General features: G+C 61.3%; 54 protein-coding genes and 1 tRNA gene (1 of these 55 running past the window's edge). 23 read left to right on the top strand and 32 right to left on the bottom strand.

Features of this window, described 5'->3' with window-relative positions; genetic code table 11:
- Window positions 1-557: the 3' end of a methylmalonyl-CoA mutase family protein gene (locus RRH01S_RS04235; RefSeq protein ID WP_012651114.1), read on the top strand. 784 nt of this gene lie to the left of the window's left edge; only the last 557 of its 1,341 coding nucleotides appear in the window; its start codon lies off the left edge, out of view; it ends in the stop codon at window positions 555-557.
- 253 nt (window positions 558-810) lie between these two features.
- On the top strand, window positions 811-2,943 hold the full coding sequence (gene scpA / locus RRH01S_RS04230) for a methylmalonyl-CoA mutase (protein ID WP_034519202.1): 2,133 nt from the start codon (window positions 811-813) through the stop codon (window positions 2,941-2,943).
- A 15-nt stretch (window positions 2,944-2,958) separates the two neighbouring features.
- On the opposite strand, the gene RRH01S_RS04225 is transcribed toward scpA, so the two are convergent.
- From RRH01S_RS04225 to RRH01S_RS04205, 5 genes are all read right to left on the bottom strand, one after another.
- Complete coding sequence (locus RRH01S_RS04225; RefSeq protein WP_034519205.1) at window positions 2,959-3,390, bottom strand: hypothetical protein; 432 nt, start codon at window positions 3,388-3,390, stop codon at window positions 2,959-2,961.
- 161 nt (window positions 3,391-3,551) lie between these two features.
- Window positions 3,552-4,550 (bottom strand): alpha/beta hydrolase family protein, encoded by a 999-nt coding sequence (locus RRH01S_RS04220; protein WP_034519208.1) that lies wholly within the window; start codon window positions 4,548-4,550, stop codon window positions 3,552-3,554.
- 90 nt (window positions 4,551-4,640) lie between these two features.
- Window positions 4,641-6,278, bottom strand: coding sequence for a cisplatin damage response ATP-dependent DNA ligase (locus RRH01S_RS04215; RefSeq protein WP_012651111.1), 1,638 nt, complete (start codon window positions 6,276-6,278; stop codon window positions 4,641-4,643).
- Window positions 6,278-7,288, bottom strand: coding sequence for a ligase-associated DNA damage response exonuclease (locus RRH01S_RS04210; RefSeq protein WP_012651110.1), 1,011 nt, complete (start codon window positions 7,286-7,288; stop codon window positions 6,278-6,280). Before RRH01S_RS04210 ends, RRH01S_RS04215 begins: the two co-directional genes overlap by 1 nt.
- Window positions 7,289-7,316: 28 nt before the next feature.
- Window positions 7,317-8,087: a carbon-nitrogen hydrolase family protein gene (locus tag RRH01S_RS04205; RefSeq protein WP_034519211.1), complete on the bottom strand. Its 771-nt coding sequence runs from the start codon at window positions 8,085-8,087 to the stop codon at window positions 7,317-7,319.
- A gap of 179 nt (window positions 8,088-8,266) precedes the next feature.
- On the opposite strand from RRH01S_RS04205, the gene RRH01S_RS04200 reads away from it, so the two are divergent.
- A complete protein-coding gene (locus tag RRH01S_RS04200; RefSeq protein ID WP_012651108.1) occupies window positions 8,267-9,640 on the top strand; it encodes a TIGR03808 family TAT-translocated repetitive protein in 1,374 nt (457 codons plus the stop codon).
- 3 nt (window positions 9,641-9,643) lie between these two features.
- On the opposite strand, the gene RRH01S_RS04195 is transcribed toward RRH01S_RS04200, so the two are convergent.
- The 7 genes from RRH01S_RS04195 to RRH01S_RS04165 are packed head-to-tail and all read right to left on the bottom strand — an operon-like array spanning window position 9,644 to window position 20,019.
- Window positions 9,644-10,426 (bottom strand): crotonase/enoyl-CoA hydratase family protein, encoded by a 783-nt coding sequence (locus tag RRH01S_RS04195; RefSeq protein ID WP_012651107.1) that lies wholly within the window; start codon window positions 10,424-10,426, stop codon window positions 9,644-9,646.
- Complete coding sequence (locus RRH01S_RS04190) at window positions 10,423-11,292, bottom strand: hydroxymethylglutaryl-CoA lyase (RefSeq protein ID WP_012651106.1); 870 nt, start codon at window positions 11,290-11,292, stop codon at window positions 10,423-10,425. Before RRH01S_RS04190 ends, RRH01S_RS04195 begins: the two co-directional genes overlap by 4 nt.
- Entirely contained in the window at window positions 11,289-13,277 is a 1,989-nt protein-coding gene (locus RRH01S_RS04185; protein ID WP_042470098.1) for an acetyl-CoA carboxylase biotin carboxylase subunit, read from the bottom strand. Before RRH01S_RS04185 ends, RRH01S_RS04190 begins: the two co-directional genes overlap by 4 nt.
- Before the next feature lie 9 nt (window positions 13,278-13,286).
- Entirely contained in the window at window positions 13,287-13,670 is a 384-nt protein-coding gene (locus RRH01S_RS04180; protein WP_007699356.1) for a RidA family protein, read from the bottom strand.
- Window positions 13,671-13,680: 10 nt separating this feature from the next.
- Window positions 13,681-15,288: a carboxyl transferase domain-containing protein gene (locus RRH01S_RS04175; protein ID WP_042470096.1), complete on the bottom strand. Its 1,608-nt coding sequence runs from the start codon at window positions 15,286-15,288 to the stop codon at window positions 13,681-13,683.
- A gap of 36 nt (window positions 15,289-15,324) precedes the next feature.
- Complete coding sequence (locus tag RRH01S_RS04170) at window positions 15,325-16,488, bottom strand: isovaleryl-CoA dehydrogenase (protein ID WP_007699351.1); 1,164 nt, start codon at window positions 16,486-16,488, stop codon at window positions 15,325-15,327.
- A 30-nt stretch (window positions 16,489-16,518) separates the two neighbouring features.
- Window positions 16,519-20,019, bottom strand: a complete 3,501-nt coding sequence (locus RRH01S_RS04165; protein ID WP_256367189.1) for an indolepyruvate ferredoxin oxidoreductase family protein — start codon at window positions 20,017-20,019, stop codon at window positions 16,519-16,521.
- A gap of 269 nt (window positions 20,020-20,288) precedes the next feature.
- Here RRH01S_RS04165 and RRH01S_RS04160 point away from each other — a divergent pair, with 269 nt between their 5' ends.
- Entirely contained in the window at window positions 20,289-20,948 is a 660-nt protein-coding gene (locus tag RRH01S_RS04160; protein ID WP_012651102.1) for a glutathione S-transferase family protein, read from the top strand.
- Between the two features lie 7 nt (window positions 20,949-20,955).
- On the opposite strand, the gene RRH01S_RS04155 is transcribed toward RRH01S_RS04160, so the two are convergent.
- The gene (locus tag RRH01S_RS04155) at window positions 20,956-21,852 is read right to left on the bottom strand and encodes a LysR substrate-binding domain-containing protein (protein ID WP_034519215.1); all 897 of its coding nucleotides are present in this window, start codon (window positions 21,850-21,852) and stop codon (window positions 20,956-20,958) included.
- Between the two features lie 148 nt (window positions 21,853-22,000).
- Here RRH01S_RS04155 and RRH01S_RS04150 point away from each other — a divergent pair, with 148 nt between their 5' ends.
- Together RRH01S_RS04150 and RRH01S_RS04145 are read left to right on the top strand one after the other, a co-directional pair.
- The gene (locus tag RRH01S_RS04150; protein ID WP_034519218.1) at window positions 22,001-22,186 is read left to right on the top strand and encodes a hypothetical protein; all 186 of its coding nucleotides are present in this window, start codon (window positions 22,001-22,003) and stop codon (window positions 22,184-22,186) included.
- Window positions 22,187-22,224: 38 nt separating this feature from the next.
- Window positions 22,225-22,587: an MmcQ/YjbR family DNA-binding protein gene (locus tag RRH01S_RS04145; RefSeq protein ID WP_034519576.1), complete on the top strand. Its 363-nt coding sequence runs from the start codon at window positions 22,225-22,227 to the stop codon at window positions 22,585-22,587.
- Here the strand turns inward: RRH01S_RS04145 and RRH01S_RS04140 are convergent, their stop codons facing one another.
- Window positions 22,588-23,208, bottom strand: coding sequence for a glutathione S-transferase family protein (locus RRH01S_RS04140; protein ID WP_007699333.1), 621 nt, complete (start codon window positions 23,206-23,208; stop codon window positions 22,588-22,590). It lies immediately after the preceding gene.
- Between the two features lie 182 nt (window positions 23,209-23,390).
- Entirely contained in the window at window positions 23,391-23,747 is a 357-nt protein-coding gene (locus RRH01S_RS04135) for a hypothetical protein (RefSeq protein WP_007699330.1), read from the bottom strand.
- A gap of 126 nt (window positions 23,748-23,873) precedes the next feature.
- Here RRH01S_RS04135 and RRH01S_RS04130 point away from each other — a divergent pair, with 126 nt between their 5' ends.
- The gene (locus tag RRH01S_RS04130; RefSeq protein WP_012651099.1) at window positions 23,874-24,629 is read left to right on the top strand and encodes a DeoR/GlpR family DNA-binding transcription regulator; all 756 of its coding nucleotides are present in this window, start codon (window positions 23,874-23,876) and stop codon (window positions 24,627-24,629) included.
- Between the two features lie 6 nt (window positions 24,630-24,635).
- Here the strand turns inward: RRH01S_RS04130 and RRH01S_RS04125 are convergent, their stop codons facing one another.
- Together RRH01S_RS04125 and RRH01S_RS04120 are read right to left on the bottom strand one after the other, a co-directional pair.
- Entirely contained in the window at window positions 24,636-25,643 is a 1,008-nt protein-coding gene (locus tag RRH01S_RS04125) for an asparaginase (RefSeq protein ID WP_007699325.1), read from the bottom strand.
- A gap of 156 nt (window positions 25,644-25,799) precedes the next feature.
- Window positions 25,800-26,426: a helix-turn-helix transcriptional regulator gene (locus tag RRH01S_RS04120; protein ID WP_034519219.1), complete on the bottom strand. Its 627-nt coding sequence runs from the start codon at window positions 26,424-26,426 to the stop codon at window positions 25,800-25,802.
- A gap of 101 nt (window positions 26,427-26,527) precedes the next feature.
- On the opposite strand from RRH01S_RS04120, the gene RRH01S_RS04115 reads away from it, so the two are divergent.
- Window positions 26,528-27,946 (top strand): MFS transporter, encoded by a 1,419-nt coding sequence (locus RRH01S_RS04115; RefSeq protein ID WP_034519221.1) that lies wholly within the window; start codon window positions 26,528-26,530, stop codon window positions 27,944-27,946.
- Here the strand turns inward: RRH01S_RS04115 and RRH01S_RS04110 are convergent.
- The 4 genes from RRH01S_RS04110 to RRH01S_RS04095 form a co-directional block, all read right to left on the bottom strand.
- Window positions 27,927-28,925, bottom strand: coding sequence for an NAD(P)H-quinone oxidoreductase (locus tag RRH01S_RS04110; protein ID WP_034519222.1), 999 nt, complete (start codon window positions 28,923-28,925; stop codon window positions 27,927-27,929). The genes RRH01S_RS04115 and RRH01S_RS04110 overlap by 20 nt on opposite strands.
- 81 nt (window positions 28,926-29,006) lie before the next feature.
- Window positions 29,007-30,812, bottom strand: coding sequence for a GGDEF domain-containing protein (locus tag RRH01S_RS04105; protein ID WP_034519223.1), 1,806 nt, complete (start codon window positions 30,810-30,812; stop codon window positions 29,007-29,009).
- 210 nt (window positions 30,813-31,022) lie between these two features.
- On the bottom strand, window positions 31,023-31,274 hold the full coding sequence (locus tag RRH01S_RS04100) for a ribbon-helix-helix domain-containing protein (protein ID WP_007699311.1): 252 nt from the start codon (window positions 31,272-31,274) through the stop codon (window positions 31,023-31,025).
- Between the two features lie 230 nt (window positions 31,275-31,504).
- Window positions 31,505-32,053 (bottom strand): HdeD family acid-resistance protein, encoded by a 549-nt coding sequence (locus RRH01S_RS04095; RefSeq protein ID WP_007699310.1) that lies wholly within the window; start codon window positions 32,051-32,053, stop codon window positions 31,505-31,507.
- Between the two features lie 150 nt (window positions 32,054-32,203).
- Here RRH01S_RS04095 and betI point away from each other — a divergent pair, with 150 nt between their 5' ends.
- From betI to betA, 4 genes are all read left to right on the top strand, one after another.
- Window positions 32,204-32,794 carry a transcriptional regulator BetI gene (gene betI, locus RRH01S_RS04090; protein WP_034519580.1) on the top strand — a complete coding sequence of 197 codons (591 nt, stop codon included), beginning with the start codon at window positions 32,204-32,206 and terminating at the stop codon, window positions 32,792-32,794.
- 1 nt (window position 32,795) lies between these two features.
- On the top strand, window positions 32,796-33,437 hold the full coding sequence (locus tag RRH01S_RS04085) for a glutathione S-transferase family protein (RefSeq protein WP_042470093.1): 642 nt from the start codon (window positions 32,796-32,798) through the stop codon (window positions 33,435-33,437).
- A complete protein-coding gene (betB, locus tag RRH01S_RS04080) occupies window positions 33,437-34,900 on the top strand; it encodes a betaine-aldehyde dehydrogenase (protein WP_012651092.1) in 1,464 nt (487 codons plus the stop codon). Before RRH01S_RS04085 ends, betB begins: the two co-directional genes overlap by 1 nt.
- 155 nt (window positions 34,901-35,055) lie before the next feature.
- Entirely contained in the window at window positions 35,056-36,705 is a 1,650-nt protein-coding gene (betA, locus tag RRH01S_RS04075; protein WP_034519225.1) for a choline dehydrogenase, read from the top strand.
- Between the two features lie 12 nt (window positions 36,706-36,717).
- Here betA and RRH01S_RS04070 read toward each other — a convergent pair whose 3' ends face one another.
- On the bottom strand, window positions 36,718-37,017 hold the full coding sequence (locus RRH01S_RS04070; protein ID WP_007695041.1) for a type II toxin-antitoxin system RelE/ParE family toxin: 300 nt from the start codon (window positions 37,015-37,017) through the stop codon (window positions 36,718-36,720).
- Entirely contained in the window at window positions 37,014-37,286 is a 273-nt protein-coding gene (locus tag RRH01S_RS04065) for a YlcI/YnfO family protein (RefSeq protein ID WP_007695035.1), read from the bottom strand. Before RRH01S_RS04065 ends, RRH01S_RS04070 begins: the two co-directional genes overlap by 4 nt.
- A gap of 192 nt (window positions 37,287-37,478) precedes the next feature.
- On the opposite strand from RRH01S_RS04065, the gene RRH01S_RS04060 reads away from it, so the two are divergent.
- Window positions 37,479-38,840: a chloride channel protein gene (locus RRH01S_RS04060; protein ID WP_034519226.1), complete on the top strand. Its 1,362-nt coding sequence runs from the start codon at window positions 37,479-37,481 to the stop codon at window positions 38,838-38,840.
- A gap of 3 nt (window positions 38,841-38,843) precedes the next feature.
- On the opposite strand, the gene RRH01S_RS04055 is transcribed toward RRH01S_RS04060, so the two are convergent.
- A complete protein-coding gene (locus tag RRH01S_RS04055) occupies window positions 38,844-39,290 on the bottom strand; it encodes an RrF2 family transcriptional regulator (protein ID WP_007695032.1) in 447 nt (148 codons plus the stop codon).
- 485 nt (window positions 39,291-39,775) lie between these two features.
- Between RRH01S_RS04055 and RRH01S_RS04050 the strand changes: the two genes are divergently transcribed.
- The 3 genes from RRH01S_RS04050 to cysN all read left to right on the top strand — a co-directional run bounded on the left by RRH01S_RS04050 (window position 39,776) and on the right by cysN (window position 43,086).
- Window positions 39,776-40,513, top strand: a complete 738-nt coding sequence (locus RRH01S_RS04050) for a phosphoadenylyl-sulfate reductase (protein WP_007695026.1) — start codon at window positions 39,776-39,778, stop codon at window positions 40,511-40,513.
- A 133-nt stretch (window positions 40,514-40,646) separates the two neighbouring features.
- Window positions 40,647-41,600, top strand: a complete 954-nt coding sequence (gene cysD, locus RRH01S_RS04045) for a sulfate adenylyltransferase subunit CysD (protein ID WP_012651087.1) — start codon at window positions 40,647-40,649, stop codon at window positions 41,598-41,600.
- 1 nt (window position 41,601) lies between these two features.
- Window positions 41,602-43,086, top strand: a complete 1,485-nt coding sequence (cysN, locus tag RRH01S_RS04040) for a sulfate adenylyltransferase subunit CysN (RefSeq protein ID WP_042470090.1) — start codon at window positions 41,602-41,604, stop codon at window positions 43,084-43,086.
- 44 nt (window positions 43,087-43,130) lie between these two features.
- Here cysN and RRH01S_RS04035 read toward each other — a convergent pair whose 3' ends face one another.
- Window positions 43,131-44,054: a LysR family transcriptional regulator gene (locus tag RRH01S_RS04035; protein WP_042470088.1), complete on the bottom strand. Its 924-nt coding sequence runs from the start codon at window positions 44,052-44,054 to the stop codon at window positions 43,131-43,133.
- 190 nt (window positions 44,055-44,244) lie between these two features.
- Between RRH01S_RS04035 and RRH01S_RS04030 the strand changes: the two genes are divergently transcribed.
- From RRH01S_RS04030 to RRH01S_RS04015, 4 genes are all read left to right on the top strand, one after another.
- Window positions 44,245-45,813 carry an MFS transporter gene (locus RRH01S_RS04030; RefSeq protein ID WP_042470086.1) on the top strand — a complete coding sequence of 523 codons (1,569 nt, stop codon included), beginning with the start codon at window positions 44,245-44,247 and terminating at the stop codon, window positions 45,811-45,813.
- 354 nt (window positions 45,814-46,167) lie between these two features.
- Entirely contained in the window at window positions 46,168-46,515 is a 348-nt protein-coding gene (locus RRH01S_RS04025) for a hypothetical protein (protein ID WP_007694901.1), read from the top strand.
- Window positions 46,516-46,942: 427 nt separating this feature from the next.
- Entirely contained in the window at window positions 46,943-48,004 is a 1,062-nt protein-coding gene (locus RRH01S_RS04020; protein ID WP_007694903.1) for a porin, read from the top strand.
- A gap of 352 nt (window positions 48,005-48,356) precedes the next feature.
- On the top strand, window positions 48,357-49,445 hold the full coding sequence (locus tag RRH01S_RS04015; protein ID WP_165586800.1) for a 3-deoxy-7-phosphoheptulonate synthase: 1,089 nt from the start codon (window positions 48,357-48,359) through the stop codon (window positions 49,443-49,445).
- A 64-nt stretch (window positions 49,446-49,509) separates the two neighbouring features.
- Here RRH01S_RS04015 and RRH01S_RS04010 read toward each other — a convergent pair whose 3' ends face one another.
- Complete coding sequence (locus RRH01S_RS04010) at window positions 49,510-50,292, bottom strand: class I SAM-dependent methyltransferase (protein WP_034519582.1); 783 nt, start codon at window positions 50,290-50,292, stop codon at window positions 49,510-49,512.
- 205 nt (window positions 50,293-50,497) lie between these two features.
- On the opposite strand from RRH01S_RS04010, the gene RRH01S_RS04005 reads away from it, so the two are divergent.
- A complete protein-coding gene (locus RRH01S_RS04005) occupies window positions 50,498-51,388 on the top strand; it encodes a LysR family transcriptional regulator (RefSeq protein WP_042470082.1) in 891 nt (296 codons plus the stop codon).
- Window positions 51,389-51,766: 378 nt separating this feature from the next.
- On the opposite strand, the gene RRH01S_RS04000 is transcribed toward RRH01S_RS04005, so the two are convergent.
- The 6 genes from RRH01S_RS04000 to RRH01S_RS03975 form a co-directional block, all read right to left on the bottom strand.
- Window positions 51,767-52,003, bottom strand: a complete 237-nt coding sequence (locus RRH01S_RS04000; protein ID WP_042470080.1) for a hypothetical protein — start codon at window positions 52,001-52,003, stop codon at window positions 51,767-51,769.
- Entirely contained in the window at window positions 52,004-52,531 is a 528-nt protein-coding gene (gene msrA / locus RRH01S_RS03995) for a peptide-methionine (S)-S-oxide reductase MsrA (RefSeq protein ID WP_007694913.1), read from the bottom strand.
- On the bottom strand, window positions 52,528-52,977 hold the full coding sequence (gene msrB / locus RRH01S_RS03990; protein ID WP_042470077.1) for a peptide-methionine (R)-S-oxide reductase MsrB: 450 nt from the start codon (window positions 52,975-52,977) through the stop codon (window positions 52,528-52,530). Before msrB ends, msrA begins: the two co-directional genes overlap by 4 nt.
- 189 nt (window positions 52,978-53,166) lie before the next feature.
- Window positions 53,167-53,664 (bottom strand): free L-methionine (R)-S-oxide reductase MsrC, encoded by a 498-nt coding sequence (gene msrC / locus RRH01S_RS03985; protein ID WP_042470076.1) that lies wholly within the window; start codon window positions 53,662-53,664, stop codon window positions 53,167-53,169.
- 42 nt (window positions 53,665-53,706) lie between these two features.
- Window positions 53,707-54,489 carry a pentapeptide repeat-containing protein gene (locus RRH01S_RS03980; protein WP_042470074.1) on the bottom strand — a complete coding sequence of 261 codons (783 nt, stop codon included), beginning with the start codon at window positions 54,487-54,489 and terminating at the stop codon, window positions 53,707-53,709.
- 227 nt (window positions 54,490-54,716) lie between these two features.
- Window positions 54,717-54,793 (bottom strand) — tRNA-Pro (locus tag RRH01S_RS03975).
- Window positions 54,794-55,098: 305 nt separating this feature from the next.
- On the opposite strand from RRH01S_RS03975, the gene RRH01S_RS03970 reads away from it, so the two are divergent.
- Both RRH01S_RS03970 and RRH01S_RS35215 read left to right on the top strand, forming a co-directional pair.
- Complete coding sequence (locus tag RRH01S_RS03970) at window positions 55,099-55,503, top strand: hypothetical protein (RefSeq protein ID WP_042470071.1); 405 nt, start codon at window positions 55,099-55,101, stop codon at window positions 55,501-55,503.
- 192 nt (window positions 55,504-55,695) lie between these two features.
- Window positions 55,696-55,841 (top strand): helix-turn-helix domain-containing protein (locus RRH01S_RS35215; protein WP_042470450.1); only part of this gene is annotated, 146 nt, incomplete at its 3' end.

Here is a 55,841-nt window from a genome sequence, read left to right as displayed (position 1 = left end):
TCGCTGAAGCCTGCGGCGTTTCCAATCCGCCGAGGGCTCATCTCTTCATGGAAACGAGCTACCGCATGCTGACCCGGCTCGATCCGGAAACCAACATCCTGCGCAACACCATCGCCGTCTTCGCCGCAGGCACGGGGGGCGCCGATGAGATTTCGGTGCTTCCGCATACGCTTACCCACGGCATCCCGGACCCGCTGGCGCGGCGGCTGGCGCGCAATACGCAGACTGTCCTGATCGCCGAAAGCCACCTCGATCACGTCATCGATCCCGCCGCAGGTGCGGGCGGCATCGAGGCGCTGACGAAGGCACTCGCGGAAAAGGCCTGGGAGTTCTTTGTCGGCATCGAGCGCGATGGCGGACTGACGACGATGATCGCCAGCGGCCGGTTGGCGGCGATGGTGGCGGAGGCGCGCGCAAGCCGCGTGGCAAAGCCGATTGTGGGGACGACATTGTTTGCGATGAAGACGGAGCGGCCGGTTGTGGTTTTGGGAGCGCTTGGGACTGTTACGGCCGGCATGGGATTGAGGCCGGTGCGGCTGGATGAGGTTGGGGCATGAGGGTGGTTATGGAAAGTACGGAGAGTGCGTACCCCCCTCTGTCACTTCGTGACATCTCCCCCACAAGGGGGGCGATTGGTGGGAGTTTGCCGCTCGTTTCCGCAAAACAAGCCAACACAAGCTCAACATATGCGATGCTCGTTTGGGGCAAGATGGCCCCGCGCGTTACCAATCTCCCCCCTTGTGGGGGAGATGTCACGTCAGTGACAGAGGGGGATGGCGCAGGTACAGCATACTCGGAGGTCTCGGTCCCATGAGCCCCATCCCCGACTTCACCACTATCCCCTGGACGAAGCCCAAGACCAAGACGTCGAAAACCGACGCCCCCTCGTGGCAAACCCCGGAAGGCATCGCCGTCAAGCGCGTCTACGACGCGGCGGATCTTACCAACCTGAACTTCCTCGACACTTACCCCGGCGCCGCCCCCTTCCTGCGCGGCCCCTATCCGACCATGTATGTCCAGCAGCCCTGGACCATCCGCCAATATGCGGGTTTCTCCACCGCCGAGGAATCGAACGCCTTCTATCGCCGCAATCTCGCGGCCGGCCAGAAGGGCCTTTCCGTCGCCTTCGATCTTGCCACCCATCGCGGCTATGACAGCGATCATCCGCGCGTGGCGGGCGACGTCGGCATGGCGGGCGTGGCGATCGATTCCATCCTCGACATGCGCCAACTCTTCGACGCCATCCCGCTTGATGAGATGAGTGTGTCAATGACCATGAACGGCGCAGTGCTGCCGGTGATGGCGCTCTATATCGTCGCGGCGGAGGAACAGGGCGTTTCCGAGGACAAGCTGTCGGGCACGATCCAGAACGACATCCTCAAGGAGTTCATGGTTCGCAACACCTATATCTATCCGCCACAGCCCTCGATGCGGATCGTCTCCGACATCTTCAGCTATACCAGCCAGCGCATGCCGAAGTTCAACTCGATCTCGATTTCCGGCTACCATATGCAGGAGGCCGGTGCGACGGCAGATCTGGAGCTCGCCTATACGATCGCCGACGGCATCGAATATGCCCGCGCCGGCGTTGCCGCGGGCCTTGATATCGACAGTTTCGCGCCACGCCTCTCCTTCTTCTGGGCAGTCGGCATGAACTTCTTCATGGAAGTGGCCAAGATGCGCGCTGCGCGGCTGATCTGGGCGGCGCTGATGCAGAAGAACTTTGCGCCGAAGGACCAGAAATCGCTGGCGCTCAGAACCCACAGCCAGACGTCAGGCTGGTCGTTGACGGCGCAGGACCCGATGAACAACATCATCCGCACCATGGTCGAGGCCATGGCCGCGACGCAGGGCCATACCCAATCCCTGCACACCAACTCCTTCGACGAAGCGCTGGCGCTCCCGACCGACCACTCGGCCCGCATCGCCCGCAATACGCAGATCATGCTGCAGAAGGAATCCGGCACGACCGATATCATCGACCCCTGGGGCGGCTCGGCCTATGTCGAGCGGCTGACGCATGATCTTGCGGCCCGCGCCCTCACCCATATCGAAGAGGTCGAAGCCCTCGGCGGCATGGCCAAGGCGATCGAAAAAGGCATTCCGAAGCTCCGCATCGAAGAAGCGGCCGCACGCACGCAGGCGCGCATCGACAGCGGCCACCAGACCCTCGTCGGCATCAATTTCTCACGACCGGAACAGGACATCGAAGTCGACGTGCTGAAGGTGGACAATTCCGAAGTCCGCGCCCGGCAGCTTTCGAAACTGCAGCAATTGAAGGGCACCCGCGAAACGGCGGCGGTGGAGAGCGCCTTGGATACGTTGACGGATGCCGCCCGTAACGGCACCGGCAACCTGCTCGATTTCGCAGTCAAGGCAGCGCGGGCGCGCGCAACGGTCGGCGAGATATCGCTGGCGCTGGAAAAAGCCTATGGAAGGCATGTCGCCGAGATCAAAACCATCTCCGGCGTCTACCGCAAGGAAGTCGGCGATGCCGATCCGGTCTTCAACAAGGCCATTGCCAAGGTCGAGACATTCCGCAAGGCACGCGGCGAAAAGCCCCGCATTCTCGTCGCCAAGATGGGCCAGGACGGCCATGATCGCGGCCAGAAGGTGATCGCCACCGCCTTCGCCGACCTCGGCTTCGATGTCGTCGTCGGCGCGATGTTCCAGACGCCGGAGGAAGTGGCCGATGTCGCCGTGCGCGAAGGTGTCGATATCATCGGCGCCTCGTCGCTCGCCGCCGGCCATCTGACGCTGGTGCCGGAATTGAAGGAAGCGCTCGCCCGCCGCCATGCCGGCCGCGTCCTCATCGCCGTCGGTGGCGTCATCCCACCACAGGATTTCGCAGCACTGGAAACCGCCGGCGCCGACGCGATCTTCCCGCCGGGAACGGTGATCGCGCAGGCTGCGGTGGCGCTGATCGATCGGCTGATGAAGTAGGCAGCAACGCCGCGACTACGGTGCAGCGTGTTCGAACCGTTCATGCAGGGTTTGCTGCGTCTTGACGGCACGGCGACGGATCATCAGAAAGCGGCCGGCGAAGACGCGTGCCGGATCCTCATGCGGAATGTGCCAATGTCCTTCTATTTCACAGCCATCCAGGCTTAGATGTCCTTCATAGTGGACATTGTGTGACAAGTCGTCGCCGTCGTAGAACTTGACGAAGGTCACAAGGTCCTCGGTTCGCCTGCCCTCGACCGAGGCGTGAGCCTTGACGCCCCGGTGGCCGCGGCGCTGCATGATTTCGTGAATCGAGCCGGAGAACGAACTGCCGAATTCGATCAGCGTTGCGAGAAAATGGCTTTCGGGAATCTCATACTTCGCTGGATAATTATAAATCCCGTTCCAGATGCCCGTCAGGTTGAAGCTCTTATCGACCGAACCCACACGCCCTCCCATGCTTTGCCGTCACCCAAAGCGCTCCGAACCTCTCAGATACGCCTCTCATGCTTCAAGTCATTGTTTTCGCATATCATTGCACAATTTTGCACGACATGCGCTAGCCGTCTCACGAACCTATTGCGCAGACGAGAAAAAGCAAGGCGGCTCTACGCCGCCACGCTCTTAAAAAACTGGATGCTCTGCTCGATTTCCGCCGGCAGGGCCGAGGTGTGGTTGCCCTGAACGGTCGCAACCTCGATCTTGACGCCGCCGGCGATAGCGCGCTTGGCAAGCAGCGCGGCACGGCCATCGAAATGGCTTTCCTCCGTGCCGTGCATCACCTTCACCGGGCATTTGAAACTATGCGCGTAGCAAAGTGGCGAACGCATCTGGAATTCGCGCGGATTCTTGGCGTTGAAGCGGATATCCTCGGGATAGCGGTGGAAGAAGGCGAAGGCATCCGGATTGCCCGAAATCGGAGCCGTGGCCCGGAAACGCTTGGTCGACATGGCCGTGAGCATCGCCAGCGTGCCGCCGACGCTATGACCGGCAAGGAACAGGCGATGCGGGTCGACGCCGGGAAGATGGCGCAGGCGATCGGAGGCGGCCAGCACGTCCGCCACCTCATCATAGAAGCCGGAGAAATTGCCCTTCTGGCCGTTTTCGCCGCGCATCGACGGGATCATCAGGACATAGCCGGCGTCGATATAGGCTTTCGCCAGCAGCCAATGGCCCTGACCGATGGCATTGCCGCCATGCAGGAACAGCACCGCCGGTCGCGGCTTCGGCGTGCGCTCGTAGCGCGACACCCAGGCAACCAGCTCAAGCTCGCCGCCAAGCCCGCTGCGATAAAAAATCTGGTCTGCGCCGAGAGGAGCGGTCAGTGGTTCATATTTGTCGGGTGCCGGACCCTTGCTTAGAAGGTCGGTGCGAAACTTGTGGCGTTCCTTGGCATAGTCGCCCGCCAGCAACGGCGGATCGGCCGGGGCGTCGGCCGTCTTGGCGACCGGAGCCTTGGGGTCTGCAGTCTTGGCATCCGCCGCCTTGGTCTCAAGGACCTTCGTGTCGGTTGCTCTAGCGATGTTGGGGGCCAGGAGGGTTGCGGCGAAACCGGCAAGAACGATGCGGCGGTTGGGGCGAAATGCTTTTTCTTCAGACGATGTCATATGCTCTGTCCAAATATGCCCGGCAAATCGATATCTGCACCGGTTGAAAGGCGAGGCCAATTCACTTTGTAGTGAGGAATCAACCTGTCCTCATTCATCAACCGCGGGAGCCTTGGCGTCAATTAGCGCCACCAAAGTTTCGAGCCGATCCGCTTCATAGGGCGGCTTCTCCGGCCGGAGGCGGGAAATGCGCGGAAATCGCATGGCGACGCCGGATTTATGCCGCATCGAACGGTTGATCCCTTCGAAGGCAACTTCGAGGACGAAGCCGAAATCGCGATCGGCCCGCACCGCCCGCACCGGGCCGAAACGATCGATCGTATTGTTGCGCACGAACTTGTCGAGCACTTCGAGCTCGGCATCCGTGAAGCCGAAATAGGCCTTGCCGACCGGCACCAATTGTTCGCCCTCCGGGGTCATCGACCAGACGCCGAAGGTGAAATCGGAATAATAGCTGGAGCGCTTGCCGTGGCCGCGCTGGGCATACATCAGCACCGCATCGACATTGTAGGGATTGCGCTTCCATTTGAACCAAGGCCCCTTGGCGCGGCCGGCGAGATAGGCGCTGTCGCGGCGCTTGATCATGACGCCTTCGATGACGGGATCCGGAGGAGACGACCGCAGCTGATCGAGCTCCTCCCACGAGGTAAAATCGACCAGCGGCGACAGATCGAAGCGATCATGGGGTGCAGCCTCGACGATCTCCGTCAGCCGTTCACGTCGGTCGAGAAAGCCGCGAGCGCGCACATCCTCCTCGCCGTCAAACAGCAGGTCATAGGCGCGGATGAAGGCCGGATAGTCCTCCAGCATCTTTGCCGTCACCGACTTGCGGTTCAGCCGCTGCTGCAGGTCGGAAAATGTGCGTGTCGGGCTGTTGGAACGCACTGTGCCGCCGATCAGCAATTCGCCGTCGACGACGCCCTCGAAGCTGATCGCATCGACAATATCGGGGAAAGCGCCGGAGATATCGTCGCCGGAGCGGGAATAGAGCTTGGCTGTCGCGCCCGCCCGCGAAAGCTGGACGCGGATGCCGTCCCATTTCCATTCGGCGGCGAAATCCTTCGGGTCGAGCCCGTCGAGATCGCCCGGTTCGACGGGATTGGCCAGCATGACGGAATGAAAGATCGCCGGCGTCGCCAGCACCGGCCGCTCTCCTTTGCCCTCCAGCCAATGGAATAGGCTTTCATAGGGCGGCTGCAGCCCATGCCACAGCGTTTCGATCTCGGTTACGTCCTTGCCGCTCAGCTCCGCCAGCGCCTGCTTGGCAAGCCGCGCCGACACGCCGATGCGCAATGCGCCGGTCGCAAGCTTCAGGAAGGCGAAGCGGCCGGACGTATCCAGCCGGTCGAGGAGGTCGCGAACGAAACCGCGCACCTCGGTGCGGCCAAGCGCATTCATGCGGCGCACGACCTCGCCGAGCCTGGGCTGCTCGCCGGGCGGGCGAACGATATCGCTTTCCTTGTCCCAGACCAGCGAGATGGTCTCGGCGAGATCACCGACATAATCATAGGAATAGCGGAACAACACCTCGTCCATGCGCTCCAGCACGAGTTCGCGCAGCATGGCCGGCTTGACGTTGCGCACCTCCAGCGTGCCGGCGATTGCGGCCAGCCCGTAACCGCGATCGGGATCGGGCGTATCGCGGAAATAGTCAGTCAGCAGCTTCAGCTTGCCGTTGCGGCTCGGCGTCAGCACCAGGCGGTCGAGAAGATCAGCGAAAGCTTTCATCAGTCGCCCTCGTCTTCATAGCCGATCAGATGCAGCGGCTTGGCCGTGATGCCCTGCAATTCGCACCAGCGCACGAGAGCTTCCTCGCGCCCATGGGTGACCCAGACCTCGCCCGGCTTCAGCTCCAAGATCGTCTCTGTCAGCTCCGGCCAATCGCAATGATCGGAGATGACCAGCGGCAGCTCGACGCCGAGCTGCTTGGCACGCTGGCGCACCATCATCCAGCCCGAGGCAAAGGCCGGCAGTGGATCATGGAACCGCCGTGCCCAACGATCGGAAAAGGCCGATGGCGGCCCGACGACGATGGCACCCTTGAAGATCGACTGATCCCGGCTTTCCACCGTTGCCGGCAACAGCTCGCCAAGCGCAATGCCCTGCCCGGCATAATAAGCACACAGGGTCTCCAGCGCGCCGTGAATATAGATCGGCTTGTCGTAGCCGGCATCGCGCAACAGTCGGATGACGCGCTGCGCCTTACCGAGCGCGTAGGCGCCGACCAGATGGGTGCGCTCCGGAAACTGCCGGAGCGAGGCCAGCAGCTTTTCCGTCTCCGCCATCGGATCGGGATGATGGAACACCGGCAAGCCGAACGTCGCCTCGGTGATGAAGACATCGCAGGGAACCGGCACGTAGGCCGCGCAAGTCGGGTCCGGCCGCCGCTTGTAATCGCCCGAGACGACGATGCGCAGCCCGTCCTTCTCCACCGCGATCTGCGCGGAGCCGAGCACATGCCCTGCCGGATGAAACCGCACCTTCACGCCGTTGAGCGTCACTTCCTCACCGAAACCAACCGCCTGCTCCGATCCGGCGAAGCCGCTGCCATAGCGTATCCGCATGATGTCGAGCGTCTGGCGGGTGGCGAGCACATGGGCATGGCCGGCGCGGGCATGATCGGAATGTCCGTGCGTGATCAACGCCCGCTCCACCGGCTGCACCGGATCGACATAGAAGCCGCCGATCGGACAGAACAGCCCTTCAGGGGCGGGATAAAGCAGTTGCTCCGGTCTCATAGGGACAAGGATAGCGCGATTTCCGTGATTATGTAGCGATCATCGATGCTTTTCGACCGAATCCGCGCGCAAGGGGCTGATCGGGCAGGTCGAAGACCAGGACATCCTCACTATGCGGCTTCGCCCTCGCAACGACAACGCCGTTCGGATCGACGATCGCGCTGCTGCCATAACTCAGCCAGCCATCGTCGTTGCTGCCGACAACATCGGCCGATATGACCCAGCATCCTGAATGTCTGGCACATATCTGCAGCCCGGCGATGGCCGGCTTATGCCACATCTCCGCCTTGTGCGGCCGCAGCATCAGATTGACGGGATTGCAGATAAGGTCGGCACCCTTTCTGGCAAGCCGGGATGCCGTGTAGGGATATCTGAGATCGGCGCAGATATTGATGCCGAAGCGCCAATCGGCGAGCGGCCAGATCGGAAAATCCATTCCCGGCGTACAGCCGCTTTCCAGCGGATGCGCCTTGGCATAGACCCCGATGATCCGGCCTGCCTTCGCCACGATCGCACTATTGTAGATCGCCTCCCCTCGCAGCTCGAAAAGGCCGATGACCGCTGTCGTCTTCCCCGATACGCAGCGGCCGATCAGGGCATTCAGGGCGGCGTCATCGAGAGAGAGGGCGCGCCGCCTGGCAATGGCCTCGTTGTAGCTGTGGCCCTGAAGATAGCATTCGGGGAAAAGAGCGAGATCGATGCCTTGCGCATCCGCCCATGCCAGATCGCGCGCAAGCACATCGCCCACCTTATCGACGGCGTCGAATAGTGCCAGACGTTGAAAGGCCGCGATCCGCATGGCGAAGGGCTAACACGCTTCGCGAGTCGTCCACAGAGCGGCACCTGATTATTTCCGCGGCGGCGCAGGGGTAAACGAAGGAATAAGACGGAAAGCCTGTCGGTCGCTTTCGTACCAGAATGGCACAGATACGGATGGCACGTTTTCTGCTTCCGTAAGCGTTGTCTCAGGAGTTCATCATGATGCAGCGCCGCGCGTTCATCGCCTACATTGCCGCCTCAGCTGCGGCCGGCCTGCTTGCGCCGCGCACCTCTGCAGCGCCGCTTGCCAAGATCGCCGGGGCCGAGATGCGCGGGCCGATCGACGCTATTGCCTACAAAACAACGCCGGGCACCAGCGATATCAGGAGCGGCAAGCTGCAGGCGATGATCGACAGTGCCGCGCGCGATAACACCCCTCTCTTCCTGCCGCCCGGAAACTACAACGTCTCGAACCTGACCTTGCCGGACAATACCCGCATCACCGGCGTGCCCGGCGCCTCGCGGCTGGTCTATGGCGGCGACGGCCATCTGATGAGCGCCGACAAGGCCAGGCGCATCGAACTCTCCGGCCTCGTGCTGGATGGCGGCAACCGCTGGCTTGCGGATTATGCAGGCGGCTTGCTGCAATTTACCGGCGTCGACGAGGTGCTGATCGACAATTGCGAGATCGCCGGCAGCCGCAAGCATGCGCTGCAACTGGAGCGCTGCGGCGGCCGGATCGAGCGCAGCCGGATATCAGGTGCGGCCGATGCCGGCCTCTATTCCGTCCAGTCGGCCGGATTGACGGTTACGGACAATATCGTCGAGGATTGCGGCAATGGCGGCATCCTCATCCACCGCTGGGACAAGGGCGAGGATGGCAGCATCGTCACCGGCAACCGCATCGCCCGCATCGGCGCCAATGACGGTGGCACCGGCCAAAACGGCAACGGCATCAATATTTTCCGCGCCGGCGGAGTTCTGGTTTCCGGCAACCGCATCACCGATTGCGCCTTCACCGCTGTACGAGCCAATTCGGCATCCAACGTGCAGATAACAAGCAATCAATGCCTGCGCTCCGGCGAGACGGCGATCTTCTGCGAGTTCGAGTTCGAAGGGGCTATCGTCGGCAACAATCTGGTGGATGGGGCTGCGAACGGCATTGCGATCGCCAATTTCGACAAGGGCGGGCGGCTTGCCAGTGTGACCGGCAACATCATCCGCAACCTGTCGCTGACCGGCCCCTATCCGCAGGAGAGCGGTTTCGGCATCGGTATCTCCGCCGAAGCCGATACGCTGATTGCCTCCAACCTCGTCGAAAACGCCCCGCTCTGGGGCCTGAAACTCGGCTGGGGTCCCTATCTCCGCAATCTCGTCGCCACTGGCAACATTATCCGCCAAACGCCCATCGGCTGCGTCGTCTCAGTGGTCGAGGGCGTCGGTTCGGCGGTGATCTCGGACAATCTGTTCCAGCAAGTGGAAAAAGGCGCGATCGTCGGATTCCGCTGGGACAAGCCGGCGTCAGGCGATTTGATGGTGAAGGGAAGCGAAGAGTTTCCGCAGCTGACAATCGAGAAAAACAGGCGGGCCTAGCCCTTATCGCCACTTCGGCTGCCGCCGCTCGAAGAAGGAGGCAAGCCCTTCCCTTGCCTCCTCGCTCTCCCACGCCTCCACCAGTTGCTCGATAACACGGTCGATCACTTCATCGGTGATCGGCATGCCGAGAGAGCGGGCCAGCGCCTTTGCGCGGGCAGCGGCCTGTGGCGAAGCAACAAGGAAGTGACGGATTTCGGTTTCGACGGCTTCGTCCAGCGCATCTTCGGGAACGACGCGGGAGAGCAGCCCGGCGGCATGGGCCTGCCAGGCATCGATGATCTTGCCGGAGAGGAAGAGTGGGCGGGCATGCGACTCGCCGATGCGGGCGATCACATAGGGGCTGATGGTGGCGGGAATGATGCCGAGGCGCACCTCCGTCAACCCGAAGCGGGCGGTGGCGGCGGCAATCGTCATGTCGCAGACGCTCAAGATGCCGATGCCGCCGCCGAAGGCATTACCATGCACGCGGGCGAGCAGTGGCTTCGGCAGTTCGTTCAGAGCCTTGAACAGCATGGCCAGTCGCCGGGCTTCGACGATACGTCCCGCGCGGGTGGCGTCGAACTGGGCGCGCATCCAGCCGAGATCGCCGCCGGCGCAAAAACTTGCCCCCTCACCCGCAAGAACGACGACGCGCACGCGCGTATCGCCGCCGAGGTCATGAGCCGCCTCGGTGAGCGCATCGATCATCTCGGCCGACAAGGCATTATGCTTTTCCGGACGCGCCAGGGTCAGTTGCGCGACACCGCGTTCGTCGATGGCGACATGGATCGTTTGCGATGTCATGCGGCGCTCCTGAGGCTGCGGGCGAAGGCGGCGGCGTGGCTAAGTTTCTCCTCATTGAGGCCGGTCTCGAAGCCGTGTGTCGTCAGATAGTCGTGGACGGCAACGGTATCGACATTGCCCTTGGCGCCCGGCGCGAAGGGGCAACCGCCGAGGCCGCCGGCGGCGGCGTCGAACACGCGCAGGCCGCGTTCCAAGGCAACGGCGATATTGTCCAGCGCCCTGCCCGTCGTATCGTGAAAATGGCCGGCCAGCATGGCCGCCGGAAGCTCGCCAAGCACGGCTTCCAGCATCCTGTTCACCGCCTCCGGCGTGCCTCGGCCGATCGTATCCCCCAGGCTGATCTCGTAGCAGCCGAGCCCTCCCAGCAACCCGGCAACGCTGGCGGCATTCGCCGGCGGCATCATGCCTTCATAGGGGCATTCGACGACGCAACTGACATAGCCGCGCAGGGGAATACCGCGATTGCGGCACGCCTCGGCCACCGGCCGGAAACGCTCGATGCTCTCGGCGATGGAGCAGTTGATGTTGCGCATCGAGAAGCTTTCGGAGGCCGAAGCGAAGATCGCCACCTCGTCGGCGCCCGCCGCAAGCGCTTCCTCAAACCCTCGTCTGTTTGGCGTCAGCACCGCATATTTGACATTGGGCTTGCGTTTGATCCCGGCCATAACCTCGGCGGCATCGGCAAGCTGCGGCACCCATTTCGGACTGACGAAACTGGTAACCTCGATGCGCTCGAAACCGCAATCGGAGAGCATGTCCACCAGCTTGACCTTGTCGTCCGTGCTGATCTGCCGCTCTTCGTTCTGCAAGCCGTCTCGTGGCGCCATTTCGACGATGGTGACATGGTAGGGAGCACGGTCGGTCATTGCGTATCCTCCGGGCGGAGCGACAGCAGCACGGCACTTTCGCTGGTCTGGTCGCCTTCGCTGACATTCAGGCTTTCCACCACGCCATCGCGCATCGCGGTCAGCGTCAGCTCCATCTTCATGGCCTCCATGACGATGAGGGCCTGCCCCTTCGCCACCGCATCGCCTTCTCGTACCCGCACGATCTTGATGAGGCCGGGCATCGGCGCGATCAGCCGGTCGCCACCGGCGGCCATTTCCGCCTCGCCATCCAGCGGGTCGAGCCGATGGAAATGATGGGTTTGGCCGTCGAGGAAAAGCGTCAGGCCATGCGGTATCCGGAAAATACTCACACTCACTTGTCGGCCATCGACCTCCACCCGGCACGTATCGTCGCTACGGTCGACAAGACGAATAGTGACAGTGCGATCGTCAAAAGGCACCGAGAAGAGACCCTGTCCTTTCGCAATCACACGGCAATTCGTCTGGCCACCGCCATGATGCAAAACGACGGGACGGCTTGTCTCGCCCCAAAGCTGCCAGGCGCCAAGCGACGCCCAAGGGTCATCGCTCAAGGAGCGCGTCAGACCACCCGCCTCGACAATGGCCGCAATGACGAGGGCGACATCGTCAGGCGGCTGCACTGACGTCAACGCCTCCACCTCGCGGTCGATCAGGCCCGTATCCGGACGGCCGGCGACGAAAGCCGGCTGCTCGCTCAAGCGGATCAGGAAATCGAGATTGCTTGCCGTCCCCGCCATCTGCGTATCCCGCAGCGCCCACGTCAGCTTGCCGAGTGCCGCTTCGCGGGTTGGGGCGTGAACGATGAGCTTGGCGATCAGCGGATCGTAGTATGGCGTGATGCTGTCACCCTGGCGCACGCCGGCGTCGATGCGGGCATCGCCCTTGGGAAATTTCAAACGCGCCAGCGTGCCGGTTGCCGGCAGGAAGCCGCGCGACGGGTCCTCGGCGTACAGCCGAGCCTCGAAAGCCCATCCGTCGATCGCCAGTTCGGCTTGCGTCTTCGGCAAGGGCTCACCGCAGGCAACCCGCAATTGCCACTCGACCAGATCGACCCCGGCAATCGCCTCGGTGACGGGGTGCTCGACCTGCAGGCGGGTGTTCATTTCCATAAAGAAGAACCGGTTCGGCAACAGGCCCTGCGAGACATCGGCGATGAATTCGACGGTGCCGGCGCCGCGATAGTCGATGGCGCGCGCTGCCCGCACCGCCGCCTCGCCCATGGCGCTGCGCATCTCCTCCGTCATGCCGGGTGCCGGCGCTTCCTCGATTACCTTCTGGTGCCGGCGCTGTAAGGAGCAATCGCGCTCAAAGAGATGCACGACATTGCCGTGACTATCGCCGAAAACCTGGATCTCGATGTGACGCGGCTGGATCAGATATTTCTCAATCAGCACGGCGTCATCGCCAAACGCCGATTTCGCCTCGCGCCTTGCCGCCTCCAAGAACGCCGCAAAATCCTCCGGCCGGTCAACGCGCCGCATGCCCTTGCCGCCGCCGCCTGCCCGCGCCTTGATCAGCACCGGAAAGCCGATCTCCGCCGCTCGCTCAGTGAGGAACGCCGCATCCTGCTTGTCGCCGTGATAGCCGGGGACGACCGGCACGCCGGCTTTCTCCATGAGCGCCTTGGCCGCATCCTTGAGACCCATGGCACGGATCGAGGCGGGCGACGGGCCGATGAAGGTCAGCCCAGCCTTCTCGACGGCTTCAGCGAAATCGGCGTTTTCCGATAGAAAGCCATAGCCGGGATGGATGGCCTCCGCGCCAGACCGCTGTGCGGCCGTGATGATCCGCTCCTTCGAAAGATAGCTCTCGCTGGCAGCAGCCGCACCGATATGGATAGCCTCGTCGGCGAGCGTCACATGCAGGGCATCGATATCCGCATCAGAATAGACGGCGACTGTGCGAACACCCAAGTGCCTTGCCGTCCGGATGATCCGGCAGGCGATTTCTCCGCGATTGGCGATCAATATCTTCGAGAACATCGGTTGATCCTATTGCGCGGCGATAACCTCGACCTCGAGCAGCCATGCGGTGTCAAAAATGCCGGCGATCACCACCGTCATGGCCGGCGTCAGCGAACCAAGATATTCGGCGCGGATCTCGCGGTTCTCCATGGTGTGGTGACGGTCGGCAAGAAAGACCGTCACCTTGACGATGTCGGCCTTGCTCATGCCGGCGGCTTTCAACTGGGCATCGACATTGAGCCAGGCCTGGCGGGCTTGCGCCTTGAACCCCTCCGGAAGCGCATCATCTGATGTCATCGGAATCTGGCCGCTGACGAACAGCAATTTCTCGAAATTCTCGAGCTTTACGGCCTGGGCATAGCCACCACGCGGCTGTGGTGCGTTCTTGGCATTGATGGCGTCGCGTTTCATCTCAATCTCCTCACATCCTGAACAAGCCAAAGCGCGTGTCTTCGATCGGCGCGTTGAGTGCGGCCGACAGCGACAGCACCAAGACATCGCGGCTCTTGCGCGGGTCGATGATGCCGTCGTCCCAAAGGCGCGCCGAGGCATAGAGCGGGTGGCTCTGGGTTTCGAACATTTTCAAGGTCGGCTGCTTGAAGGCTGCCTCTTCCTCTTTCGTCCAGGGCTTGCCGGCGCGTGCTAGAGCCTCGCCGCGCACGGTCGCGAGCACACCGGCCGCCTGCTCTCCGCCCATGACGGAGATGCGGCTGTTGGGCCAGGTCCAGAGAAAGCGCGGCGAATAGGCACGGCCGGCCATACCGTAATTGCCGGCGCCGAAGGAGCCGCCGATCAGCATGGTGATCTTCGGCACCTTGGTCGTCGCCACCGCCGTCACCAGCTTGGCGCCGTTCTTGGCAATGCCCTCGGTCTCATACTTTCGGCCAACCATGAAGCCGGTGATATTCTGCAGGAAGACCAGCGGGATTTTACGCTGCGAGCAAAGCTCGACGAAATGCGCGCCCTTCACGGCCGATTCCGAAAACAGCACGCCATTGTTGGCGATGATGCCGACGGGGATGCCGTGAACATGGGCGAAACCGCAGACCAGCGTCGCGCCGTAGCGTGCCTTGAACTCATCGAAGCGGGAGCCGTCAACGACGCGGGCGATCACCTCGCGGACATCATAGGGCGTGCGCGGATCGGAGGGCACGATGCCGAGGATTTCCTCCGGATCATAGAGCGGCGGCTCCGGCGTGCGCAGCTCGACAGTCACCGGCCTGTGGCGATTGAGATTGGCGACCGCCTGCCGCGCCAGGGCCAGCGCATGGGCATCGTCGCGCGCCAGATGGTCGGCAACGCCGGAAAGGCGAGTATGCACGTCGCCGCCGCCGAGATCTTCGGCAGAAACCACTTCGCCGGTCGCGGCTTTGACCAGCGGCGGACCTGCTAGAAAGATCGTCCCCTGCCCCTCGACGATGATGGTCTCGTCGGACATGGCCGGGACATAGGCGCCGCCCGCCGTGCAGGAGCCCATGACCACCGCGATCTGCGGAATGCCGGCCGCCGACATATTGGCCTGATTGTAGAAGATCCGGCCGAAATGATCGCGGTCCGGAAAGACCTCATCCTGGTTCGGCAGGTTGGCCCCGCCGGAATCGACCAGATAGAGGCACGGTAGATTGTTTTCCGCTGCGATTTCCTGCGCCCGCAGATGCTTCTTCACCGTGACCGGATAGTAGGTGCCACCTTTGACCGTGGCGTCGTTGCAGACGATCATGCAGTCGCGGCCGGAAACGCGGCCGACGCCGGTGATCAGGCCTGCGCCCGGCGCTTCATCGCCATAGAGGCCATGTGCAGCCGTCGCGCCAATTTCGAGGAAGGGCGTCGCCGGGTCGATCAACCCCGCTACCCGGTCACGCGGCAGCATCTTGCCACGTCCGACATGCCGCTCGCGCGCCTGCGCGCCGCCGCCTTCCGCCGCCCGCAATGCCGCCGCCTCGGCCACGCCGATCGCTTCCAGCATGGCGGCACGATTGTCCCTGAACCGGTCCGAATGGGTGGAGGTCTCTGATTTCAGGACGGTCATGCGGCATCACCAATGTGTTGGGGTGAAATCTCGAAATCAGATGGTTTCGGCAAACAGCTCCCGCCCGATCAGCATGCGGCGGATTTCAGAGGTGCCGGCGCCGATCTCGTAGAGCTTGGCGTCGCGCAGTAGCCGACCGGCGGGGTAGTCATTGGTATAGCCGTTGCCGCCGAGCGCCTGGATGCATTCGAGCGCCAAGGCAGTCGCCTTTTCGGCTGCATAAAGGATGCAGCCGGCGGCGTCCTTGCGGGTCGTTTCGCCGCGATCGCAGGCGGCGGCGACGGCATAGACATAGGCGCGGGCGGCGTTCATCGTCACATACATGTCGGCAAGCTTGCCCTGCATCAGCTGGAACTCGCCAATCGGCTGGCCGAACTGCTTGCGCTCGTGCAGATAGGGCAGCACGACATCCATGCAGGCGGCCATGATGCCGACAGGACCGCCGGACAGCACGACGCGCTCATAATCCAGGCCGGACATCAGCACGCGGGCGCCGCCATCGACCTGACCCAGCACATTTTCCGCCGGGACTTCGCAATCGATGAAAATCAGCTCCGAGGTGTTCGAACCGCGCATGCCGAGCTTGTCGAGCTTCTGGCCGACGGAGAAACCCTTGAACCCCTTCTCGACCAGGAAAGCAGTGATACCGCGCGGGCCGGCATCCGGCGTGGTCTTGGCGTAGACGACCAGTACTTCGGCATCGGGGCCGTTGGTGATCCACATCTTGCTGCCGTTCAAGATGTAGCGATCTCCGCGCTTTTCGGCATGGAGCTTCATCGAGACGACATCGGAGCCAGAGTTGGGTTCCGACATGGCAAGCGCGCCAACATGCTCACCCGAAATCAGCTTCGGCAGGTAGCGCGCCTTCTGCGCCTCGCTGCCGTTGCGGTTGATCTGGTTGACGCAGAGATTGGAGTGGGCGCCGTAGCTCAGGCCAACGGAGGCCGAAGCGCGGCTGATTTCCTCCATGGCGACCGTATGCGCGAGATAGCCGAGGCCGGCGCCGCCATAGGCTTCGTCGGCGGTGACGCCGAGCAGACCGAGATTGCCCATCTCCCGCCAGAGCTGCATGGGAAAGCCATTGTTGCGATCGATCTCGTCGGCAAGCGGCGCGATGCGCTGGCCAGCAAAGCGGCGCACGCTGTCGCGCAGCGCCTCGATCTCGTCGCCAAGCGCGAAATTCAGTCCCCCGTCATACATGGCTTGCTCCTCCCGCTTCTCTCCTGAACATCACGCCGCGTCGGCGGGAACGTGCTGCTTCTCCTGCGGCATTTCATAGGTCTTCAGCTTCTCGGCGATCCGCGCCATGACCTTCCGGGCGGCCTCCTCCTTGACCGGTCCGTAACCTCTGATCTCATCGAACAATGACAGAATAGCAAGGGCCTCTGCTTCATTATCCGCGCGCAGGCGGCTGAGGACACGCTCGGCGATTGCTTCATATTCGCCGATCAACCGGCGCTCGAGCCGACGTTCGGCCATATAGCCGAAGGGATCTAAGGCGGTGCCGCGCAGCCGCTTCATCGGCGCGAGCCAGCGCAGCAGCGGCAAGATCCAGGCGCCGAATTCACGCTTCCTGGGCCGGCCGTTCGGGTCTTTGCCGGCGAGCATCGGCGGGGCAAGATTGAGCGCCAGCTTGAAATCGCCTTCCATCTCATCACGCAGATGCGCCTCGAAGGCAGGATCGGTCAAAAGCCGCGCCACTTCATATTCGTCCTTATAGGCCAGCACCCGAGCATAGGTGACGGCAACGGCGAAAGGCACCTTGTCGGAAAGCTGAGCCTTGGCGGCCGCTGCCGAGGTCCGCGTGACGAAAGCGTCATAACGATCGGCAAGGGTGGCATTCTGATAGGCGGTCAAATGAGCCTTGCGATGGGCGATCAGTTCGCCGAGGCTCATCTCCACCAGTGTCTTCTTGGCGTCCGGCTCGGACATCATCTCATGTACGGATTGCGGATCATGTGCCAGCAGCCGGCCCCAATGGAAAGCGGAGAGGCTGGCCTTGACCGCCACACCATTGAGCTCGATCGCCTTCTCGATCGCCTCCAGCGACAGCGGCAGCAGGCCGCGCTGCCAGGCGAAACCAGTAAGTAGGATATTGGTCGACATGGCGTCGCCGGTGACTTCGCTCGCAACATGGCCGAAATCGAGGAAGACAGATTTGTCGGTGACGGTCTTGGCGATCGCATGCTGCACCGAACCGACCTTGAAATCGAAATCGCGGTTGCGGACGAAATCGGCGACCGGCATCAGGCCGGTGTTGACGATGGCGGTGGTGCGAGCGGAAGAGCAGAGCGTGATCGCGTCCTTGGAGGCGCCGACCACTTCGTCGGCGGAAAGCAACAGGTCGGCGCCACCGTTAACGATGCGCGACGAGGTGACGTCGGCCTGATTGTGGCCGATGCGCAAATGGCTCATCACGGCGCCGCCCTTTTGCGCCAGGCCCGCCATGTCAAGGATCATCGGCACCTTGCCGTCGAGATGAGCCGCCATGCCGAGGATGGCGCCGATGGTCAGAATGCCGGTGCCGCCGACGCCGGCGATGGCGATATTCCAGGGACGCTCGCCGAGAGCCGGGACTTCCGGCATCGGCACCTCAACATCGGCATGTTCCAGCGCCTTGCGCTTGCGGCGCTTACCGCCATGGACGGTGACAAAGGAGGGGCAGAAGCCCTTCACACAGGAGAAATCCTTGTTGCAGCTCGACTGGTTGATCTGGCGCTTGCGGCCGAATTCGGTTTCCAGCGGCTCGACGGAGATGCAGTTGGACTGCACCGAGCAATCACCGCACCCTTCGCAGACGGCGGGATTGATGAAGACGCGCTTGGCCGGGTCTTCAAGGAGACCGCGGCTGCGACGGCGGCGCTTTTCCGCGGCGCAGGTCTGGACATAGACGATGGCCGAGCAGCCCTCGGTCTCGCGCAGCGTCAGCATGACCTGATCGATATTGTCGCGATGCATGACCTTGACGCCGGGCGCCAAATCCGATGCCCGATAAGCCTCAGGACTTTCAGAGAGCAGATAGATCGGCGTGACGCCTTCGCCATGCAGCTGGCGGGTGACGAGTTCCGGCGTCAGATAGCCGTCGATCGGCTGGCCGCCGGTCATGGCGACGGCGTCGTTATAGAGTAGCTTATAGGTGATGTTGACCTTGGCGGCGACGGACTGGCGGATGGCGAGAATGCCGGAATGGAAATAGGTGCCGTCGCCGAGATTGGCGAACATGTGCTTCTCGTCGGTATAACGGGCGATTGCCGTCCACGGCACGCCCTCGCCGCCCATCTGCGTGAAGGTCTCGGTCTTGCGGTCCATCCAGGTGACCATGTAGTGGCAACCGATACCAGCCATGGCGCGGCTGCCTTCGGGAACGCGGGTCGAGGTGTTGTGCGGACAGCCGGAGCAGAAGAACGGCGTGCGGTTCACCGGTGCGACATGGGTGCGGCTGATCTGACCGCGCTCGGCGAGGTAGGTGAGCTTGGCGGCGATGCGATCATGCAATGAGGAATCGAGATCGAGCTTGACGATGCGGCCGGCAATGGCTCTCGCGACCGCGCCGACGGTCAGTGCCGCCGACAGGCTGAGATAAGGCTTGTCGTGCTCGTCGAACTTGCCGACGATGCGCGGGCGGACATCGGAGCGCCAGTTGAAGAGCTGCTGCTTGATCTGGTTTTCGATGATCTCGCGCCGCTCCTCGATGACCAGCACCTCGTCCAGCCCTTCGGAGAAATGCCTGACCGCTTCCGGCTCCAGCGGCCAGGGCATGCGGACCTTGAGGATGCGCAGGCCGATCGCCGCCATTTCCTTCGGGCCGATCTCCAATTCGCGCAGCGCCTGCAGCACATCCTCATAGGCCTTGCCGGAGGAGATGATGCCGAAGCGGGCGTTGGGTACATCATGGGTGACTTCATCGACGCGATTGGCGCGGGCGAAGGCGATGGCGGCATAGGCTTTGTAGGTCTGCAGACGGTCGTCCTGCACCAGCGGCGGATCGGGCCAGCGCAGGTTCAGGCCACCGGGCGGCAGTTCGAAATCGGTGGGCAGCACGAATTGGCGTCTTTCGCCGGAGAGATCGACGGCGGCCGTCGTCTCGATGGTGTCGGCGATAAACTTCATGCCGACCCAGCAGCCGGAATAGCGCGACATGGCGATGCCGAGCAGGCCGTATTCGAGGAATTCGTGAATGGACGAGGGATAGAGGACCGGAATGACCGCCGACATGAAATCATGGTCGGTCTGGTGCGGAATGGTGGAGGATTTGGCGGAATGATCGTCGCCGGCAAAACAGAGGACGCCGCCATGCTTCGATGTGCCGGCGGCATTGGCATGTTTCAGCACGTCGCCCGATCGATCGACGCCGGGGCCTTTGCCGTACCAGATGCCGAGCACGCCATCCTTGCGAACGCCGGGCGATAAACCAACTTGCTGTGTGCCCCAGACGGCAGTGGCCGCGAGGTCCTCGTTGATGCCAGGCTGGAAGGTGACGTCATGCGCGTCGAGATAGGTCTTGGCTTTTAGAAGCTGCTGATCGTAGCCGCCGAGCGGCGAACCGCGATAGCCGGATATGAAGGCGGCGGTGTTGAGACCGGCAGCGCGATCGCGGCGCATCTGGGTCATAGGCAGACGCACCAGCGTCTGCAGGCCGGTCATGAAGACACGGCCCTCGTCTGCGGTATATTTGTCGTCAAGCGATACGCTCGTCGCCAGCATCTGCTCTCCTCCCGAGATCGCAGTCACCAATTGCGCATGGACTTCTTCGCCGAATGCCTCCTACCGCATCCGATGAAAACCATGAGTCGAATCTAACATGCACGGAGGCTAATTTCCGAACAAAGGAGGTGAGCAGACAGCATGATTTGCAAAGATTCCGGGTGGCTTGCAGATATTTTCGTGCTTAGTCCCGTGCACCCATCAAAAGCTTTCATCCAGATATCAGCGAACACCCCTTCCTTTCGCCAATAGCCGCCAATACCCTCGCCCCACCCAAAACACTTCGGAGACGGAACATGCTGACAATCTATGGCGTCTATCGCTCGCGTGCATCGCGCAATTACTGGATGGCGGAAGAACTCGGCATCGAGTTCAAGTCCGTGCCGGTCATTCAGGCCGGCCGCATCGCGAATCCGCTCGCCACCGATGCTCCGCTCAACACGACGTCGCCGGAGTTTCTGGCGATCAACCCGATGGGCATGATTCCCTGCATCAAGGATGGCGCTCTCGTCATGCATGAATCGCTCGCCATCAACCTCTATCTCGCCCGCAAATATGGCGGCCCGCTTGCCGGCAAGACGGTGGAGGAGGAAGGCCAGCTTTTGATGTGGACCATGTGGGCGGCAACCGAGGTGGAGCCCTATTCCGTTGCGCTCGTCAGGATCTACGACAATGGCCTGGAAGGCAGCGAGGCCGGCAAGGCCGGGATCGCGGTTGCCTGCCGCTCGCTGAAGAAGCCGCTGGACGTGCTGGAACAGCATCTTCAGAACCAGGATTATCTCGTCGGGGATCGCTTTACCGTTGCCGACCTCAACACCGCCGAGGTGCTGCGCTACGCACAGACGGAGCAGCCCCTGTTCGACAGCCGTCCGAAGGTGAAGGCCTGGATCGAGCGTTGCCAGTCGCGCACCGCTTACAAGACGATGCAGGCAGGCCGGGCCAAAGAGCCGGCCTGAGGCCTGCTCACTGGAAGAGCCTCATGCTTTCTTCCATCTCCTCGCGGATCCAGGCTTTGAAGGCGGTCACCTTCTTGGCTTCCCGCACGCCTTCGGCCGTGATGAAATAGTGACCGAAGCCGGTCTTGGCGCGGATGCCGAAGGGATCGACGAGGCATTGCTGTTGCAGCGCATAAGCCGCCAGCGTCTGCCAGGCGAGCATCACGCCCTGGCCGGCCATGGCGGCGTCGAGGCAGAGCGAGGCGTCGTTGAAGACATGCCGCTCCTCCATGCATCTGCCGGCAAGGCCGACCTGTTTCAGCCAGACATCCCAGGTAAACATGGCGTGCCCGTCGATCACGGCGGGCACCTTTAAGAGATCCGCCGGCTCCTTGAGCGTGGCGGCGATCTGCGGCGTGACGACGGGAAAGACCTTCTGCGCGAGCAGCAGCTCGGATTTGACACCCGGCCATTGCCCGCTGCCGACGCGGATGCCGATATCGACATCCGATGTCGCCGGATTGACCAGTTGCGTGGTGGCGTCGATGCGCAGGCGGATATCCGGATGACGCTTGGCGAAGCGATCGAGCCTATGCACCAGCCAGCGGGCGGCGAGAACCGGCGCGACCGAGATAGTGAGAATGTTGTCGTCACGATACTGCGCCACGGTCACCGCCGCCGATAGCGCCTGAAACCCCTCGCCAAGCCGCGCCAGCACCGCGATGCCCGCCTCCGTCACCGCCATGCCCCTCGGCGTGCGTTCGAAGACAGGCCGGCCCAGCTGCGCCTCCGCCTTGATCACCTGCTGGCTGACGGCTCCGATGGTCACGCCAAGCTCATCGGCGGCCGCCTGCAACGAACCCAGCCGGCCGACCGCCTCCAGGGCGCGAAGCCCGTTCAGATGAACGCTGTTGAGATTTTTCATATAGAATATCTATATCAGCATCCCGGCATTCTCAATTGAAATTCAGCGCGAAATGCGCGATCATCACAGCATAGAGTTGAAACCTGCCGCCACAGACCCACTGAATGCCCCATGGGCGCATATTCGCGGAGAGACGAGGAGGCATGTCATGTCGATACTGAAGCTTTTCTTCAATCACCTGCTGGACGAGGATCGCGAGCGCGAAGACGATCCGCTCAGTCATCCCGTGCTGGAAGCCATGTCGCTGGAAGAACTGGCCGATCTGCCGCTCATGCCGGAAAATCTGGGGCGGCGGATGGAAAGACGGGAAGCCTGCTCGAATGAATGCGCCTGAAGAAAAGCGGTGCTGTTTGTGGCGTTGACGAGCACAGCATGAAACCGAACGGCGAAACCGCTGCCATTCTCCAACGCCTTTTGCGGCTCGTAACAGCAGCCCACTTGCCCGACGTCGAAACCAGTACCCATTACGGCCTGCCGGCGCTGAAAATCGGCGGCAAAGCATTCGCCTCGATCAAGAACACCAAAACCATCGTGCTGTCCCTGCCCGTCGACCGCAAGGAACAACTGATCGAGATGGCACCGGAGATCTATTTCCAATCGGATCACTATATCGGCTGGCCGTCGCTGCCGCTGCGCATCGCCGAAATCGGCGATGCCGAACTGCAGTTGCGGCTAATCGAAGCCTGGCGGTTTCGCGCGCCGAAAAAGCTGCGAGCCGCCTTCGAGACCATCTGATCAGCTCTGCTGGGCTGCAAGCGCCCTTTGCACGGCCGGGCGTTCCAGCATGCGGGCGTGATGAGCACTGACCTTTTCGAAGCGGGCCAGATCGACGCCGTCGCCGGGCAGCCAGCGCGTCAGGGTGAAGAGGTAGCCGTCTGCGACGGTATACTGCTCACCCATGACCCACGGGCCTTCCAGCATCGTCTCCTCGATCAGGGCAAAGCTCTCGCTCATGGTCTGCGGCACCTTGGCCTTCATCGCCTCGATTGCTGAGGCATCGTCAGTCCAGCGATGGCCACGCATCTTATGGGCATGATTGATATGCACGGTCGAAGCGAGATAGCTGTTGAAAGCCTGCATGCGGGCGAATTCGAAAGGATTGTCGAGCGGCGCCAGCTTTGCCTGCGGGGCGATCTGGGCGACATAGGCGAGAATCGCTACATTTTCGGTAATGACGCCCTTGTCGGTGATCAGCGCGGGAACGCGACCCTTGGGATTGATCGCCAGGTATTCCGGCGACCGCTGCTCGCCGTTGGCGAAGCTGATGGGCCGGGCTTCGTAGGCGAGACCGGATTCTTCAAGCGCGATCAGGCTTGCGAGCGCACAGGTGCCCGTTGCAAAATAGAGTGTCGGCATATTCTGTTCCTCGGTTCGACTCCGAGGAAAGCTAAAGGCATCCGGGCAAATACGGAAGTGGCTGGCACTGATACCTGCCATGAAAGCTTTTGATTGATGCGGAAGGGCGTGCCCATCCCCATGACGCGACGCTGGAAACCGAAGGCCCGCACGTCATGCCATGAAGATGGGCGGCAAGTTCCTTAGGCGCAGCCAGGCACATCCTCCAGCCGATGCCAGACGGGAATGCCGCGTTCGCGGGCAATGCGAACATCATTGTCCGCGCCCTTGGATTCGCCCGGCAATCTCAAAACACCCTCGCAAAGCTGCAGCAGCCGGTGGGCGGTCGGGTGGAAGATTTCCTCATAGAGATCGTCACCGATGCTCTTGCCGCCGGCGGCGTGCCAGACCGGCAGGGCGACCCATTCGCCGATCATCGGCAAGTGCCCTGCCCTGAACAGCGCATGGGACGGCTCTTCCAGCCGCTTGAGATTTTCGGCCATCTTTTCGGGATCGTCCCCGGTTCCGGAGCGATAGGGTCCGGCAATCAGGATCAACATGTCACATCTCCTTTTTCTCCTGCCGCTTGCAGGAATTTGCACGAAAATGCATTAAATTTCTTGATTGTCGACTCATTTCTGGTAAACTCACGATATATCATGAATTATCGTGCAAAAGCAGGCAGCATGCTCACCAGTCAACGAAAGACCCTCATCCTCGATATCCTGCGCCGCGACGGTCAGGTGATCGCCAAGTCGGTCGCGGACGATCTCGGTCTGTCAGAGGACACGATCCGCAGGGATCTTCGAGAGATGGCGGCGGAAAAGCTGCTGAAGCGCGTGCATGGCGGCGCGCTGCCGCTCTCACCCGAACTACCGGATTTCTCGGCGAGGCAAAACGTGTCGTCGGAGGTGAAGCGTCAGCTCGGCGCCTATGCGGCGGGGATGGTTCGGCCGGGACAGACCGTGTTCCTCGACGGCGGCACAACGAATGCGGAAATCGCCCGCCACCTCCCCAGGGACTTCGCCTTCACTATCGTCACCCACAGCCCGACAATCGCAGGCGAACTGGAGCATCACCCGACGGCCGAAGTCATCCTGATCGGCGGCAAACTCTACAAGCATTCGATGGTGGCGACGGGGGCCGTGGCGATGGCGGCGATCTCGCTGGTGCGGCCGGACATCTTCTTCCTCGGGGTCACCGCGATCCATCCCGCCCGCGGTCTTTCGACCGGCGACTTCGAGGAAGCCGCCATCAAGCGGCATATCACCCAATGTTCGGCGGAAACCTATGTGCTGGCGACACAGGAGAAGCTGGATGCCGCCTCGCCCTGCCACATCCTGCCCATCACGGCGATTTCGGACATGATCGTGCCGTCTAACGTTGCGGAAGGAAGTCTCGCACCCTATCGAGACGCCGGAGTGAGCATCCTCGTCGCGTAAGCCGTATCAAGCCGTCAGGACTGTCGTCGCCCTGATATCGCCGACATGAATGCGGTTCCAGTTGTTCAGCGCCTTATTGGCCATGGCCATCAAACCCGAGTTGATATCACCGCCCTTTTCAAAGAAGCGGGCGAGTGTGGCCGCCACCATGGCCTCGGCGGCGCGCGTTGTGCCATCATCGCATTTGACGGCAATCGCAACGCCCTGCTCGGGGATCGCCGCGCAGAAGACGCCTTCGGCGCCGGTCTTGGCGAAAATCCGGCCGGGAGCGATCTGCATCAGCTTCGTGCAGGCGCGATCGGTGCCGGCGACATAGAAGGGCTCGGCCATGCAGGCGTCGAACAGGCGGCGAGACGCCTTGGCGCGCAATGGCTCCAGTCCGTTACCGGTCGCCATCCTGGCAAAGCCATGCGCCAGGCTCCTGAGCGGCACGGCGTAGCTCGGGATGGCGCAGCCGTCGATGCCGCAATTGTCATGGCCCAGCGGCGTGTCCGTCAGGCTCTGCATCGTCGCGCGGATCTGCTGCTGCAGCGGATGGTCGTAGCCGACATAGCCCGTGGGATCGATGTCTTGATGAGAACAGGCGCAGATGAAACCGGAATGCTTGCCCGAACAGTTGTTGTGCAGCGCCGTCGGCTTGTCGAGAGTGCGCGCCTGATGGATAATCGTCTTCTGGTCGAAGGACCAATGCGCGCCGCATTCAAGCGTGGTCACATCACGACCGGCACGCGCAAGCATGGACGCGGCCAGCGCCACATGCTCGTCCTCGCCATTATGCGAAGAGCAGGCCAGCGCCAGCTCCTTATTACCGAAGCCATAGGCATCCGCCGCGCCGCTTTCGACCAGTGGCAAAGCCTGCATCGCCTTACAGGCGGAACGCGGAAACACGCCGTTTTCGATATCGCCAAGTGAGAAAACCAGCTTCCCGTCGCCATCGACCGCGGCGACCGATCCACGATGACGGCTCTCAACGAGATTTCCACGGGTGACTTCGACGCAGACAGGATTGGACATGATGGAAAGCGCTCTTTGATTTGCGGGATGAGGTATTGTTAGTCGCTGCTGGGAGGGTTGCCAATCGGCATATAGTGGCAGCGGCTATCTGGTTACAAAGTTGGTGCAGATGGGCGTCATTCGGGCTCTCGGCTTGAAACTGACCGTGCCCCTCCTTCAGACAGCAGCTCGAATCCTGTACGCACAACGCCGCGCCCCGAGCAGAATATGCTCCTCCCGCTCCACGCTTGCCGCCAGCGCCTCACGAAACGTCTCGAGCTCCGACCGACAGAAGCCGGCGCAGACGCTTGCGGCTGAACAGATGGGGCAGTGATTTTCCACCAGGATGACGGAGCCGTCCTCCTCCAACCAATGATCGGCCATGTAGCCTTCGCGCGTGCGGATGGCCGCAAGCGTGGCAACACGCGAAGGCAGGTCGGAGCCGATGTCGATTTCGCTGCGGTAACGCTTCAGTGTCTCCACCTCGCGGGCTGAAATCACCGCGTCGACCGCCCCCTGCCCAAGCTGGTCGGCCATGGTCGCCAGAAGCGTCGCGGTGAGGTCAGCATGGCCGTCGGGAAACTGCCGGTTGCCGGCTGCCGTCAGATGCCAGAGCTGTCGCGGCCTGCCCCTGCCCGAGGACGCCTCCGTCACCGGCTCGACCAACCCCTCCTCCGCCATCTTCGTCAACTGCTGGCGCACCGCTTCCGACGATATGCCAAGCGCGCTGCCGAGGGCTGCTGCAAGCTGCGGACCTTCGGTTTTCAACAGGATCAGGATTCGGTTGACAGGCGACTGGCGCATTTTTCCAAGTTTTCTCTTGTTTTAATTCCACGGCGATGTAATTTTCCAATCTATAACTTGGAAAATAATTATTCGCCAGGGAAAACACCGAGGAACATCCGATGTCCAGCATCGACCACGCAGATACGTCCGACTCCATCTTCACTCTCTTCTCACCCCGGCTCCTCCCCGCGACATTGATGCTCGGTGGCGGCGTCACCCTCTATGCCGTCGAATCCTACATCACCGCGACGCTCACGCCGTCTATCGTTCGAGACATCGGCGGCCTAGAGCTGTTTTCCTGGATGACGACGCTTTTCGTTGCGGCCGGCGTGCTCGGCTCGATCACCGTTGCGACACGGCCGAGAGGCATGGGCCTGCGCGCGGTCTATGTTGCGGCGGCGCTGATATTCGGCGCCGGAAACCTGATCTGTGCCATCGCACCCACGATGCATGTCGTGCTGGCCGGCCGCGCTGTACAAGGTTACGGCGTCGGCATGCTCGCAGGCCTTGCCTATGCCTTTATTCGCTTCGTTTATCCCGAGCCGATGTGGCGCAAGGCCTCCACGCTGTATGCGGCAATATGGGGCGTCGCCACGGTGCTCGGGCCAACGCTCGGCGGAATGTTCTCCGCCGGTCATGCATGGCGCGAGGCCTTCATTATTCTCGTGCCTGTGGCCGGTCTCATGGCCCTGTCGGCGCGATGGCTGCTGCCGAAGGTCAAGGACGATCGCGCGGAGGGGAAAACGCCGCTGGTCCAGATCGCACTTCTGCTCACGGCAGTCCTGCTAACGAGTTTTGCGAGCACAAGCGATCATGAATCCTACAAGATCCTGCTGATCGGCCTATCTGTCGCTTTCATCGCAGCAATGTTGATCTTCGAGAGCAAGGGGCAGACCCGGCTCCTGCCAACGGGCGCCGTCACCCTCGCCAAGCCGATATCCCGGCTCTATCTGATGATGTTCACCATGATGCTGGTGCTGACGAGCGATATCTACATCCCTTACTTCCTGCAAAACCTGCACGGCGTCGCACCGCTCGCCTCCGGCTACCTCGTCGCGCTGGTGGCACTCGGCTGGACCGTGGCGGCCTTCTTCAGTGCCTCGTTTTCGGGACGGCAAGCCGTCATTGCGATCATCATCGGCTGCGTGCTTGAAACCGTCTCCACCGCTTCGTTGATCCCCTTTGTCGCCAGAGACAATCCGGCCGGCCATCTCATCTGGCTCGCGCCCGCTGTCATCTCCATGTTCCTGATGGGCTTCGGCGTCGGTCTTGGCTGGGGACATCTGATCGCCAGGATCATCAGCCTTGCCGACCAAACAGAGCAGGACAAGGCTTCGGCGGCCATCTCGATGGTCCAATCGCTCGGCGGCGCCTTCGGCGCAGCGCTCGCAGGCGTCATCGTCAACAGTGCCGGGCTCGCCCATCCCGGCGGCATCGCCGGCAGCCTGTCGGCGGCGACATGGCTCTATACGCTGATGGCCCTGCCCGGCCTCGTCGCCATCGCCATGTCGTTCACTCTCAAGCCAGCTTCAGCATGATCTTGCCGATGTGATTGCTGGTCTCCATCAGCCGATGCGCGTCGATGACGTCGTCAAAGGCGAAGGTCTTGTAGATGACGGGGGCAATCCTGCCCTCGTCGAGCAGCGGCCAGACCTGCGACAGGAGGTCGTCGCGGATGGCGCGTTTCTCTTCCGCTGTGCGCGGACGCATGGTTGATCCCGTCACCGTCAGGCGCTTGACCATGATCGGCTGCAGATTGGCCTTTTCGGCCACCGAGCCACCGAGGAAGGCGATAATCGACAGGCAACCGTCCTTGGCGAGCGAGGCCAGGTTCTTTTCGAAATAGGCAGCACCGATCATGTCGAGGATGATATCGACACCGTGGCCGGTTTCTGCCTTGATCACCTCGGCGAAATCTTCGTCCTTATAGTTGATCGCCCGCTTCGCGCCGAGCTTCTCACAGGCCTCGCATTTCTCCTTCGAGCCAGCGGTGGCGTAGACCGTGGCGCCGAAAGCATGGGCAAGCTGGATCGCCGTCGTGCCGATGCCGCTGGAGCCGCCATGGATCAAGACGCTCTCGCCCTCGGTGAGACCGGCCATCTGGAAAAGGTTGGCCCAGACGGTGAAGAACGTCTCCGGCAACGCCGCCGCGCGAACGGCATCATAGCCGTTCGGAAACCGCAAAGCCTGGCTGGCCGGGAGAACGCAATATTCGGCATAGGCACCGCCGTTGGCGAGACCGCAGACCTTGTTGCCGATGGCAAATTCCGTGACGCCGCGCGCGACATCGACGACTTCGCCGGCAACTTCCAACCCGAGTATGGGGCTGGCATCCTTCGGCGGAGGATAGATACCCTGCCGTTGCGCCACATCTGGCCGGTTGACGCCGGCCGCCTCGACCCGAACGAGGATCTCGCCATCTTTCAACACCGGCAGAGGCTTGCGGGCGATGGTCATGACCTCGGGCGCACCGAAGGACGGCAAATCCACAAAACGCATTTCAGACGGCAAGCGCATAGCTCGACTCTCCTCATCCCAGCAAAGCAATGGAGATAGTTTAGCGCATGCGGCTTGAAAAGAAGCTGGTATTGGAGGGCGTCAATTCGTCTCGCCCAGGCTCAGGAACGAAATGCCGATTTCGCTCTCCTTCGCCCTTGCCTTGATGCCGGCGATCGAGGTGCTGACGCGGTTGATATCGTCGATGACCAGCCCCTCGGGCAGCTCGAGAATGCCGATGGAGCAACGCATCAACGGGAACATGGCCTCGGCGCCGCTGCGGTCATGACCACGGATACGGCCGGCGGTGCGATCCTCGGGCGAATAGAACTCCAGCACATCGGCGTGGAAATCGGCAAGCAGCCTGTCGAGGATTTCACGCAGCTCTTCCACAGTCCAGCCGGAGACGCCGATGAAGAAATCATCGCCGCCGACATGACCGAGGAAATGGCGCTCGGCGAAGAAATAACGCCGCATCAGAGCGGCGAATAGCGAGATGGCGTGGTCACCAAGATGGAAGCCGTAGGCATCGTTGAACGGCTTGAAATTGTCGAAGTCGCAATAGCAAAAGTGCCTGACCTCATCGCCATCGCGGCCGGTGCTCTGCATGAAATCATGAATGGCGCGGTTGCCCGGCAGGCCGGTGAGCGGGTTCTGATCCTGAGCGACCTTGAGCTGCTTTTCGTTGATGACCTTGATCAGCGAGGCGGCCGAGACGATGCCGGCATAATGCGTGCCCTCGGTGACGATCAGGCAATCGCTGCTTTCCATATTGGCGAAGATCGCCATTAGCGTGTCGGCGTCGGAATCCAGGCCGACGATCGGCGCCATCTCGACGAAATGGGAAATCGAGCGTTCATAGACCTTGTTCTTCAGGAGGTCGCGGCCGAAGGGCTGGTAAATATATTCCTTGAGCTGGTACTCGTGGATGATGCCGCGCGGTTCGCCATTGGCATTGACGACGGGGAAATAGGCGCGACGCGGATTGCGGCGGAAGAGTTCGAAAACGCTGTCGATGCTGTCGTTCTCGCCGATGGTCGGCAGCACCTCGATCTGCTTGCGAATGAGAACCTCGTCCAGCGATTGGCTGTTGCGCGCCCTCTTGCCGAGATCCTGCAGATGCGGAAAGGCGGGCTTCAGCTCGTTGACCAGCATCGTCGGGCGGGCGATGAACCAGCCCTGGACGAGATCGACGCCGAATTCGCGGCAGGTCAAAAACTCCGCCTCGGTCTCGATCCCCTCGGCGATGACGCGGGTGCCGAGGACATGGGCGATATTGACGATGTTTCTTAAGATGTGCCGCTTGCGGGCGTTGCGATCGATATTGGCGACGAAATGCCGGTCGATCTTGAGATAATCGACAGGATAGTCGGCCAGGAGCTTCATTTCGCCATGACCGACGCCGAAATCATCGATCGCCAGCTTGAAACCGGCATCCCGCATCTTGGCGACCAGATCGGAAAACTCCGGCACGCTGGTATTGTCGAAGCGCTCGGAGAGTTCGAAGCAGATGGAGGACGGCGCAATGCCGGCCTTCTTCATATACTGCAGCAGACCATCGACCAGAACGTCGCCCTGTGGGATCAGGCGGACATCGAGATTGAGGAAAAGGGTTGCGGTGCCAGCATTGGGGAGCGTCGCGAATTTCGCCACTGCCCGGCTCGTCACCATCTGCTCCAGCCCCAGGAGCTGGCCGCTACGCTCGGCCTCATCGAGAATTTCGATCGGGCTGTCGAAACCGATCCGCTCCTGCCCGCGCATCAAGGCTTCGTAGCCGAAGACCGTGCCCGTGCCGGCTTCGACGATCGGCTGGAAGGCATTTTCGATCACGAGTTTGGCGAGCGTGACAATCTGGTCGCTGGCATACCGGCGCAATACGCCAGGCTCGACGGCGGCAGTCAGGGACATGCCCATCTCCACTAAAGAATTTTTGATCTAAGTTTTTGAGTAAACTTTGGATTTATCGCGTTTTCGGCCCAAGATGGGCCACAGGCGTCAACGAAACCTTTCCCCTATGTGAAAGTTTCGTGAATGGTAAAAGAACGTTAACCATAAGTACTGCCGCCACGATCCGGGAATCGGCGACACCGGCTTCGCAAGATGCGAAGTCCTTGACGCTCAGTTATGCCGGTGTGTTTCCGCCTCGTAATCGGCGAACATGTCGGCAACGCATCGGCTGCTCTTTACCGCGCCATCCGGATCATTGGCCGCACGCGGCACATCGCAGATCTCACCACGCTTGCGCGCGGCATCCCACATGCGCAAAGCCTCGCGCACGACCTCACTGCTCGATGCATAAGTACCTGTATCGACGGCCGCTCGGATGCCGGCAGCCTGAAGCGGAGAGATGGAAACCGTTACCATCGGCATGATATTCCTCCCTTGTAGTTCTTAAGCAGAATTTTTCGCTGGAGACCCGCTCCAGATGTGTAGCCGGAGCCTTCAGGGCGCGTCTCCATAAACACGCATGCTCTCGACTATGGCACCGAGTACTCTGTCGTTCAGTGCCGCTCCATTCCGCATGACAGCCTCTAGAGGGTAATCCCGCTCACGCCTCTTGTCAAAAAGTCGCACTTCGTTACCGCCGGTTGTACGCGCTTCTATCGCCTGAGCGCAAAGCCGAAAGCCATTAGCGTCCAGCCCTGGAACGTCAGGTCAACCGCGAGGAAAAGGCCGAGAACCCAGAGGCTGTTGACCGGCCAGCCGAGCGCAATGGCAATGCCGGCAAGCGCGGTGACCACGCCGCCGATGACGATCCAGACCCAGCCCCGCTCCGGCTTCAGCTTGCGGCCGACCCAGACGCGAAATGTACCGGCGATCAGCAGTGCAATGGCCAGAAAGAGCGTCAGCGCTTCCGAGGCGAGCAAGGGATTGGCAAAGGCAAGAATGCCGGCGAGCGTATAGAGCAGGCCGCTCAATATCCAGAACAGGATATGCTCCCATCCCCGCACCTGAAAGGCATGCGCAAGATGGATGATGCCGCCGATCAGCATCAGCATGCCGACATAATAAACCGATGCGACGGTGGCAACGAAAAGATTGCCGAAGGCGATGGCGCCGCAAACGAGCAGAAATACACCAAGCGCTACAAACCACCCCCATTTTTCGCGCATTGCAGACGGGGGAACCTCATCCAGAACATTGACCATGACTGTACCTCCTCCTCCTCAAGAGTATGGCACAGAAATGCAACTCGGAAAGGGGTCGCGGATTTTCAGCCCATACCCAGCCGCCAAGTGATTTTTTTATTGATTGATCAGTCAATCAAAAATACACTGCGGCAATCTCAGGGGTAAATGATGCCGAAAGTCGGAATGGAACCGGTGCGCCGCAAGGCGCTTGTGGACGCGGCGATGCGCGTGATCGGCGATCACGGCTCGCTGACCGTCACCATGTCCGAAATCGCCAAGCAGGCCGGCGTTTCCCCGGCGCTTGCCCATCACTACTTCGGCAGCAAGGAACAGTTGCTGATAGAGACCGTCCGTCATCACCTACAGCGGCTGCGCGACAGCACAGTGACGGCGATGAGAGCCGCAAAGACGCCGCGGGAAAAACTGTCCGCCGTCATCCATGTCAGCTTCCACGCAGATCAATTCGCGCCGGAGACGATTGCAGCCTGGCTCGCCTTCTATGCCGAAGCGCAGCGGTCCGAAGAGACCCGCCGCTTCCTCGTCATCTATGCCCGGCGGCTGCGCTCGAACCTGCTCGCAAATCTGAAGGCGCTATGCCCCTCTGATGATGCCGAGCGCATTGCCGAGGGTGCCGCCGCCATGATCGACGGGCTCTATATCCGCCAGAGCCTGCGGTCGGCGCCGATCAGCATCGAAGGGTCGATCGCGCTCACCGAAGATTATCTGACGATGCACCTGAACGCACTGGGAGGCCGATAGAATGCTGACCATATGGGGCCGGAAATCGTCATCCAACGTACAGGCGCTGATGTGGTGTATCGGCGAGCTTGGCCTTCGCCATGAGCGCATCGACGCGGGCTTCACCTATGGCGTCAACGATACGCCGGAATTCCTGGCGATGAACCCGAACGGCACCGTGCCTGTCTTGCGTGACGGTGACGGCGAGCCGCTGTGGGAAACAGGCGCCATTCTGCGCTATCTCGCCGAGCAATATGCGGATGAGGACTTTTGGCCAAGAGAACCTGGTCGCCGCGCCCAGATCGACAAATGGGCGGAATGGGCGAAGCTCAATGTGGCGCTGAGTTTCACCGCCCCGGTGTTCTGGCGCATAGTGCGGACCGCGCGGGCCTTGCGTGACGACGCAGCCATCAGTGCCGCCCTTGCCCTTCTCGGCAAAAAGTTCGACATCGCCGAGACGCAACTTGAACAGCATCGTTTCCTTGCAGGTGAGAAGCTGACGCTGGCCGACATCCAGTTCGGCCACGTTCTCTATCGCTATTTCGACATCGACATCCCGCGTCCTCCCCGTCCCCGGCTGGAGCGCTACTACCGAAACCTGACCGAACGACCTGCGTTCCAAGAGCATGTCATGGTGTCTTACGAAGAATTGAGGGTCCTATGATGCGTGCACAACCGAAAGCCTCCCATTTCATCGACGGCGAATATGTCGAGGATACGGACGGCACCGTCATTGAAAGCATCTATCCGGCAACCGGCGAAGTGATCGCCCGGCTGCATGCCGCAACCCCCGCCATCGTCGAGCAAGCAATCGCCGCTGCCAAGCGCGCGCAGCCGGAATGGGCGGCGATGAGCCCGACGGCGCGCGGCCGCATCCTGAAGCGCGCCGCCGACATCATGCGCGAGCGTAACCGCGAACTTTCGGAGCTTGAAACGCTCGACACCGGCAAGCCGATCCAGGAAACCATCGTCGCCGATCCGACCTCGGGCGCCGATAGCTTCGAATTCTTCGGCGGCATCGCGGCCGCCGGCCTCAACGGCTCCTATATCCCGCTCGGCGGCGATTTCGCCTATACCAAGCGCGTGCCGCTCGGCGTCTGCGTCGGCATCGGCGCCTGGAACTATCCGCAGCAGATCGCCTGCTGGAAGGGTGCTCCCGCGCTGGTCGCCGGCAACGCCATGGTGTTCAAGCCTTCGGAAAACACCCCGCTCGGCGCGCTGAAGATCGCCGAGATCCTCATCGAAGCCGGTCTTCCGAAGGGGCTCTACAATGTCATCCAGGGCGACCGCGAGACCGGACCGCTGCTGATCAACCATCCCGACGTCGCCAAGGTATCGCTGACCGGCTCTGTGCCGACAGGCCGCAAGGTCGCGGCCGCCGCCGCTGGAAGCCTCAAGCACGTCACCATGGAACTCGGCGGCAAGTCGCCGCTGATCGTCTTCGACGATGCCGACATCGACAGCGCCATCGGCGGCGCCATGCTCGGCAATTTCTATTCGACCGGCCAGGTCTGCTCGAACGGCACACGCGTTTTCGTCAATCGCAAGATCAAGGCTGAATTCCTGAAGCGCCTGAAAGCGCGCACCGAAGCGATGCTGATCGGCGACCCCATGGACGAGGCGACGCAAGTCGGCCCGATGGTGTCCTGGGCGCAGCGCGAAAAGGTGCTGTCCTATATCGAGAAGGGCAAGGCCGAAGGCGCGACGCTGGTGGCTGGCGGCGGCATTCCGAACAATGTCTCCGGCGAAGGCTATTACGTACAGCCGACCGTCTTTGCCGATGTCACCGACGACATGACCATCGCCCGCGAAGAGATCTTCGGGCCGGTGATGTGCGTTCTCGATTTCGATGACGAGGCGGAGGTCATTGCCCGCGCCAACGACACAGAATTCGGCCTGTCCGGCGGCGTCTTCACCGCCGATCTCACCCGCGCCCACCGCGTCGTCGACCAGCTCGAGGCCGGGACGCTGTGGATCAACGCCTACAATCTCGCGCCGGTCGAAATCCCCTTCGGCGGCTCCAAGCAATCCGGCTTCGGCCGCGAAAATTCGCTGGCGGCGCTGGAGCATTATTCCGAGCTGAAGACGGTCTATGTCGGCATGGGGCCGGTGCAGGCGCCTTATTGATACACCAGGTCGCCGCATAGTGGCGGCTGGGGGTGACCAGCCGCAACGCTCATACCAGTGATCACCCCACCCCGGCCTGCGGCCGACCCTCCCCCTCAAAGGGAGGGTGCAAAACAGCTTCGATCTACGCCCCTATCCATCTGGAACACATCGTCATGCAAGCAGATTTCGTCATCATCGGCTCAGGTTCCGCCGGCTCCGCCATGGCTTCGCGGCTGTCGGAAGACGGCAAGCATACGGTCATCGTGCTGGAATTCGGCGGCAGCGATGTCGGGCCGTTCATCCAGATGCCGGCAGCGCTTGCCTGGCCGATGAGCATGGACCGCTACAATTGGGGCTATCTCTCCGAACCGGAGCCGCAGCTCAACAATCGGCGCATCACCGCGCCGCGCGGCAAGGTGATCGGTGGCTCCTCCTCGATCAACGGCATGGTCTATGTCCGTGGCCACGCCGAGGACTTCAACCGCTGGGAAGAGCTCGGCGCCCAGGGCTGGGCCTATGCCGATGTGCTGCCCTACTTCAAGCGGATGGAGCATTCCCATGGCGGCGAAGAGGGCTGGCGCGGTACCGACGGGCCGCTGCATGTCCGGCGCGGCGATGCCCGCAATCCGCTGTTCCATGCCTTCATCGAGGCCGGCAAGCAGGCAGGCTTCGAGGCGACGGAGGACTATAATGGCGGCAAGCAGGAAGGCTTCGGCCTGATGGAGCAGACGACCTGGATGGGCCGGCGCTGGTCTGCCGCGACGGCCTATCTGAAGCCGGCGCTGAAGCGGCCGAATGTCGAGCTGATCCGCTGCTTCGCCCGCAAAGTCGTGATCGAAAACGGCCGCGCCACCGGCGTCGAGATCGAACGCGGCGGCAAGATCGAGATCGTCAAGGCGAACCGCGAAGTGATCGTCTCGGCGTCTTCCTTCAACTCCCCGAAACTGCTGATGCTCTCCGGCATCGGCCCCGGGCAGCATCTGCAAGAGATGGGCATAGAGGTGAAAAACGACCGGCCGGGCGTCGGCGCCAACCTGCAGGACCATATGGAATTCTATTTCCAGCAGACCAGCCTGAAGCCGGTCTCGCTCTACTCCTGGCTGCCCTGGTACATGCAGGGGATTGTCGGCGCGCAATGGATGTTCTTCAAATCCGGCCTCGGCACTTCCAACCAGTTCGAAGCCTGCGCCTTCCTGCGCTCGGCGCCGGGCGTCAAGCAGCCCGATATCCAGTATCATTTCCTGCCCGTCGCCATCAGCTATGACGGCAAGGCGGCGGCGAAGAGCCATGGGTTCCAGGCGCATGTCGGCTATAACCTGTCGAAGTCACGCGGCGCGGTGACCCTGCGCTCGTCCGACCCGAAGGCCGATCCGGTCATCCGCTTCAACTATATGAGCCATCCCGAGGACTGGGAGAAGTTTCGCCACTGCGTGCGCCTTACCCGCGAGATCTTCGGGCAGAAGGCCTTCGACGACTATCGCGGCCCGGAAATCCAGCCTGGCCCCGACGTCCAGACCGACGATCAGATCGACGCCTTCCTGCGCGAGCATCTGGAAAGCGCCTATCACCCTTGCGGCACCTGCAAGATGGGCGCGAAGGACGATCCGATGGCCGTGGTCGATCCCGACACCCGCGTCATCGGGGTCGAGGGCCTGCGCGTCGCCGACAGCTCGATCTTCCCCAGCCTCACCTACGGCAACCTCAACGGTCCTTCCATCATGACCGGCGAAAAAGCGGCCGACCATATCCTCGGAAAGCCGAGGCTGGCACGATCCAATCAGGAGCCGTGGATCAATCCACGCTGGGAAGTGAGCGATCGGTAGGGTTGGCGGACATCAGTGATAATCGTCTTCGCGCTGATGCCTGATCGCCAGTATCGTCACTGTGTCGCTGTCTTCGATTTCGAACAGAGCGACATAGCCGGCGGAACCGAAGGGGATAACCAGCTCGCGGAGAAATGAATTGTCCGGAGACGCTTTGCGGCAGCTGAACGGAAAGTCCGCCAGCATCTTCATGGCATCTTCAATGACCGAAACAGCACGTCTGGCGGTATTCTCATCGCGATCGAGCAGATAGGCATAAAGCCGCTTTATATCGTTACGAGCAGAGCTGGCGTAGCGAACTGCATATTTCAATTTTTCTTGCTCGCTATCTTTGCTGCGAGCATCTCCTTCAATTCGTTAACCACCTCGTCAGCGCTATAATAAATACCCGTACGCTTGGCTTCCTCTCGCGCGACCATTCCCCGCGCTATGAATTCCGCATGTGCTCGCCTGTGGTCGATTTGAGCCCTTAGCGAGTTCTCCACAAAAGCCGAGAGTGTTTCACCCTCTTTCAACACGCTCTCGGCGGCGGCGCGCAGTTCCGGGTCGACTCTCAGCGACGGGATGGAAGCGGTTTTCATGAGCAACCTCCTGCATTGCAATTGCGATGCATTCTAGGAGGCCGTTAGAATGTGTCAAGGCTCGGATAAATCCAGGTCGTAAAGTGAAGCCCTGTAAGACAGTGTGAATATCCTGATCCGTCATTTTTAAGCAGACTGTTCAGAATTGAGTCCCAAGCGGACATATCGCACAGCCTGCCGGTTCAAAATCTCATGCCCCCGATCTACCGTAAGTCCAAACTGCTCCGCCGCTCCCGCGTTTTCTGGGGCTCGATCCATCTATGGCGGCCGCGGCTGGTGTTCTGGACAGGGGCTCTCGCGATCGGCGTGATCAGCGTTGGCTTTGCCAAGCTGGCCGATTTGGCACAGCGCGCCTTTATCGGGGTGACGAGCTCGGGGGAATGGAGCTGGTTGTTGCCGCTCGCATTGACGCCGCTTGGCTTCGTGCTCTCCGCCTATCTCGCGACGACCTTGTTTCCCAACGCGCAAGGCAGCGGCATTCCGCAGGCGATTGCCGCGCGGCACCTGCATCATGACGAGGACCGCACCAAGCTTCTGTCGCTCCGGCTTGCCTTCGGTAAGATCGTGCTGACCATACTCGGCCTCTTCTGCGGCGCCTCGATCGGCCGCGAGGGACCGACGGTACAGGTGGGGGCGTCCTTCATGCTGGCGGTCGCCCGCTTCAGTGGCATGGCGCAGGCGAAGGGATTGATCCTTGCCGGCTCGGCTGCAGGCATTGCGGCGGCCTTCAACACACCGCTCGCCGGCATCGTCTTTGCGATCGAGGAAATGAGCCGCACCTATGAATCTCGCGCCAATGGTCTGGTGCTGACCGCCGTCATCCTCTCGGGCCTGGCGGCTCTTGGGCTCTCCGGCAGCTATAATTATTTCGGCACGGCCAGTGCTGCGCCGGTAGCGCTGGTGGATTGGACTCTCGTCCTGATCTGCGGCATTGGTGGCGGCGCGCTTGGGGCTGCCTTCAGCGGCTTTGCGCTCTATGCCGGCATCCGCATACGCCGCTGGGCGCAGCCGCAGCCTCTCAAGCGCATGCTGCTTCTCGCCGGCTGCTGTGGTCTTCTGGTCGCAGCCATCGGCGTCTCCTGCGGCGGCAACACCTTCGGCACCGGTTACGAACAGGCGCGTGGCGCGGTGGAAGGACATGCCCTGCCCCTGCTCTTCTTCCTGGAAAAGCTGCTCGCCAGCTTCCTTTCGATGATTTCGGGCATTCCCGGCGGCATCTTCGCGCCGTCGCTCGCCGTTGGCGCCGGTTTCGGCAGCACGGTCGGCACGCTGATCGGCGGCAGTATCGCGCTCGCGGCGATCCTCGGCATGGCGGGCTATTTCGCCGGCGTCGTGCAGGCGCCGATGACCGCCTTCGTCATCATTCTGGAAATGACGGGGGATCACCAAGCCGTCATCCCGATCATGGCGGTATCGATGATCGGCTATGTCACTTCGCGCCTGCTGTCGCGCGAACCGCTCTATCACGGCCTCTCGCGCGTCTTCATCGCGGCGGCGATCCGGGCACGGCGGGCGATGGAGAAAGAGGCAGGCGAAGAACACGCCGCCCACTGAGACCTACGCCAGCAGGCGAGTGACTTCCGCGCCATCCGGCAGAGCCGTCGCATCAGCGATAGTGGTCGAAAACAAAACCTTGCGGGTGGCGTCAGCAACCCTTGCGAAGACATGGCGGATTTCGCAGGTCTGCTCGCCGTCGCAATCCTCGCAGCGGCGATAGGCGGTGATGGAAAGACAGGGCAATGGCGCGATCGGACCGTCGATAATGCGCAGGATCTCGCCGAAGGTGATCTCCTCGGCCGGCTTGCGCAGGAGATAGCCCCCCTGCTTGCCGCGGCGGCTGATGACGATGCCCTGATGCTTCAGGTCGAGCAGGATCTGTTCCAGAAACTTCTTCGGGATTTTCTGTTGCGTCGCGATGTCGGAAATCATCGTCGGTTCGCCCGCTTCGGCCTGAGCCAGAGCAGATAGCGCCCGCAACGCGTATTTTGCTTTTTGAGTGATCATTTCGAACCGCTTACACACACATACGATGCGCTCACCCGATACACCGGCCACATCGCTTCGGAACTCTTAAACCCTTGGCCGACCTCGCCCCGCTTCAAACACCCGAATCGCGGAAAGCTCGGGGTGCCGGCAACCCAGCCTTGTTTTCAAGCCTTCTCACTATGCCCATAGTTTAGCGCAGAATTTGGCGTTCCGCATCTTTTTGGCCATCACTTCCGATTTCCGTTTGACAAGCCGCGTGTAACTCTACTATTTCTATAGACATTAAAGCAAGCGCTTAGATATGACTAGTCTTATCGGCGCCTCTCCGTTAGCCCGCTTCAGGGGCAAAACGCCTTGGTTAACAGCCGAGGCGGTCGCTTTTTCACATGGGAGCGGCTTCGTGGAGATATTTGCTCTCTATCCCCTCGCTTTCGAAATCCGTTTTTCTGTCCGCAGCCCTCACGAACTGCGATACTCGCGGCAATATCAGGACAGGATTCCCCATGACTGCCATCAATCTCATCGAAGAAGCCGGGACACTGAACAGCCGGTTGGCGGCGCTTGACCTTGCCGGCCGCCTGTCTCTGGTCGCTAGCCTCGGCGGCCGCACCGTGTTCACGACCTCCCTCGGAATCGAAGATCAGGTCATCACCGCCGAGATCGGCAATCACCGCCTGCCGATCGATGTCGTGACGCTGCAGACCGGCCGCCTCTTCCCCGAGACACTGGCGCTGATCGACGAGACGGAAAGCCAGTACGATATCCATATCCATCGCTATGAGCCGGAGCAGGCCGACATCGACGCCTATGCGGCGAAGTACGGTCTCAACGGTTTCTACGAGAGCGTCGAAGCCCGGCATGCCTGTTGTGGCGTGCGTAAGCTGAAGCCGCTTGCGCGCGCTCTTTCCGGCGCCACGATCTGGGTCACCGGCCTGCGCCGCGGCCAATCGAACAATCGCGCCGACACGCCATTTGCCGAGTACGATCCCGAGCGCAACCTCATCAAGGTCAACCCGCTCGCCGATTGGGATATCGACGTGATCCGCGCCTATGTCGCCGACAATAGCGTGCCGGTGAACCCGCTGCACCAGCGCGGTTACCCCTCGATCGGCTGCGAGCCCTGCACCCGCGCCATCAAGCCGGGCGAGCCCGAGCGGGCCGGCCGCTGGTGGTGGGAAAACGACGAGACGCGCGAATGCGGCCTGCATGTTGCGGAAGAAGCCGTCGTCGCCGCGCAATGACATACCCCGCCGGTTCCCGGCATCGGTTCAAGGCGCGGTTATCGCCGCCGCCAAACCTATCAGGAACCAAAGCATTCTATTCTTTCCGGCCCGCCTTCCGGCCGGGACAAATGATTAAGTTCTGGAGTTGAAAATGCCCGATAGCCGTCCGGATACGGAACTCTCCAATCCGCAAAGCACCAAGCCGCCGCTCGACCCGCATTTGAAGGCGCTGGAAAACGAATCCATCCATATTTTCCGCGAAGTCGCGGCCGAATTCGAGCGTCCGGTGATGCTCTATTCGATCGGCAAGGATTCCTCCGTGCTGCTGCATCTGGCGCGCAAGGCCTTCTATCCCGGCCGCGTGCCCTTCCCGCTCCTGCATGTGAACACCGGCTGGAAATTCGCCGAGATGATCACCTTCCGCGACGAGATCGTGAAGAAATACGATCTCGACTTGATCGAACACATTAATCCGCGCGGCAAGGCGGAGAACGTTACCCCGTTCACCCACGGCTCGGCGCTCTATACCGACATCATGAAGACGGAAGGGTTGCGCCAGGCGCTGGACGCCGGCCAGTTCGACGCCGCTTTCGGCGGTGCACGCCGCGACGAGGAAGCTTCCCGCGCCAAGGAACGCATCTATTCCTTCCGCACGCCGGATCATCGCTGGGATCCGCGCAACCAGCGCCCGGAGCTCTGGAACGTCTATAACGGCCAGATCCGCAAGGGCGAGAGTGTGCGCGTCTTCCCGCTGTCGAACTGGACCGAGGTCGATATCTGGCGCTACATCCAGGCCGAAAACATTCCGATCGTACCGCTCTATTTCGCCGAGAAGCGCCCGGTCGTCGAGCGCGACGGCATGATGATCCTGGCCGCCGATCCGCGGCTTGAATTGCTGCCCGACGAAGTCAAGCGCGAGGAGCTTATCCGCTTCCGCACGCTCGGCTGCTTCCCGCTGACGGGCGCGATCCGCTCCACCGCAACCACCCTTGAAGACGTTATCGCAGAGCTGGAAATCGCCACGGTTTCTGAACGACAGGGCCGTGCCATCGACCGCGACCAGTCCGGCTCCATGGAAAAAAAGAAGCGCGAAGGATATTTCTGAGATGACCGCAGCCGTAACCGCAAACGTCGTCACCTTGCCCGCAGCCGAGCCCGCCAAGGCCATGCGCGATACGCGTCCGCTTCGCCTGATCACCTGCGGCAGCGTCGATGACGGCAAATCCACGCTGATCGGCCGCCTGCTTTGGGACACCAAGGCCGTCAAGGAAGACCAGGCCGCCACGCTGCAGCGCGACTCCACCGGCAAGCAGAACGATCTCGGCCTGCCCGACTTCGCATTGCTGCTCGACGGCCTGCAGGCCGAGCGCGAACAGGGCATCACCATTGATGTCGCCTATCGCTATTTCTCGACCGACAACCGCTCCTTCATCGTTGCCGACACGCCCGGCCACGAGCAGTACACCCGCAACATGGCGACCGGTGCTTCCACCGCCGATCTCGCGATTCTGCTGATCGACGCACGCCTGGGTATTCTCGAGCAGACGCGCCGCCATGCAACAATCGCCTCGCTGCTCGGCATCAAGCAGTTCGTGCTCGCCGTCAACAAGATCGACCTGACGAATTACGACCGCGCCGGCTTCGAGAAGATCGCGCATGATTTCCGCGAATTCGCGCTGTCGCTCGGCGTCAAGCAGATCACCGCCATCCCGATGTCCGCCCTGAAGGGCGAAAACGTCGTCTATTCCGGCCAAGCAGCTATGCCCTGGTACAACGGCCCGACACTCGTCGAGACGCTGGAGCTTGCCACGGTGCGCTCGGCTCAGTCAGTCGGCTTCCGCCTGTCTGTGCAGCGCGTGTCCCGCCCTGGCGAAAGCTTCCGTGGTTATCAGGGCACGGTTGCCGGCGGCTCGGTAAAGCCGGGCGACAGCGTCATGATCCTGCCGTCGGGGATGGTTGCCAATGTCTCGAAGATCGTCACCTTCGATCTGGTGCGCAATGCCGCCGTTGCCGGCGATGCGATCACGCTTGTGCTCGATCGCCAGGTGGACGTATCGCGCGGTGACATGATCGTTGCCATCGACAGCCAGCCGCAATCCGGCCTTGCCTTCGATGCGCAGATCGTCGCGCTGCAGCCGGAAGGCATCGAGCCCGGCAAACGCTATTGGCTGAAGAGCGGCAGCCGCCGTCAGCGCGTGCAGGTGCAGCCGATCGCGCAGCTCGAGCTGAAGACCGGCGCCTGGGCACCTGCGCAAGCCCTCTGGATGAACGCCATCGGCAAGGTTCGTCTTTCCTTTGACGAAGCCGCCGTTTTCGATCCCTACGATCAGAACCGCTCGACCGGCTCCTTCATCCTGATCGATCCGGACAGCAACAACACGATCGCCGGCGGCATGATCACCGGCAAGCGCACCGATCTCGGCGGCATCCACAAGGAGGGCCAGCGCGTTCTCTTGTCGCTGCCGGCAGACCTTGCCGACCAGATCATGGCCAGCGAACTCTTCGCCAGCCGCCGTGACGAGACGGAAGTCCGCCGCGTCACCGCCGCGCAGGCCGCCGATATCTGGGCGAACGCTGCGAGCGATATCTGATCCAGATCGGAGCGACGACAAAAGGGGCCTCACGGCCCCTTTTTTCATACGCTTGCGGCGCCCGGCAGGGCGTCGCAGCTTTTTGCAAAAAGCCGCTCGCTCAGAAAGTCGACGAAGACGCGGACCTTTGGCGACAGATGACGGTTCGACGGCCAGAGCAAATGAAAATGGCCCGGCCCATCGATATGATCATCAAGTACCGTGCGTAACTTGCCCTCGGCGAGCGGACTGCGCGCGAGGAAATCCGGCATGCACCCGATGCCGAGGCCGCTGATGACGGCGCCGCGCAGGGCCTCCATGTTGTTGCAGGACAGAGCAGTTTTCATGTGCAATTCCAGCCCGCCATCGGGCAGGTTCAAGGGCCAGTTCTGCAGCTTGCCGCTGTTGGGGAAACGAAACCGGATCGCCAGATGATCGTCAAGCGCGCGCGGGCAATCCGGGACGCCATGGCGCTCGAGATAAGCGGGGGCAGCACAGAGCAGCATCTGGAACGGCCGCAAGGTGCGCGACATCAGCCGCGAGTCCGGCAAATCCCCGCTGCGGATCGCGACATCGACGCCTTCTTCGATCATATCGACGATGCGATCATTGAAATCGATGTCGAGTTCGACCTCGGGGTAGCGGACAACGAACTCCGGCAGTACCGGCAGCAGGAAATGGTAGCTGACAATGGGCACGCTGACGCGCAGCCGACCGCGCGGCACGGCCACCGCCTGGGCAAGCGAAGCCTGCGCATCCTCGAGATCGTCCAGCACCCGCCGGCAGCGCTCGTGGAAAAGACGCCCCTCCTCGGTCAGGCGAATGCTGCGGGTCGAGCGCTGCATCAATCGCACGCCGAGCTGCCGTTCGAGATTGGTCACCGCCTTGCCGACGGCCGAGGCCGAAAGACCGAGCACACGCCCGGCGGCGGCGAAGCTGCCGAGATCGGCGCTTCGAACAAAGGCATTGAGGCCACTTAGCCGATCCATCCTCATTTCCATTCGATCGTTTTCTTCCAGTATATATGGAAACTTAGACCTATTTTCAGTCGATTGCATCAAAACTATCTTGGTCGGGTGTTCCGATGTTCCCGCAGATGATGACGACCGTCCTTGAAGGCGGTTCGTGCTCCCAAGTCGTCCGTAGGGTCCCTTTTGCTCAAATTCAGCGGATATCCCGATGCATCCCGACAAGACAAAGGCCGCAAGCCCGGCCGAGAAATTCTTTGTTCTGATCGCCGTGTGCTGCGCCGCCGCCGCCATGCCCCTCACCTTCACTGGCCCCGCTGTCGCCTTGCCGGCGATCAGCCGGACGCTCGGCGGCAGTCCGATCGCGCTCAACTGGGTCACCAATGCCTTCATGCTGACCTTCGGCAGCAGCCTGATGGCAGCCGGCGCGCTTGCCGACAGTTTCGGACGCAAGCGCATTTTCCTCTTGGGGCTCGGCGGCTTTGCCCTGTTCTCGGCGGGACTGGCCTTCGTCAACAATATCGTCTGGTTCGATATTCTGAGAGCCTTGCAGGGCATGGGAGCGGCGGCCGCTTTTTCCGGCGGCATGGCGTCGCTTGCACAGGAGTTCGACGGCACGGCGCGCATGCGCGCCTTCAGCGTCGTCGGCTCGAGTTTCGGTGTGGGGCTCGCTTTCGGGCCGATCGCCTCCGGCCTGATGATCGAGGCCTTCGGCTGGCCGGCGATCTTCATTCTCGTCGTCATCCTCGCCGTCCTGGCCTTTGGTCTCGGCGCACGCTTCCTGACCGAATCCAGAGACCCGGACGCCGCCAGTCTCGACTGGCCTGGCGCCCTCAGTTTCACGCTCGCCCTGACGCTATTCACCTACGGCGTCCTTCGCGCGCCGGAAAACGGCTGGGGCGACCCGTTGGTCATTGTCCTGCTGGTGGGTGCTGCGTTGCTCTTCCTGGCCTTCGGCATCATCGAACGCGTCGTGAAACGGCCGATGCTGGATCTCACCCTGTTCCGTTATCCGCGCTTTGTCGGTGTGCAGCTGCTGGCGGCGGCCCCCGCCTATGCCTTCGTCGTGCTGCTCATCCTTTTGCCGGTCCGCTTCGTCGGCATCGAGGGCATGAGCGAGATCGCCGCTGGCCGCATGATGGTCGCCCTGTCGGCGCCGCTTCTCGTTCTGCCGATCGTTGCCGGCCTGCTGACACGATGGTTTACGGCAGCCACGATTTGCGGCGCGGGACTTATTATCTCCGCCATGGGCTTGTTCTGGCTCAGCTATCTCACCACGGGATCGGCACCGGCGGCATTGATCGGCCCGCTGCTGACGATCGGCATTGGCATCAGCCTGCCTTGGGGGCTGATGGACGGACTTGCCGTCAGCGTCGTCCCGAAAGAACGCGCCGGCATGGCGACGGGCATCTTCAGCACCACCCGCGTTGCCGGCGAAGGCGTTGCACTGGCCGTCGTCAGCGCCATCCTTTCCTCTTTCATCCAGTCAAAACTCGGCGCAGCAGCGGGGGACCATGCATCTTTCGCAGCGCAGCGGCTGGTTACGGGCAATCTCCTCGATGCAGTATCCAGTGTGCCTGCAATCGGGCATGCCACGTTGATCCAGGGCTATAGCGACGCCTTTAGCGAGCTGTTGTGGCTCCTGACGGCAATCACGGCTCTCACGGCAATCGTCGTCTTCACCTTTCTCGGTCGTCGCAATGCTGAAGAGAGCGCCATGGAAACAGGGACGCCAGGGCCGGAAAACAATGACGAGGTACTTGACGCATCCAGCGCCTGACGTTGCTTCTACATCCAAGGCGGGTTGGCGCGAGAATGCCCACCCGCCGTACATCGCCTCGCAGGTGCGGGCTAGATCAGGAGACGAACGGACTTTGGACCGCAAGAGGACATCAACGCGCTCGCAACCGACACTGAATCACGCCTCAATCTCGTCCGAACCCTGATAATCGGGCTAACAAGCTGAAACCATGGGTAAAAACCACCTCTTTCTTGCCATATCCGCTACAGAATATTTCGCGGACACACAAAATGTGTGCGATGCGGAAGATTGAACGAGGCCACGAAAGCGTCACGAGACTGGCGTTCCGGCGCACGGCTGCTATATGACATCCCCATGATAACAGAGCGCTTTTTGAAGATTGTTGCTTGGGGCTATATCGCGGCACTGGTTGCCGTGACCTTCGCGCATCTCAATTGGCAGGCCGAGTTTGGCAATCCCTTCAATCTGTATCGAGCCGTCGCCCTCTGTCTTGCCGGCATGCTGGCACGGCTGGCCTATCCGCAATCGCCCTCCTTCACCTGCCTGCTGATGATTGCCAGCGTCTCGGCGCTCTGCTTCTCGCATTTCCTGGTGAACGGCAATTACGGGTCGCCCATGGACCTCATTGTCGCCATGACCGGTGGGCTCTGGGGTCTCGCAATCGGCGCCATGCTCAGCAGGCTGATATCGCCGACCTCAAAGCGAACGGCGCTGTATTAAGCCAAGGCCCTTCAGTCACCATCGGATGTTGATGCCCGTTTATCGACGTTGGCAAAGGCGTGCGTTGCGTTTGGGCTCAGCATGCCGCAGCTTTCAAACAGCGACACTCGACGGGTCGTCAATCGCCCTTTCAGGCGTCAATCTCCCACTTCCTACTCCGAATTGATCATTATGCAGCCAATATTATGGCTGACTTACTATCTATGTTTGCAAATGTGTCTTTCATGCAACTGGAAATGAAAAATCACGAAAACGTCATTCTGAGAAAAATATATCATATAACTTTACAGGAATTCGTCTCTAATAGCGAACAGAAGCGGGTGGGGCCCGTTTCTCCCGAGTCGGGGTTTTTAACAGGGATAGGGTCAGGCACGTCGATTTTTCGGCGCGATAGCCTATGCCCAATCTATATTGGATTGGAGTTTTTATGAACATCAAGAGCCTTCTTCTCGGCTCCGCTGCTGCCCTCGCAGTAGTTTCCGGCGCTCACGCTGCTGACGCTATTGTTGCTGCTGAGCCTGAGCCGCTCGAATATGTTCGCATCTGCGACGCATACGGCAACGGTTACTTTTTCATTCCCGGCACCGAAACCTGCCTGAAGATCGGCGGCTATGTCCGTACCGAAGGCAAGTGGTACAATGCCTACAACCCGGCTGACCGTTACGGTACGCTGTGGCACACCCGCGCTCATCTGACCGTCGATACCGCCACCGACACCGAATACGGCCCGCTGAAGACGGCTACTGTTCTGCGTTGGGACTGGCAGGATGGCGGTTCGACCACCACCAAGCTGATCGCCGCCAACATCAGCCTTGCTGGCTTCACCGTTGGTAAGCTCGATTCGGCCTACAACCTGTACGCAGGCTATGCCGGCGGCGTCATCAACGACGACGTTGTCTATGACGGCCCGTACGAACTCAACCAGATCACCTACAACTACGACGCCGGCAACGGCTTCACGGCTGTGATCTCGCTCGAAGACAGCAACTCCGGCACTGGCGCCACGGGCGTTAACGGCGAAGACAGCTCGGATCACTACGCTCCGGACGTTGTCGCCGGTCTCGGTTACAAGGCTGGCAACTTCGGCTTCAAGGTCGTTGGTGGCTATGACTCCATCGTCGAAGAAGGCGCAGTCAAGGCTCGTATCGATGGCGACTTCGGCGTCTTCAAGGCCTTCTTGATGGGCGGCTGGAACACCGACGGCGACAAGCTGAACAAGTATGCCAGCTCGAACGGCGCCGGCCCGGCCAAGGGTATCGGCTGGGGCGACTGGGCAGTTTGGGGCGGCGTGACCGTTCCGATCAACGACAAGCTGCAGGCAAACGCTCAGGTTGCCTACACCGACTCGAAGATCTTCGCAGCGACCGCGAACGTCAAGTTCAACCCGGTCAAGAACCTGCAGATCACGCCGGAAGTATCCTACACCAACTGGGACTCCATCAATCAGGACCAGTGGGCTGGCGTTCTGCGCTTCCAGCGTACTTTCTAAGACCTCGTTTTTCGAGATCTGATTAGACTTGACCCCTGATCGGATGGGGACTGGTCCTGCTTCCAGCGAAGCGGGGCCAGTCTTTCTGATCTGGGGTTCGTCTTTTTTGCTACTGCCGCCAAATTGGGAGCTGGATCGAGCACTCGCGATCAATTCCCAAGCTATCAACGGCATCGACAAGCCATATTTTTTGTCGTAGAGACACCGCATGTCGTTCACCTACGCAAACGCCTCGCGATTTTATTCGTACCGCTGCTCTCAGCGGAGGCGGGCCTGTGCGTAGATAAAACTGACGCAATAAAAGACCCGAACAGCCGCTAGTCTACCTGGCGGCTTTTTTTGTCGCCACGGTATGACCCCAAAAGGAACCGATACCGTGTTGAATTCCACTGATGATCTGCGAATTATCGAAATTACCGCGCTCACGCCGCCCGCTCGCATTATAGACGAGATCCCGCGAGACGCAGCGGTTACCTCGACCGTGACGGGCGCACGCAGCGCCGTACACAACATCCTGCACAATGACGATGATCGCTTGATCGTCGTGATAGGCCCCTGCTCTATCCACGACCCCATCGCCGCGTGCGACTACGCGGCCCGGCTGATGGAACAGCGCGGCCGCTTCGCCGACGACCTTGAAATCATCATGCGGGTCTATTTCGAAAAGCCGCGCACCACGGTCGGCTGGAAGGGCCTCATCAACGATCCGCATCTCGACGGAAGCTACCGTATCGAAGAAGGGCTGCGCCTTGCCAGGCAGCTCCTCGTCGACGTCAACGAGATCGGGCTGCCGGCCGGTTGCGAATTCCTCGACACGATCACACCGCAATACATCGCCGACCTCGTAAGCTGGGGTGCGATCGGTGCCAGGACGACCGAGAGCCAGGTGCATCGCGAACTGGCATCGGGCCTCTCCTGCCCGATCGGGTTCAAGAACGGCACGAATGGCGACACGAGGATCGCGCTCGATGCGATCCTGGCGGCCTCGCAGCCACATCATTTCCCCGCCGTCACCAAGGACGGCCTTGCCGCCATCGCCTCGACGCGCGGCAACGACGACGGCCATATCATCCTGCGCGGCGGCAAGCAGCCCAACTATGATGCCGCCAGCGTGCAGGCGGTATCGGAGCTGGCTTCCAAGCTTGGGCTCGATCCGCAGATCATCATCGATGCCAGCCACGCCAACAGCAACAAGAACCCGGAAAACCAGCCGGCGGTGGTCAGCGCCGTCGCCGAGCAGGTATCTGCCGGCGACCACCGCATCAAGGGCATGATGATGGAAAGCAATATCGTCGGCGGTCGGCAGGACCTCGTTCCCGGCAAGGCCCTGGTCTATGGCCAGAGCATCACCGACGGCTGCATCGATTGGCCGACCTCCGTTCGTACGCTGGAGGAACTGGCGCGGGCTGCCCAGGCAAGACGCCGGATGTCTCGCCAATAACAGGATCACGGATCGTTCACAGGCAGACCCTGTGAACGATCTCAGTGCGTCATACTCGCTTGGATCAGGATTCGCTGCGGCTGACAATCAGTCGCAGCGAACCCTCAAACGCCGGCTGTGTCCGCAAATGCCCGTGTTTGGCATCCCAGGTGCCGTCTTTTAGATCGCGGCTGAGATCGGTAACGAACCGCTCGCCAACGGAGGGATCGACGAAGCTCCAGGCCGAATTGGCAAGGCGCGCGCCCGGCTCCAGCAGCCGCTCCGGCCGTCCGTAATAAGCCTCGCTGAAGCCATCGGTGCAGTTCAATGGGATCGGAACGGGGATGATCTCCGCATTGCCGCCCAGCCCTTCGCTGATGGCCGCCATTAGCGGATAACGGCGTGCCTCCACCGCGATCGTCTCCGGCGCATAGTCAACCAGCCAGCATCGGTCCAACTCGTTCGGATCACAGGTGAGGATGAGGACGGGACCGCGCGTCACCCGCCGCATTTCCGCAAGACCACCTGCAAGATCGGACCACTGATGCACGGTGAAGGTCGCCATGCTCGCGTCGAAACTGTCATCCGCGAAAGGCAGCTTTTCGGCCGTGGCGTCGATGGCAGCAGGCAGATGCGCCGGCCGCTGCGCCCGCATCGACGCCGACGGCTCCACGGCCGTGATCTCGCGATCGACGGGCTCATAGGAGCCGGCACCCGCACCGACATTGAGGACGCTACGGGCATCGCTCAATGCAGCGCGGATAAATTCGGCAATCTGCGGATCGGGCTGGCGGTAGTTTATATAGTTCGTGCCAATCACACCGTAATTTGCGTCACCGGCGCTACCGTCTTTGTGTCTGTTGGTCATCGAAGTCTTCATCCTCTTAGCCTGGTGGCATGGGGAAGTGACGTTGCCTGGCTCAAGCACAGCTTTGCCATCGCTGGAAGCGCTCCCGCATTCCACACTTCATTGTTCCCTTAACGGGAGATCTTCTGTTTGCGGCGGGAGAAAACATCATGGCATGCAGGAAGAAAATCGATATGATCGAACAAGCATTGTTCGGAAAACTCACATGGCTCGTCGTATTCCCTCCCTCAACGCATTGCGTGCCTTCGAAGCCGCCGGCCGGCATGGTCGGATGACCCTTGCAGCCGACGAGCTGAACGTGACGCATAGCGCCGTCAGTCGCCAGATCCAGTATCTCGAGGATGTGTTGGGCGTGCCGCTGTTCGAGGGACCGAAGAACAGGCTGCGATTGACGGAAGCGGGCTCGACCTTGCTAGCGGGCCTGACTTCCGCCTTCGATCAGATCGACATGTCGGTGCGGTCGGTTGCCGATGCCGAAGACGGATCGCTCGACGTCTCCTGCCCCGGCACCTTCACCATGCGCTGGCTGATCCCGCGGCTCTACCGCTTCCAGGCGGAATATCCCGATATCGAAGTACGGCTGACAGCATCGTCCCGCCCGGTCGATTTCGCGCGCGATGGCTTCGATGTCGCGATCCGCGTCGGCGCGGCGCCCTGGCCGGAAGGTGCGGAGGTGATCGCACTGTTTCCCGAGCAGACGGGTCCGGTTCTCTCCCCGTCTCTGGCGGGAATCGTCACCGCGAACTTCGCGGGCGTTCCGCAACTTCATACCAGAACGCGGCTTCGCGCCTGGGGCGACTGGCTGTCGCGGTCAGGTGTACCTGTCGAGGCCGGAACCCGGGTGGAATACGAACATTTCTATTTCATGCTGGAGGCCGCAAGCGCTGGCCTCGGCGTCTGCGTGGCACCGTGGCCCTATGTGACCGACGATATCCGTTTTGGCCGGCTGACCGCCCCACTGGGCTTCATCGATAGCGGCCATCATTACGTCGCGCTGCGGCGTGCCCGGCGAAACCGGAAGTCCACACTGTTCTGCGAATGGCTGCGAAAGGAAGCACAGGCGTTTTCAGCCTCGCATCCCGCCCCGACAGGCTAGACCCGCCGAGGGTGGGAGCCAAACTCAATGAAGGAACTGCACCACCATAAGAACGACCGTGGTCACGGCCGAAGACACCGTCAAAGCAATCAGAAACGAAGTCGACATCATTTCGCTCCTCGAAGACCTTCGCTTCAAATCTGAAGATCGAAGGCTAACTACAGGAGCGAAAGTGGGATGTCGCGTGACAGCTGGCGTGACACGGCGAGAACTCGCCTAGAGGTTACATTGCATCACGACAGACGAACGCCCGCGGCAGAGTTTTACGTTGGGAAGGTTGGCAGACGAACTGAAGAAATCTTCAATTCCCATTGCTGGCCGTAGTAACGGACAACGCGCTGCGATGTACCGTCGCCGATACGGATGAATTCGGAGAGGTCATGCGGAAGAGACCGTGGACGCTCGGCCTCGCAGCCTAGCCGGCAGGTCCAGCAGCTCCTGAGCCGTTGCATGATCGCTCGTGGTGTCGTCGTGCTCCCCGAACTGGACAGGCGTCAGCAACGCCTGTCCTTCGAAGATTATAAGGGGCGCCTTGAGGCGGTCGATGATCCGCCGCGTCACGTCCCATGTGCCGAGATAGTGGTCCAGCCGCTTGGCTGCGACGACTTGCGTCATTCAGGATGCCGCACGCTGCGTCGTATCGGCTTGCCTGACCGGAAGCTTCCAGCCGGGCCGGACGAAATGGCAGGTGTAGCCGTTCGGGATGCGCTCCAGGTAGTCCTGATGCTCCGGTTCCGCTTCCCAGAAGTCGCTTGCCGGCACCACTTCCGTGACGACCTTGCCCGGCCAGAGACCGGAAGCATCGACATCGGCGATCGTGTCGAAGGCGACCCGCTTCTGCTCGTCGCTGGTATAGAAGATCGCCGAGCGGTAGCTCGTGCCGACATCGTTGCCCTGGCGGTTGCGCGTGCTCGGATCATGGATCTGGAAAAAGAATTCCAGCAGATCGCGATAGCTGATCTTCTCGGGATCGAAGACGATCTCGATCGCTTCCGCATGGGTGCCGTGGTTGCGATAGGTCGCGTTGCGCACCTCGCCGCCGGTATAGCCGACGCGGGTCGAGATGACGCCGTTATAGCGGCGGATGAGGTCTTGCATGCCCCAGAAACAACCGCCGGCGAGAACTGCACGTTCCGTAGTCATCGGATATCCTCCACTTGGTCGAGATAGGCGCCGTAGCCTTCGGCTTCCATGCGATCACGATGCACGAAGCGAAGCGAGGCGGAGTTGATGCAGTAACGCAGGCCGCCGCGATCGCGCGGCCCGTCGGGAAAAACATGGCCGAGATGGCTGTCGCCGTGCATCGAACGAACTTCGGTGCGCAGCATGCCATGCGACAGATCGGTGAGCTCGTTGACGTTGGCGGTCTCGATCGGCTTGGTGAAGCTCGGCCAGCCGCAACCGGAATCGAACTTGTCGGAAGAGGCAAACAGCGGCTCGCCCGACACGATGTCGACGTAGATGCCCGGCTGCTTGTTGTCGAGAAGCTCGCCCGTGAAGGGACGTTCCGTGCCGTTTTGCTGCGTGACGCGATACTGTTCGGGAGACAGCTTCGCTATGGCCTCGGAGGTCTTGCTGTAATTTCGCATTCTTTGTTCTCCTTGCTCTTGGACGCATACCTCAAGCTTCACCAGTCATTACGGGAGAATGCCGGACATCGTTACAGACGTTAAGCTCAACAAGCGTCGCGGGAGTGGTTGCGACGAAAATATAGGTATGGGGCAGCCGATTTGCCATATCGCACAGGGCGGCATGATGCATCGCGCAGCGACAGACAGTCACTCATCCCAGTCGCAGGCAGCGGTGTAAATCGCCACGAGCGCCTCGATGCCGGCCTGGTCGTCCTTGTCGAAACGGCCGGGAAGCGGGCTGTCGAGATCGATGACGCCGAAGACAAGACCATCCCGGAACAAGGGAACAACCAGCTCCGAGCGGGAGGCGGCGTCGCAGGCGATGTGGCCCGGGAAGGCATGCACATCCTCGACGAGGATCGACTGCTCCTTTTCGATCGCCGTGCCGCAGACGCCACGCCCGACCGCGATGCGGACGCAAGCGGGCTTGCCCTGGAACGGCCCGAGCACCAGCTCGTCATCCGACTGCAGGAAATAGAAACCGGCCCAGTTGAGGTCCGGCAGCATCTGGAAGATCAGCGCCGATGTATTGGCAGCGTTGGCGATCGGATCGGCCTCGCCGTCGAGCAGGGCCTGCAACTGGCCGGCAAGCTCACGATAGAATTCCGGCTTGCTGGAGGATTGAATCGTCTGTTGCGCGAACATCAACTATCGCCTTTCGGTTGGGTCATTCCGGACGGGTTGCCGTCAATCCTTGTCATCGGGCGGGCATGGCCAGGAACCAGGCGCCTTCAATCCCGGAGGCAGTATGGTCGTCTGGTCGCCGCAGGCTAAATTGACCTGCGTCTGTACCAGACCGGTTGCCGCCGACAGGTCTATGCCCTCGATGCGGGTCAGATACAGGAAGGCACCACCGAAGGTGACCGGCCCCTGGATGGTCACGCCGCTCAAGGTGGCGCGGGAAAGATTGGCGAAGGAGAAATTGACGCCCGTCAGCACCGCCTTGTCGAAATCGGCACGGCCGAGTTCGGCCTTCTGAAAATCGACATTCGCAAGCTGCGCACCGCTGAATTCAGCCCGCTGCAATTCGGCATTAGCAAAGGTGGCGCCATTGGCGACAACATTGCTGAAATCCGAGCGATAGGCTTCGATCTTGGCGAAATTCGTGCCCTCAGCGCGCGCGTTCTTCAGCCAGGTACGCACCAGCGTTGCCTTTTCCAGATTGGCCGAGGTGAGATTGGCATTGCTAAGATCGGTGCTGTCGAAATGGGCGCCGGCAAGATTGGCTCCATGCAGATCACTGCCCGGCAGCATGATGTTGGTCTTGCTGCATGAGCTCCAGTCTATGCCGGGTGCCGCGACCACATTGTCGCAATCGCCGGCGAAGGCGGGTTGCCCGGCGCCCGAAGCGAGCAGGAGCGCCGCTGCCGAAATGCTTGCGAAACGACCAAGGGCGGCACCGCCAATATTCCGGCCCTGCCGCAATTCCGCTCCAGCCTGCCGAACCAGTCTTTCAAAAAGGCTGCTCATCTCGTCGCTCCGCTTTCCGCAACCATTGACCCATCCTCGACATCGAGTCGGATGCACTCATCTTTCCCTTGTATATGGTGCTGCGAGCGACAAAAAGAGCCCAGTCTGCAAAAGGATATTGCGAAGCGAATGAATGGTTTGACGCCCGAGGCATGACGGGATGCGGATATAGCGGTCAGCCACCGGAAGCGGGTCAAATTTTCGGGAAAAGATCGGGAATTTAGAGCTGGTCGGAGTGGAGTGATTCGAACACTCGACCCCCACGTCCCGAACGTGGTGCGCTACCAGACTGCGCTACACTCCGTGACCAGCGGCGCTTCTATAGACCAGCCATTTTTGATGTACAAGCACCAAATTCAAAAAAACCATTTGTTTCTTGACGAAAAGATTACAGAGGCAATTGCCTGGAAAATCGGCAGAAAAAACAGGCGGCGAACCGAGCAAAGTGCATAAGACGCAACACTTTCGGCAAAATCCCACTTGTACACGCGGATGGGAATTTTCTTTTGCCGGCTTTGGCGCTAAAGCCCTTAGCGGGACAGGCGGAAATGTCGTGGGACAGCGGCGCTTCCGCAACCGAATGCGAGACAGAAGCTCAAGGACGATACGATGAATATCCGCATGATCACCGCGGCGGGACTGTTGCTGGCGCTGGCCGGCTGCGCCAGCACGACCACGACACCAATTCTCCCGGCGCTTGTAAGCAACCCGGTGCAGGACCGCTGGGAAGGCCAGTCGGCCGGGCGCTTCTTCGCCTCCTACGGCCCTCCGATCTCCGACCGCGACGATGGCGGAAACCGCGTCTACACCTGGCGGGGCGGCTACAAGACGGTCACCATCGCGACCAAGGACGGGAAGAAGGGCGGCAAGCGCTATCTGAGCTGCAAGGCTGATATCGTCACCAGCCAGAGCTACGTCATCCGCTCGGTCCGCATCCTCGGCGACCAGCCCGGCACCAGCGGCTCTTCCTATTGCGCCGAACTGCTGGCGCCGCCGCCTGAAAAGGCCAACTGAGTCTCGCACATTATCGGGGACGAAGATTTTGCAGGCGGCTCGCAAAGGCCGCCTGTCTTGTTGTGGCTAGCCATTTGAACACTTTGCTCACTGGCCGGTCCATTTTGTCTGGAAATGTCCTTCCCGAGAGAGGGGTGACAGTTCATACCGGAGACATGGGTTACACTTTTTGCCTTTGCGAGGAGAGCGAAGGTGCCTTGGCAGGAGTGCAACCGCATGGACGAGCGTCTCAAATTCGTTGCGCGGATTCTGGATGGCGAGAAGATAGCGGCGCTGTGCCGCGAATTCGGCATCTCCCGCAAGACGGGTCACAAAATCATCAACCGCTATAACGACAA

Source organism: Rhizobium rhizogenes NBRC 13257, from assembly GCF_000696095.1.
Taxonomy (GTDB): domain Bacteria; phylum Pseudomonadota; class Alphaproteobacteria; order Rhizobiales; family Rhizobiaceae; genus Rhizobium; species Rhizobium rhizogenes.
Note: the sequence above shows the minus strand (reverse complement) of the source record. Positions and strands in the feature narration are given on the sequence as shown.

What these genes read in the sequence shown, in the direction of transcription:
- RRH01S_RS04000 (WP_042470080.1), bottom strand. Translation starts at nt 52,003, where the DNA reads ATGACGCAAGTCGTCGCAGCCAAGCGGCTGGACCACTATCTCGGCACA.
- RRH01S_RS04185 (WP_042470098.1), bottom strand. Translation starts at nt 13,277, where the DNA reads ATGTTCTCGAAGATATTGATCGCCAATCGCGGAGAAATCGCCTGCCGG.
- RRH01S_RS04180 (WP_007699356.1), bottom strand. Translation starts at nt 13,670, where the DNA reads ATGAAACGCGACGCCATCAATGCCAAGAACGCACCACAGCCGCGTGGT.
- RRH01S_RS04035 (WP_042470088.1), bottom strand. Translation starts at nt 44,054, where the DNA reads ATGGATCGGCTAAGTGGCCTCAATGCCTTTGTTCGAAGCGCCGATCTC.
- RRH01S_RS04190 (WP_012651106.1), bottom strand. Translation starts at nt 11,292, where the DNA reads ATGACCGACCGTGCTCCCTACCATGTCACCATCGTCGAAATGGCGCCA.
- msrB (WP_042470077.1), bottom strand. Translation starts at nt 52,977, where the DNA reads ATGCGAAATTACAGCAAGACCTCCGAGGCCATAGCGAAGCTGTCTCCC.
- RRH01S_RS04170 (WP_007699351.1), bottom strand. Translation starts at nt 16,488, where the DNA reads ATGTATGACGGGGGACTGAATTTCGCGCTTGGCGACGAGATCGAGGCG.
- RRH01S_RS04065 (WP_007695035.1), bottom strand. Translation starts at nt 37,286, where the DNA reads ATGAAAACCGCTTCCATCCCGTCGCTGAGAGTCGACCCGGAACTGCGC.
- RRH01S_RS04140 (WP_007699333.1), bottom strand. Translation starts at nt 23,208, where the DNA reads ATGCCGACACTCTATTTTGCAACGGGCACCTGTGCGCTCGCAAGCCTG.
- scpA (WP_034519202.1), top strand. Translation starts at nt 811, where the DNA reads ATGAGCCCCATCCCCGACTTCACCACTATCCCCTGGACGAAGCCCAAG.
- betA (WP_034519225.1), top strand. Translation starts at nt 35,056, where the DNA reads ATGCAAGCAGATTTCGTCATCATCGGCTCAGGTTCCGCCGGCTCCGCC.
- RRH01S_RS04085 (WP_042470093.1), top strand. Translation starts at nt 32,796, where the DNA reads ATGCTGACCATATGGGGCCGGAAATCGTCATCCAACGTACAGGCGCTG.
- RRH01S_RS04125 (WP_007699325.1), bottom strand. Translation starts at nt 25,643, where the DNA reads ATGTCCAATCCTGTCTGCGTCGAAGTCACCCGTGGAAATCTCGTTGAG.
- RRH01S_RS04030 (WP_042470086.1), top strand. Translation starts at nt 44,245, where the DNA reads ATGCATCCCGACAAGACAAAGGCCGCAAGCCCGGCCGAGAAATTCTTT.
- cysN (WP_042470090.1), top strand. Translation starts at nt 41,602, where the DNA reads ATGACCGCAGCCGTAACCGCAAACGTCGTCACCTTGCCCGCAGCCGAG.
- RRH01S_RS04200 (WP_012651108.1), top strand. Translation starts at nt 8,267, where the DNA reads ATGATGCAGCGCCGCGCGTTCATCGCCTACATTGCCGCCTCAGCTGCG.
- RRH01S_RS04220 (WP_034519208.1), bottom strand. Translation starts at nt 4,550, where the DNA reads ATGACATCGTCTGAAGAAAAAGCATTTCGCCCCAACCGCCGCATCGTT.
- RRH01S_RS04160 (WP_012651102.1), top strand. Translation starts at nt 20,289, where the DNA reads ATGCTGACAATCTATGGCGTCTATCGCTCGCGTGCATCGCGCAATTAC.
- RRH01S_RS04020 (WP_007694903.1), top strand. Translation starts at nt 46,943, where the DNA reads ATGAACATCAAGAGCCTTCTTCTCGGCTCCGCTGCTGCCCTCGCAGTA.
- RRH01S_RS03970 (WP_042470071.1), top strand. Translation starts at nt 55,099, where the DNA reads ATGAATATCCGCATGATCACCGCGGCGGGACTGTTGCTGGCGCTGGCC.
- RRH01S_RS04130 (WP_012651099.1), top strand. Translation starts at nt 23,874, where the DNA reads ATGCTCACCAGTCAACGAAAGACCCTCATCCTCGATATCCTGCGCCGC.
- RRH01S_RS04120 (WP_034519219.1), bottom strand. Translation starts at nt 26,426, where the DNA reads ATGCGCCAGTCGCCTGTCAACCGAATCCTGATCCTGTTGAAAACCGAA.
- RRH01S_RS04100 (WP_007699311.1), bottom strand. Translation starts at nt 31,274, where the DNA reads ATGCCGATGGTAACGGTTTCCATCTCTCCGCTTCAGGCTGCCGGCATC.
- RRH01S_RS04175 (WP_042470096.1), bottom strand. Translation starts at nt 15,288, where the DNA reads ATGACCGTCCTGAAATCAGAGACCTCCACCCATTCGGACCGGTTCAGG.
- RRH01S_RS04210 (WP_012651110.1), bottom strand. Translation starts at nt 7,288, where the DNA reads ATGAGACCGGAGCAACTGCTTTATCCCGCCCCTGAAGGGCTGTTCTGT.
- RRH01S_RS04205 (WP_034519211.1), bottom strand. Translation starts at nt 8,087, where the DNA reads ATGCGGATCGCGGCCTTTCAACGTCTGGCACTATTCGACGCCGTCGAT.
- RRH01S_RS04195 (WP_012651107.1), bottom strand. Translation starts at nt 10,426, where the DNA reads ATGACATCGCAAACGATCCATGTCGCCATCGACGAACGCGGTGTCGCG.
- RRH01S_RS03980 (WP_042470074.1), bottom strand. Translation starts at nt 54,489, where the DNA reads ATGAGCAGCCTTTTTGAAAGACTGGTTCGGCAGGCTGGAGCGGAATTG.
- cysD (WP_012651087.1), top strand. Translation starts at nt 40,647, where the DNA reads ATGCCCGATAGCCGTCCGGATACGGAACTCTCCAATCCGCAAAGCACC.
- betI (WP_034519580.1), top strand. Translation starts at nt 32,204, where the DNA reads ATGCCGAAAGTCGGAATGGAACCGGTGCGCCGCAAGGCGCTTGTGGAC.
- msrC (WP_042470076.1), bottom strand. Translation starts at nt 53,664, where the DNA reads ATGTTCGCGCAACAGACGATTCAATCCTCCAGCAAGCCGGAATTCTAT.
- RRH01S_RS04005 (WP_042470082.1), top strand. Translation starts at nt 50,498, where the DNA reads ATGGCTCGTCGTATTCCCTCCCTCAACGCATTGCGTGCCTTCGAAGCC.
- RRH01S_RS04095 (WP_007699310.1), bottom strand. Translation starts at nt 32,053, where the DNA reads ATGGTCAATGTTCTGGATGAGGTTCCCCCGTCTGCAATGCGCGAAAAA.
- msrA (WP_007694913.1), bottom strand. Translation starts at nt 52,531, where the DNA reads ATGACTACGGAACGTGCAGTTCTCGCCGGCGGTTGTTTCTGGGGCATG.
- RRH01S_RS04135 (WP_007699330.1), bottom strand. Translation starts at nt 23,747, where the DNA reads ATGTTGATCCTGATTGCCGGACCCTATCGCTCCGGAACCGGGGACGAT.
- RRH01S_RS04110 (WP_034519222.1), bottom strand. Translation starts at nt 28,925, where the DNA reads ATGCGCTTGCCGTCTGAAATGCGTTTTGTGGATTTGCCGTCCTTCGGT.
- RRH01S_RS04010 (WP_034519582.1), bottom strand. Translation starts at nt 50,292, where the DNA reads ATGACCAACAGACACAAAGACGGTAGCGCCGGTGACGCAAATTACGGT.
- RRH01S_RS04145 (WP_034519576.1), top strand. Translation starts at nt 22,225, where the DNA reads ATGAAACCGAACGGCGAAACCGCTGCCATTCTCCAACGCCTTTTGCGG.
- RRH01S_RS04060 (WP_034519226.1), top strand. Translation starts at nt 37,479, where the DNA reads ATGCCCCCGATCTACCGTAAGTCCAAACTGCTCCGCCGCTCCCGCGTT.
- RRH01S_RS04055 (WP_007695032.1), bottom strand. Translation starts at nt 39,290, where the DNA reads ATGATCACTCAAAAAGCAAAATACGCGTTGCGGGCGCTATCTGCTCTG.
- RRH01S_RS04050 (WP_007695026.1), top strand. Translation starts at nt 39,776, where the DNA reads ATGACTGCCATCAATCTCATCGAAGAAGCCGGGACACTGAACAGCCGG.
- RRH01S_RS04215 (WP_012651111.1), bottom strand. Translation starts at nt 6,278, where the DNA reads ATGAAAGCTTTCGCTGATCTTCTCGACCGCCTGGTGCTGACGCCGAGC.
- RRH01S_RS04155 (WP_034519215.1), bottom strand. Translation starts at nt 21,852, where the DNA reads ATGAAAAATCTCAACAGCGTTCATCTGAACGGGCTTCGCGCCCTGGAG.
- RRH01S_RS04150 (WP_034519218.1), top strand. Translation starts at nt 22,001, where the DNA reads ATGTCGATACTGAAGCTTTTCTTCAATCACCTGCTGGACGAGGATCGC.
- RRH01S_RS04015 (WP_165586800.1), top strand. Translation starts at nt 48,357, where the DNA reads ATGACCCCAAAAGGAACCGATACCGTGTTGAATTCCACTGATGATCTG.
- betB (WP_012651092.1), top strand. Translation starts at nt 33,437, where the DNA reads ATGCGTGCACAACCGAAAGCCTCCCATTTCATCGACGGCGAATATGTC.
- RRH01S_RS04105 (WP_034519223.1), bottom strand. Translation starts at nt 30,812, where the DNA reads ATGTCCCTGACTGCCGCCGTCGAGCCTGGCGTATTGCGCCGGTATGCC.
- RRH01S_RS04115 (WP_034519221.1), top strand. Translation starts at nt 26,528, where the DNA reads ATGTCCAGCATCGACCACGCAGATACGTCCGACTCCATCTTCACTCTC.